General features: G+C 62.4%; 40 protein-coding genes, 1 other RNA gene and 1 pseudogene. 18 read left to right on the top strand and 24 right to left on the bottom strand.

Annotated features, from left to right (window positions below; all coding sequences use genetic code 11):
- Positions 1-292: 292 nt before the first annotated feature.
- From argA to DNK06_RS22335, 4 genes are all read right to left on the bottom strand, one after another.
- Entirely contained in the window at positions 293-1,591 is a 1,299-nt protein-coding gene (gene argA, locus DNK06_RS22350) for an amino-acid N-acetyltransferase (protein WP_131182196.1), read from the bottom strand.
- A 117-nt stretch (positions 1,592-1,708) separates the two neighbouring features.
- Positions 1,709-2,857, bottom strand: coding sequence for an acetylornithine deacetylase (gene argE, locus DNK06_RS22345; RefSeq protein ID WP_131182195.1), 1,149 nt, complete (start codon positions 2,855-2,857; stop codon positions 1,709-1,711).
- 121 nt (positions 2,858-2,978) lie between these two features.
- Complete coding sequence (locus DNK06_RS22340) at positions 2,979-4,244, bottom strand: inorganic phosphate transporter (protein ID WP_131182194.1); 1,266 nt, start codon at positions 4,242-4,244, stop codon at positions 2,979-2,981.
- Between the two features lie 37 nt (positions 4,245-4,281).
- Positions 4,282-4,962: a TIGR00153 family protein gene (locus tag DNK06_RS22335; protein ID WP_131182193.1), complete on the bottom strand. Its 681-nt coding sequence runs from the start codon at positions 4,960-4,962 to the stop codon at positions 4,282-4,284.
- Between the two features lie 299 nt (positions 4,963-5,261).
- Here DNK06_RS22335 and DNK06_RS22330 point away from each other — a divergent pair, with 299 nt between their 5' ends.
- The 6 genes and pseudogenes from DNK06_RS22330 (at position 5,262) to DNK06_RS22305 (ending at position 11,524) form a co-directional block, all read left to right on the top strand.
- Complete coding sequence (locus DNK06_RS22330; RefSeq protein ID WP_131182192.1) at positions 5,262-6,632, top strand: CYTH domain-containing protein; 1,371 nt, start codon at positions 5,262-5,264, stop codon at positions 6,630-6,632.
- A gap of 99 nt (positions 6,633-6,731) precedes the next feature.
- Positions 6,732-7,469: pseudogene (locus tag DNK06_RS22325) on the top strand (DUF502 domain-containing protein).
- Positions 7,470-7,850: 381 nt separating this feature from the next.
- The gene (tfpB, locus tag DNK06_RS22320) at positions 7,851-9,635 is read left to right on the top strand and encodes a type IV pilus assembly ATPase TfpB (RefSeq protein WP_131182191.1); all 1,785 of its coding nucleotides are present in this window, start codon (positions 7,851-7,853) and stop codon (positions 9,633-9,635) included.
- Positions 9,636-9,727: 92 nt separating this feature from the next.
- The gene (locus tag DNK06_RS22315; protein WP_131182190.1) at positions 9,728-10,651 is read left to right on the top strand and encodes an SPFH domain-containing protein; all 924 of its coding nucleotides are present in this window, start codon (positions 9,728-9,730) and stop codon (positions 10,649-10,651) included.
- 3 nt (positions 10,652-10,654) lie between these two features.
- Positions 10,655-11,107, top strand: coding sequence for an NfeD family protein (locus DNK06_RS22310; RefSeq protein WP_131182189.1), 453 nt, complete (start codon positions 10,655-10,657; stop codon positions 11,105-11,107).
- 114 nt (positions 11,108-11,221) lie between these two features.
- Positions 11,222-11,524, top strand: a complete 303-nt coding sequence (locus tag DNK06_RS22305) for a DUF2388 domain-containing protein (protein ID WP_131182188.1) — start codon at positions 11,222-11,224, stop codon at positions 11,522-11,524.
- 48 nt (positions 11,525-11,572) lie between these two features.
- Here the strand turns inward: DNK06_RS22305 and gcvH are convergent, their stop codons facing one another.
- From gcvH to DNK06_RS22245, 12 genes are all read right to left on the bottom strand, one after another.
- On the bottom strand, positions 11,573-11,956 hold the full coding sequence (gene gcvH, locus DNK06_RS22300) for a glycine cleavage system protein GcvH (RefSeq protein WP_131182187.1): 384 nt from the start codon (positions 11,954-11,956) through the stop codon (positions 11,573-11,575).
- A 113-nt stretch (positions 11,957-12,069) separates the two neighbouring features.
- Complete coding sequence (gene gcvT, locus DNK06_RS22295; RefSeq protein ID WP_131182186.1) at positions 12,070-13,164, bottom strand: glycine cleavage system aminomethyltransferase GcvT; 1,095 nt, start codon at positions 13,162-13,164, stop codon at positions 12,070-12,072.
- 209 nt (positions 13,165-13,373) lie between these two features.
- Entirely contained in the window at positions 13,374-14,987 is a 1,614-nt protein-coding gene (locus tag DNK06_RS22290; protein WP_131182185.1) for an ABC transporter permease, read from the bottom strand.
- A gap of 108 nt (positions 14,988-15,095) precedes the next feature.
- Positions 15,096-16,097: an extracellular solute-binding protein gene (locus tag DNK06_RS22285; RefSeq protein WP_131182184.1), complete on the bottom strand. Its 1,002-nt coding sequence runs from the start codon at positions 16,095-16,097 to the stop codon at positions 15,096-15,098.
- A 139-nt stretch (positions 16,098-16,236) separates the two neighbouring features.
- Complete coding sequence (locus tag DNK06_RS22280) at positions 16,237-18,672, bottom strand: TonB-dependent siderophore receptor (protein WP_131182183.1); 2,436 nt, start codon at positions 18,670-18,672, stop codon at positions 16,237-16,239.
- 116 nt (positions 18,673-18,788) lie between these two features.
- The gene (locus tag DNK06_RS22275; RefSeq protein ID WP_131182182.1) at positions 18,789-19,724 is read right to left on the bottom strand and encodes a FecR domain-containing protein; all 936 of its coding nucleotides are present in this window, start codon (positions 19,722-19,724) and stop codon (positions 18,789-18,791) included.
- Positions 19,725-19,727: 3 nt separating this feature from the next.
- Entirely contained in the window at positions 19,728-20,228 is a 501-nt protein-coding gene (locus DNK06_RS22270) for a sigma-70 family RNA polymerase sigma factor (RefSeq protein WP_131182181.1), read from the bottom strand.
- A 434-nt stretch (positions 20,229-20,662) separates the two neighbouring features.
- A complete protein-coding gene (locus DNK06_RS22265) occupies positions 20,663-21,880 on the bottom strand; it encodes a 2-octaprenyl-3-methyl-6-methoxy-1,4-benzoquinol hydroxylase (RefSeq protein WP_165493694.1) in 1,218 nt (405 codons plus the stop codon).
- A 13-nt stretch (positions 21,881-21,893) separates the two neighbouring features.
- Positions 21,894-22,376 carry a DUF4442 domain-containing protein gene (locus DNK06_RS22260; RefSeq protein ID WP_131182179.1) on the bottom strand — a complete coding sequence of 161 codons (483 nt, stop codon included), beginning with the start codon at positions 22,374-22,376 and terminating at the stop codon, positions 21,894-21,896.
- Positions 22,373-23,563, bottom strand: coding sequence for a 2-octaprenyl-6-methoxyphenyl hydroxylase (gene ubiH, locus DNK06_RS22255; protein WP_131182178.1), 1,191 nt, complete (start codon positions 23,561-23,563; stop codon positions 22,373-22,375). Before ubiH ends, DNK06_RS22260 begins: the two co-directional genes overlap by 4 nt.
- Before the next feature lie 4 nt (positions 23,564-23,567).
- Positions 23,568-24,902 carry a Xaa-Pro aminopeptidase gene (gene pepP, locus DNK06_RS22250; protein ID WP_131182177.1) on the bottom strand — a complete coding sequence of 445 codons (1,335 nt, stop codon included), beginning with the start codon at positions 24,900-24,902 and terminating at the stop codon, positions 23,568-23,570.
- Between the two features lie 39 nt (positions 24,903-24,941).
- Positions 24,942-25,496, bottom strand: a complete 555-nt coding sequence (locus DNK06_RS22245) for a YecA/YgfB family protein (RefSeq protein ID WP_131182176.1) — start codon at positions 25,494-25,496, stop codon at positions 24,942-24,944.
- A 145-nt stretch (positions 25,497-25,641) separates the two neighbouring features.
- Between DNK06_RS22245 and DNK06_RS22240 the strand changes: the two genes are divergently transcribed.
- The 4 genes from DNK06_RS22240 to DNK06_RS22225 all read left to right on the top strand — a co-directional run bounded on the left by DNK06_RS22240 (position 25,642) and on the right by DNK06_RS22225 (position 27,086).
- Positions 25,642-25,851 carry a TIGR02449 family protein gene (locus tag DNK06_RS22240; RefSeq protein ID WP_131182175.1) on the top strand — a complete coding sequence of 70 codons (210 nt, stop codon included), beginning with the start codon at positions 25,642-25,644 and terminating at the stop codon, positions 25,849-25,851.
- Positions 25,848-26,162: a cell division protein ZapA gene (locus tag DNK06_RS22235; RefSeq protein ID WP_131182174.1), complete on the top strand. Its 315-nt coding sequence runs from the start codon at positions 25,848-25,850 to the stop codon at positions 26,160-26,162. The genes DNK06_RS22240 and DNK06_RS22235 overlap by 4 nt, the downstream gene beginning before the upstream one ends.
- 33 nt (positions 26,163-26,195) lie before the next feature.
- Positions 26,196-26,374, top strand: a non-coding RNA gene (ssrS, locus tag DNK06_RS22230) — 6S RNA.
- A 115-nt stretch (positions 26,375-26,489) separates the two neighbouring features.
- Positions 26,490-27,086, top strand: coding sequence for a 5-formyltetrahydrofolate cyclo-ligase (locus tag DNK06_RS22225; protein ID WP_131182173.1), 597 nt, complete (start codon positions 26,490-26,492; stop codon positions 27,084-27,086).
- On the opposite strand, the gene DNK06_RS25165 is transcribed toward DNK06_RS22225, so the two are convergent.
- Positions 27,083-27,223 (bottom strand): hypothetical protein, encoded by a 141-nt coding sequence (locus tag DNK06_RS25165; RefSeq protein ID WP_165493695.1) that lies wholly within the window; start codon positions 27,221-27,223, stop codon positions 27,083-27,085. The genes DNK06_RS22225 and DNK06_RS25165 overlap by 4 nt on opposite strands.
- Before the next feature lie 123 nt (positions 27,224-27,346).
- On the opposite strand from DNK06_RS25165, the gene DNK06_RS22220 reads away from it, so the two are divergent.
- Positions 27,347-27,796 (top strand): EVE domain-containing protein, encoded by a 450-nt coding sequence (locus tag DNK06_RS22220; protein WP_131182172.1) that lies wholly within the window; start codon positions 27,347-27,349, stop codon positions 27,794-27,796.
- Here DNK06_RS22220 and DNK06_RS22215 read toward each other — a convergent pair whose 3' ends face one another.
- Entirely contained in the window at positions 27,797-28,210 is a 414-nt protein-coding gene (locus tag DNK06_RS22215) for a flagellar basal body-associated protein FliL (protein WP_131182171.1), read from the bottom strand.
- A 142-nt stretch (positions 28,211-28,352) separates the two neighbouring features.
- On the opposite strand from DNK06_RS22215, the gene DNK06_RS22210 reads away from it, so the two are divergent.
- On the top strand, positions 28,353-29,330 hold the full coding sequence (locus DNK06_RS22210) for an NADPH:quinone oxidoreductase family protein (protein ID WP_131182170.1): 978 nt from the start codon (positions 28,353-28,355) through the stop codon (positions 29,328-29,330).
- 82 nt (positions 29,331-29,412) lie between these two features.
- On the opposite strand, the gene DNK06_RS22205 is transcribed toward DNK06_RS22210, so the two are convergent.
- From DNK06_RS22205 to trxA, 4 genes are all read right to left on the bottom strand, one after another.
- The gene (locus DNK06_RS22205) at positions 29,413-30,378 is read right to left on the bottom strand and encodes a CDP-6-deoxy-delta-3,4-glucoseen reductase (protein ID WP_131182169.1); all 966 of its coding nucleotides are present in this window, start codon (positions 30,376-30,378) and stop codon (positions 29,413-29,415) included.
- Complete coding sequence (gene ubiD / locus DNK06_RS22200; protein ID WP_131182168.1) at positions 30,378-31,844, bottom strand: 4-hydroxy-3-polyprenylbenzoate decarboxylase; 1,467 nt, start codon at positions 31,842-31,844, stop codon at positions 30,378-30,380. Before ubiD ends, DNK06_RS22205 begins: the two co-directional genes overlap by 1 nt.
- A 109-nt stretch (positions 31,845-31,953) precedes the next feature.
- Complete coding sequence (gene rho / locus DNK06_RS22195; protein ID WP_131182167.1) at positions 31,954-33,213, bottom strand: transcription termination factor Rho; 1,260 nt, start codon at positions 33,211-33,213, stop codon at positions 31,954-31,956.
- A gap of 239 nt (positions 33,214-33,452) precedes the next feature.
- Positions 33,453-33,779: a thioredoxin TrxA gene (trxA, locus tag DNK06_RS22190; RefSeq protein WP_042552299.1), complete on the bottom strand. Its 327-nt coding sequence runs from the start codon at positions 33,777-33,779 to the stop codon at positions 33,453-33,455.
- A gap of 267 nt (positions 33,780-34,046) precedes the next feature.
- Here trxA and ppx point away from each other — a divergent pair, with 267 nt between their 5' ends.
- The gene (gene ppx, locus DNK06_RS22185; RefSeq protein ID WP_131182166.1) at positions 34,047-35,549 is read left to right on the top strand and encodes an exopolyphosphatase; all 1,503 of its coding nucleotides are present in this window, start codon (positions 34,047-34,049) and stop codon (positions 35,547-35,549) included.
- 34 nt (positions 35,550-35,583) lie between these two features.
- Here the strand turns inward: ppx and DNK06_RS22180 are convergent, their stop codons facing one another.
- On the bottom strand, positions 35,584-35,883 hold the full coding sequence (locus DNK06_RS22180) for a DUF2218 domain-containing protein (RefSeq protein ID WP_131182165.1): 300 nt from the start codon (positions 35,881-35,883) through the stop codon (positions 35,584-35,586).
- 95 nt (positions 35,884-35,978) lie between these two features.
- The gene (locus tag DNK06_RS22175) at positions 35,979-38,156 is read right to left on the bottom strand and encodes a TonB-dependent siderophore receptor (protein ID WP_278248844.1); all 2,178 of its coding nucleotides are present in this window, start codon (positions 38,154-38,156) and stop codon (positions 35,979-35,981) included.
- 404 nt (positions 38,157-38,560) lie between these two features.
- Here DNK06_RS22175 and DNK06_RS22170 point away from each other — a divergent pair, with 404 nt between their 5' ends.
- The 5 genes from DNK06_RS22170 to DNK06_RS22150 all read left to right on the top strand — a co-directional run bounded on the left by DNK06_RS22170 (position 38,561) and on the right by DNK06_RS22150 (position 46,575).
- On the top strand, positions 38,561-39,532 hold the full coding sequence (locus tag DNK06_RS22170; RefSeq protein WP_131182163.1) for a helix-turn-helix transcriptional regulator: 972 nt from the start codon (positions 38,561-38,563) through the stop codon (positions 39,530-39,532).
- Between the two features lie 171 nt (positions 39,533-39,703).
- Positions 39,704-41,446, top strand: a complete 1,743-nt coding sequence (locus DNK06_RS22165) for a potassium/proton antiporter (protein ID WP_131182162.1) — start codon at positions 39,704-39,706, stop codon at positions 41,444-41,446.
- A 68-nt stretch (positions 41,447-41,514) separates the two neighbouring features.
- Positions 41,515-44,847 (top strand): mechanosensitive channel MscK, encoded by a 3,333-nt coding sequence (mscK, locus tag DNK06_RS22160; protein WP_242674759.1) that lies wholly within the window; start codon positions 41,515-41,517, stop codon positions 44,845-44,847.
- Entirely contained in the window at positions 44,844-46,307 is a 1,464-nt protein-coding gene (gene selO / locus DNK06_RS22155; RefSeq protein ID WP_131182160.1) for a protein adenylyltransferase SelO, read from the top strand. Before mscK ends, selO begins: the two co-directional genes overlap by 4 nt.
- Before the next feature lie 22 nt (positions 46,308-46,329).
- Positions 46,330-46,575, top strand: coding sequence for a DUF6429 family protein (locus DNK06_RS22150; protein WP_131182159.1), 246 nt, complete (start codon positions 46,330-46,332; stop codon positions 46,573-46,575).
- The last annotated feature ends 175 nt before the right edge of the window (positions 46,576-46,750 follow it).

Genomic DNA, 46,750 nt, shown 5'->3' with positions numbered 1-46,750 from the left:
AAGTGCGCAAGAAGTTGCGCACTGCTGTGCAGATTCTTGCGCATAGGGCTTTATAGGCAGCAATACCGAAGTGTTCAGGGATATATCAACAGGGTTATCCACATGGGGGTGCGCAGTTCTTTGCGCAGTGGACTTCTGCGTAGCGAGGAGTTGTAAGGCGAAGGCGGATAATAAAAAAGCTGCTTGGCCAAGCTTATGCTGATGTGTGAACTCGACTTAAAGCAAAACGAGCTGCTCAGTGACAAAACACTGGAAAATCACACCCCAAGCAATTACTCGCCACCTCCACCTGTTAGAGCACTTTCTCGAATATCTTCGAATTACGCTGGAAGTTGTACAGCGATGCTCGCGCAGCAGGCATGCGTTCGACGCTGCTCGGCTCGAAACCGCGCTCGCGGAACCAGTGGGCCGTGCGAGTAGTGAGCACGAACAGGGTGTTGATGCCCAGTGCCTTGGCTCGTTCTTCGATGTGTTCGAGCAGTTCATCGCCGCGCCCGCCGTGACGGTACTCGGGGTTGACGGCCAGGCAGGCCAGCTCGCCACAGGTCGAATCGGGGATAGGGTAAAGCGCGGCGCAGGCGATGATCATGCCGTCGCGTTCGACGATGCTGAACTGGCCGATCTCGCGCTCCAGCACTTCCCGTGAACGGCGTACCAGAATGCCCTGTTCTTCCAGCGGGCTGATCAGCTCGATCAAGCCACCGACGTCGCCGATGTTGGCTTCGCGTAGCGATTCGAACTGTTCGGGGTCGACCAGGGTGCCGCCACCGTCGCGGGTGAACAGCTCGGTGAGCAGCGAGCCATCGCCCGTGTAGCTGACGATATGGCTGCGCTTGACTCCACTGCGGCAGGCCTGCGCCGCGGCGTCCAGCAGCTCGCCCTGATAATCGCTGCCCAGGCGCGAGACATGTGCCGGCACCTGCTGCGGGCGCAATTCGCGGATCAGCTTGCCGTCGTCATCGAGCAGACCCTGCTGGCTGCTGAACAGGATCAGCTTGTCGGCGGCCAGATCGATGGCTGCGCGCATGGCCACGTCTTCGCAGGCCAGGTTGAAGATCTCGCCGGTCGGCGAATAGCCCAGCGGCGACAACAGCACGATATTGCGCTCATCGAGCTGGCGATTGATGCCCTTGCGATCGATGCGCCGCACTTCGCCGGTGTGGTGGTAATCGACGCCATCCAGCACGCCGATCGGTCGTGCGGTGACGTAATTACCGCTGCTTACCCGCAGCCGCGAGCCCTGCATCGGCGAGGCGGCGATGTCCATGGACAGGCGTGCTTCGATGGCGATGCGCAACTGGCCGACCGCGTCGATCACACACTCCAGGGTCGGGCTGTCGGTGATACGCAGGTCACGATGGTAGTGCGGCGTCAGCCCACGGCCGAGCAGACGCGCCTCGATCTGCGGGCGCGAGCCATGTACCAGCACCAGACGCACGCCGAGGCTGTGCAACAGCACCAGGTCGTGAACGATATTGCCGAAATTGGGATGAGCGACCCCTTCGCCCGGCAGCATGACCACGAAGGTGCAGTCACGGTGAGCATTGATATAGGGCGAAGCGTGGCGAAGCCAGTTGACGTAGTCGTGCATGTGCAGCGGAACCCTGTGAAAACGAAGGAAGCATCAATGGGCGCGAAGCATCGGGCTTCGCAGACGGACTCGGTGCGTTATCGTCGTCGCAACGGCATCAGGGGGACGCTCCTCGTATCAGCCCGGGGTCAGGCAGTAATGCTGGATCAGCTGGCGCAGCAACTGCACTGTCGGTATCAGGCGGTCGGTGTCCAGGTATTCACCTGGCTGGTGCGCACAGTCGATATCGCCAGGGCCGAGCACCAGGGTCTCGCAACCAAGCTGCTGAAAATACGGTGCTTCGGTGCCAAAGGCTACCGCGGCTGCAGTATGCCCGGTCAGACGCTCGGCGAGACGCACGAGCTCCGCGTCGGCATTCTGCTCGTAGGGCGGCACGCTGGGGAACAAGGGCGCGAAGTCGATGCTCACCTGGTGCTGCTCGGCCAGGGGCTGCAGCTTCTGGCGAATCGCCGCACGCAACGCTTCCGGCTGCATGCCCGGCAGCGGGCGCAGATCGAACTCCAGGGAACACTGGCCACAAATGCGGTTGGGGTTGTCACCACCATGGATGCAGCCGAAATTGAGGGTCGGCTGCGGCACGCTGAATTGCGGATTGCGATATTCCTGCTGCCACTGTCGGCGCAGCTGCATCAGCTCGCCCATGACGTCGTGCATGGCATCCAGCGCACTGTGGCCCAGCGCCGGGTTGGAGGAATGACCGCTCTGCCCGAGGATGTCTATGCGCTCCATCATCACGCCTTTATGCAGACGGATCGGTTTGAGCCCGGTCGGCTCACCGATCACCGCAGCCCGCCCGAGTGGACGTCCAGCCTCGGCCAAGGCACGCGCACCGGACATCGAACTTTCTTCGTCGCAGGTGGCGAGAATGATCAGCGGCTGCTTGAACGGTTGATCCAGCAGGCCTTGCAGGGCCTCAATGATCAGCGCGAAAAAGCCCTTCATGTCGCACACGCCCAGGCCTATCCAGCGATCACCGGTATCGGTGAGCTTGAGCGGGTCGCTTTGCCACAAGGCTTCGTCGAAGGGAACGGTGTCGCTGTGCCCGGCCAGCACCAGGCCACCGGGGCCGCTGCCGTAGGTGGCGATCAGGTTGAACTTGCCTGGCTCGACCTGCTGCTTCTCGCAGGTGAAACCCAGGTCACTCAGCCAGCTGGCCAACAGGTCGATGACCTGCAGGTTGGATTGATCCAGAGCGGGCTGCGTGCAACTGACCGATGGCGCGGCAATCAGCGCCGCGAAGCGATCCTTGAGGGTGAGAAATGACATGGCGGATCTCTCGGGTCGGTCGCCTCATCATAAACCAAGAGCAGCTTCAAGCTTCAAGCTTCAAGCCAGAGCATGCAGCGCTTCGGCTCCTACTTGCAGCTTGAAGCTTGCCGCTTGCAGCTCAAAGAAAGATCAGCATGAAGATTTCCAGATAGATGATCGCCAGCGCCGCACCGATGGGCAGCGTCACCACCCAGGAGGTGAAGATGCGACCGACCACTGCCAGGTTGAGGGCACCGATGCCCCGGGCCATGCCGATACCCAGTACCGCACCGACCAGCGTATGGGTGGTGGAGATCGGCAGGCCGATACCCGATGCCGCGACCACGGTAGCGGCGGTGGCCAGCTCGGCGGCGAAGCCACGGCTAGGCGTCAGCTCGGTGATGCCCTTGCCGATGGTGGCGATCACCTTCCAGCCGTAGGTGGCCAGACCGATAACGATACCCACGGCGCCCATCAGCAGCACCCAGCCAGGTACCGAGGACTGGCCACCGATGGCCATGTCGCCACCAGCCTCGATCACGCCGACCACCGCAGCCAGCGGGCCGACCGCGTTGGATACGTCACTGGCACCGTGGGCAAAGGCCATGGAGCAGGCGGTGAAGATCATCAGCACGGCGAATACACGCTCGACACTGGCGAAGTGGAAGTCCTTGTCGGCCTCCGGGTCGAGCCTGATGCGCCGCAGCAGGAGCATGCCGAGACCGGCAACCAGAATGCCGACCCCCGCCGAGAGCAGAATGCCCTCGCCGGTGGTGAAGTTCAGACCAACATGCTTGAGGCCCTTGGTGAAGGTCATCAGCGCCAGCATGAAGCCGGTGAGGAACATGTACACCGGTACCCAGCGCTTGGCGTTGCGAAACGGATCGTCGGTGTCGATGATCAGCCACTGCACGCTCATGAACAGGCCGAAGGCGAGCAGACCGGAAATGAACGGGGTGACCACCCAGCTGGAAACGATCGGTACCAGGCCACCCCAGTTGACCGCGTCGACCGACACGCTGACCGACGCGAAACCGATGATGGCGCCGACGATCGAGTGGGTGGTCGATACCGGCCAGCCACGCAGCGAGGCGATCAGCAGCCAGGTACCCGCGGACAACAGCGACGCCATCATGCCCAACACGAACATGTCGGCGGGAATCACCGATGCATCGACGATGCCGTTCTTGATGGTTTCGGTAACCTGGCCACCGGCCAGGTAGGCACCGCAGAATTCGAAGACCATGGCGACGAGGATCGCCTGTTTGATGGTCAGTGCCTTGGCGCCTACCGAGGTGCCCATGGCATTGGACACATCATTTGCACCGACACCCCACGCCATGAACAAACCAAAGCAGCAGGCCATCACGAGGAGTACGAAACCGTAGTCCGCGACAAGAGTCATAAAGAATTACCTGTAAACCCAGAAAGGATGCTGGCGCTTAGCGCGCCAGCAGTTGTTCCAGCCGGTTACCGACGCGCTCGGCGCGATCAGCGATATCACCGACCCAGTCGATGATCCGATAGAGGAACATCACATCGACTGCGGGAAGATCCTTTTCCAGTTTGAACAAGGTGCGGCGCACCTCGATCTGCTGGCGATCGGTTTCGTGCTCGATTTCCTCGAGTTCCTCGACCATGCGCTCGACCAGGGTGGCCTCACGACCGGCGAAACCGGCCTCGAGCAGCGAATCCAGCTCCTTCATTGCCTTCAGCGCCTGGGCGCTGGCATCCACGCAACGACTCACATACGCCAGCATCAGCGGCTGCAGATCGACAGGAATGGTCATACTGCGCCCGAGCATCAGCCCGGCGATATCCTTGGCCCGGTTGGCCACTTTGTCCTGGGTGCTGAGCAACTCCAGCAAGTCGGAACGAGGTACCGGCAGGAACAGACTCTTGGGCAGGTGCATGCGCACACTTTTCTTGAGCTTGTCCGCATCACGCTCCAGACGCACCATTTCCTGTTGCACCTGTTCGACCCGCGCCCAGTCCTCTGCCATCACGGCTTCGAAGAAGGGCACCAGGTTGGCCGCACACTCATGGGCCTTGGCGATGTGCTGCTGCATCGGCCCGATGGGTGAGCGGCCGAACAGGCTGCTGATGAACGGATTGCTTGGCATAGGGGTAACCCCTGTCTGTCAAAGAGGCGGCAAGTATACGGATGACACCTCAGGCAAGCCAGAGCGCGTCATCGTTCGGTCACAATGTCGTATTTCGTCACTTATTTTCTGCGAACGCCGGGGAAATACGCGAGAAGCTATGGACATGCATAGAGTAACTGCCCCGCTGTCGACAGCCAGAAGTCATCGCCGACCTGCATCCGCGGCGCTTTTCCACTACCCTGTACGGCCTAACGTGCCGGGCAGTGTCCCGCACCGTGCAACCCCCGCCGCCGTCGCCGCTTCGCCGAGCCCTCGCAATGAATAAAGAAACCGAAATCAAACTGCGCGCCAGTCGCGAAACCCTGGCCGCACTGCAAACCCACCCACTGCTGAAGAAACGCAGCAAGACTGGCTGGGAGACAAGCGAGCTGTTCAACCAGTATTTCGATACCGAAGCGCGCGACCTCGCCGGTGCCAAGGTCGCCCTGCGCCTGCGCAAGGATGGCGAGCAGATCATCCAGACGCTCAAGAGCCGTGGCCAGAGTGTGGCCGGGTTGTCCGAACGTAACGAGTGGGACTGGCACCTGGCCAAGGCCAAGCTGGATCTATCGAAACTCGATGACAGCTGCTGGCCGGCCAGCCTGGCGGAACTGGACAAGAAGCAGCTGAAGCCGCTCTTCACCACCGACTTCGTTCGTCAGCGCGCCGAAATCGCCTGGGGCCGCGGCAAGGCCCGGGTGGTTATTGAGGCTGCGCTGGATCTGGGCAAGGTGATCGCCGGCAAGCAGCAGGAAGAAATCTGCGAGCTGGAACTGGAATTACGCCAGGGCGAACCTGAAGCGCTGCTGGAGCTGGCCGCCGAACTGGCTGCCGACCTGCCATTGATGCCCTGCGACATCAGCAAGGCCGAGCGTGGCTACCGCCTGTTCGACGAGGGCAGCTACAGCCTGCACCTGCCCACGCCGGAGCTGCAACCCGAGCAAAGCCTGGACGATGCCGTCGCCGCCATTGGCTGGTTCCTGCTCGGCAGCAGCCAGCGCCTGGCCGAGCAGTACCGCCACAACGGCCACTGGCGTCTGCTGGTCGACTGGCTGAACTGCCTGGTGGATCTGCGCGCCCTGCTCGCTAGCCTCGGTCAGGCCGCACCACGCGCCAGCAGCAGCGAACTGCGCAAAGTACTCGACGCCCTCCTGGAGGACTGGCGCCCACGGGTGCTCGCCGGCCAGCAGGACGACACCGCCCGCCAGGACGCCCCCGCGCAATTCGCTGCCGAACTGGCCCAGACCCGCTGGGGCCTGCTCTCGCTGAACGCTTCGCGCTGGTTGCTGGCCCGCAGTTGGACGGCATCGCGCAACAAGCGTGGTGATCGCCAGGGCGCCGCTGCCCTGCAAAGCTGGCTGCCCACCTTTATCGCGGAAGAAGGACGGGATCTGCAGCTCAAGCGCTACCAGCAGCAGCCTGAAGATCTCTCCGAGCAACTGCCACGCCTGGAACGCCTGCTGCTCTGGCTGCACCTGGCGCGCGATGTGCTCGAGGTTGCCGAGACCGACCGCCTGTTCGGCGAGCTGAACAAACTGGCCGAGCTGGCCAAGCGCCCGCTGGGCCCAGAAGAACTGGAGCCGCGCATGACCCAGGCGCAGATCATCATGAGCCTGAAGCCATGGAAGACTCTGCTGAAAAACGGCTGAGAACCTATCCACGATCTGCTGCGCGTTAAAAATAGGCTCTGATAAAATCCGGCAGGTAGCCCGCCTACCTGCCCCGCTCGAAGACAGGACGCCCCCTCGATGTTCAAACTCAGCCTGAAATCCGTCATCGCGACCTGGCTCACCGGTCTGCTGGCCTTGCTGCCACTGGCGTTGACCATGGTGGTGCTGGCCTGGATCGTCAGCCTGCTGAACAACCTGATCGGCCCTTCCACCGCCATCGGCCGGTTGTTCGCCACCCTCGGTACACCGTTCGCCAGCAACCCCTTCCTGGCCTACCTGCTCGGCAGCCTGGTACTGCTGATCAGTCTCTACCCGCTGGGCCTGGCGGTGAAGCTGGGCCTGCGCCGGCCACTCGGCTGGCTGATCGACGTGACCCTGCGTCGCACGCCACTGATCGGCAACTTCTACAACCTGGCCGACCGTTTCGTCGGGCTGCTGGACAAGAAGAACACCGACATAACCAGCATGCGACCCGTGTGGTGCTTCTTCGGTGGCGATGGTGTGGCCGTTCTGGCCTTGCAGCCCAGTTCGCAGCCGGTCGTGCTGGAAGGCCGCCCGCACTTCGCGATTCTCGTGCCTACCGCACCGATTCCCATCGGCGGCGGCTTGCTCTATGTCCCGGCTGAATAGGTGAAACCGGCCAATATGGGCGTGGACGCGCTGACCAGCATCTACGTTTCCATGGGGCTGACACCGCCGCCAGCACTGCCGGTGCAGAGCCTGGAAGACGACAGTGAAAAAGTTGACGATAAAGACGAGGCACCCAGACAGGAAGCGCTGGCGGTGACCACCGAACAGCAACCGCCGCGCGTATAGAGCCCGGCCAACTCGCAGCCGAGTTCAGGACGTAGGATGGGTGAAACCCATCGGCATCATTGATGGGTTGCCACCCATCCTACATGCTGTATTGGATGTGCCGGCCAAATGTCGGATTACGCTTCGCTAGGCTACGCGCCCCGATCCAGCCTACGGGATCCATGGCACGAATGTAGCCTGGATTAGCCGCAGGCGTAATCCGGGGCCGAAGGCCATGATCCATGGTTCAACGCGGGTCACCGACCGGCTACTTCCGCCTTCTACCGGTCGAATATGAAACGCCTGCAAGCGATCCTCGGCAGAACGTGAATAGGGCCTTAGCCAGCACTCGCACAATCAGGCATGCTGACTTTCACCGCCGTCGACTATCCAGGAGCCCGCATGTCCAGCCTCTCCCCCAACGTCCCTGATCGCCTGCTGGATCTCAACGATCTGCTGCGCGAACTGGTCGCCCAGGGTAGAACCGCCCAGGAAAGTGCCGAACAGTGCCTGGCGATCCGCCGCAGTGGCGGCAACAACGAGCTGCATCCGCTGGAGTTCCTCGCCGCACAACAGCTCGACGACCTGTCACGGCCGGGCAAGAAGCTCGATCTGGAAAGCCTGACCCAGTGGTTGGCGCAGCACGTGGGCCAACCCTACCTGCGCATCGACCCGCTGAAGATCGACGCAGCGGCCGTGACCCCGCTGATGTCCTACGCCTTCGCCCAGCGCCACAAGATTCTGGCCGTCGCGGTGAATGCCGACTCGGTGACCATCGCCAGCGCCCAGCCTTTTCTGCACAGTTGGGAAGCCAATCTCACCCACGTGCTGAAGCGCTCGATCAAGCGCGTGGTGGCCAACCCGGCGGACATCCAGCGCTTTACCGTGGAGTTCTATCGCCTGGCCCGCTCGGTCAGCGGCGCCACCAACACGGACGCCAAGATCAGCAATGTCGGCAACTTCGAACAGTTGCTCAACCTCGGCGCCCAGGATCAGGAGCCGGACGCCAACGACGCCCACGTGGTCAATATCGTCGACTGGCTATTCCAGTACGCCTTCCAGCAACGCGCCAGCGATATCCATATCGAGCCGCGCCGCGAACAGGGCAGCGTACGTTTTCGCATCGACGGCGTGCTGCACACCGTCTACCAGTTCCCCGCCCAGGTCACCATGGCCATCGTCAGCCGTCTGAAAACCCTGGGGCGGATGAACGTCGCCGAAAAGCGCAAACCCCAGGACGGTCGAGTGAAAACCAAGACGCCCGCCGGCAACGAGGTCGAGCTGCGCCTGTCGACCCTGCCGACCGCCTTCGGCGAGAAGATGGTGATGCGCATCTTCGACCCGGACGTGCTGCTGCGCGGCTTCGACCAGTTGGGGTTCAGCCCGGACGACCTCAAGCGCTGGGAGAGCATGACCAGCCAGCCCAACGGCATCATCCTGGTCACCGGCCCTACCGGTTCGGGCAAGACCACCACGCTGTACACCACGCTCAAGCAGCTGGCTACGGACGAGGTGAACGTCTGCACCATCGAAGACCCCATCGAAATGATCGAAGGCGCCTTCAACCAGATGCAGGTACAGCACAACATCGACCTGACTTTCGCCAGCGGCGTGCGTGCGCTGATGCGTCAGGATCCGGACATCATCATGGTCGGCGAGATCCGTGATCTGGAGACCGCCGAGATGGCCATCCAGGCGGCTCTGACCGGCCACCTGGTGCTGTCGACCCTGCACACCAACGACGCCCCCAGCGCCATCACCCGCCTGCTCGAACTGGGCGTGCCGCATTACCTGCTCAAGGCCACCCTGCTCGGCGTCATGGCCCAGCGCCTGGTACGTACGCTGTGTCCGCACTGCAAGGCACCTCTGGAGCTCGACGAGGCAGACTGGCAGGAACTGACCCGCCCCTGGAACGCACCGCTGCCAAGCGGCGCCCACCGTGCCGTGGGCTGCGTGGAATGCCGGGAAACCGGTTACCGCGGGCGCGCCGGGGTGTACGAGATCATGCTGCTGAACGACAGCCTCAAGCCGTTGATCAGCGCCGACACCGACCTCACCCCGCTGCGCCGCCAGGCCTTCAAGGACGGCATGCGCAGCCTGCGTCTGTCCGGCGCGCAGAAAATCGCTGCCGGACTGACTACCATTGAGGAAGTGCTGCGCGTCACTCCGCAGAGCGAACAGAAATAATACTCGCCACAACGTACACCTGCATCCAGGGCCAGCAGACACTGGCTTCTTCCGCTCACTGAGCGGTATCACCCAACAGGGATCTCGTTTTCATGGAAATCGGTAGCGCAGTCATCTTTCTCTTCGTCGGCCTGGCATTCGCCGTCGTATTCATGGGCTTCAAGGTGGTGCCGCAAGGTTCCCAGTGGACGGTGGAACGCTTCGGGCGCTACACCACCACGCTCAAACCCGGCTTGAACATCATCGTCCCGGTGATGGATCGCATCGGCCGCAAGCTCAATGTCATGGAGAGCGTGCTGGATATTCCGCCCCAGGAAGTCATCACCGCCGACAACGCCACGGTGCAGATCGACGCAGTGTGCTTCTTTCAGGTGATCAATTCCGCCCAGGCCGCCTACGAGGTGAACAACCTCGAACATGCCATTCGCAATCTGCTGCAGACCAACATCCGTACCGTGCTCGGCTCCATGGAACTGGACGCCATGCTCAGCCAGCGTGATGGCATCAACGAGAAGCTGCTGAAAACCGTCGACGAAGCCACCGCGCCCTGGGGTATCAAGATCACCCGGATCGAGATCAAGGACATCAGCCCGCCTGCCGACCTGATGGCGGCCATGTCCGGGCAGATGAAAGCCGAGCGTATCAAGCGTGCGCAAATTCTCGAGGCCGAAGGTCTGCGTGCCGCCGCCATTCTCACCGCGGAAGGCAAGAAGCAGGCGCAAATCCTCGAGGCCGAGGGCGAGCGGCAGGCGGCGTTTCTCGAGGCCGAAGCGCGCGAGCGTGCCGCCGCCGCGGAAGCCGAGGCGACCCGCGTGGTTTCGGTGGCCATCGCCGAAGGCAACGTGCAGGCGATCAACTACTTCGTCGCCCAAAAGTACATCGACGCCCTCGGCCGCCTGGCCAGCGCCGACAACAGCAAGGTGATCCTGATGCCACTGGAGGCCAGCCAGATGATCGGCGCGGTCGGTGGTATCGGCGAGATCGTCAAGGCCACTTTCACCGACAAGAAGGCCTGAGTCATGCTGGCTTATCTGCAGAACCTGACGTTCTGGGACTGGCTGGCACTCGGTACCGTGCTGCTGATTCTCGAGGTGTTCGGTGCCGGCGGTTACCTGCTGTGGATTGGCGTGGCCGCGGCCAGTGTCGGCGTATTGACCTACGTGATCCCCGATACGCCATGGGCGCTGCAATTCATCCTGTTTGGCAGCTTGTCTGTATTGACCGCGGTGTTCTGGTGGAAGCGCCAGCGCAGTGCCGGCCAGAACTCCGAGCAGCCGGGCCTGAACAGCCGCGGCCAGGAGCTGCTGGGACGGCAGTTCGTGCTGCACGAAGCCATCGCGGGTGGTCGTGGCAAGATCAAGGCCGGAGACTCACTGTGGCTGGTGGTTGGCCCGGATATGCCGGTCGGCACCCTGGTCGAGGTCGTTGGCCAGGACGGTGTCCTGCTGAAAGTACGCGCGGCAGCCACCTAAACTGACTCACTCGCGGCATCTGCGCTGCATGCAGGCCGCTATCCGAGAATACGTGGAACCAGTCACGTGGCGGCACACTCCTAAGCAGTAGGAAAATCAACAGGAGTTACTGCTATGCGCCGTTTAAGTTCCTTGCTGTTCGCTGGCCTGTTCCTGGCAGCATCCTCCCAGGCATTCTCCGCCAACCTGCGCGATATCCTGTCCTCGGGTGCGACCACTGCGTCGACCTACCTGACGTTCAAGGACAACAAGATGGTCATCCCCGCGCAGGATGATGCCAGCAGCTATATCGCCAGCAATGGCGAGATCCGTGGCCCGTATCTGGAAGCCGCATTGCAGAAGATCCGTGCGGATCATCCCGATCTGCAAGCCAGCGACCTGGAACTGGCGACTGCGATTCTCACTGCCCAGCAGTGATGAAGAAGCCGGCCCTCGGGCCGGCTTCTTCTATGCCGCGTCGACGGTTCAGCCGTCGATGCTCGCCTCGTAGCCGGCGCTGTCGAGCAGCTTCTCCAACTGGGCAGCGTCGCTAGGCTGCAACTTGAAAAACCAACTGCCGTACGGGTCGTTGTTGACGCTTTCAGGGCTGTCAGCGAGCGCTTCATTGATAGCGATCACTTCACCACCGACCGGTGCGTAGATGTCGGAAGCGGCTTTTACCGATTCCACAACACCCGCTTCCTGGCCAGCGTCCAGTACCTTGCCGACTTCCGGCAACTCGATGAACACCACATCGCCCAGTGCTTCCTGAGCATGATCGGAAATGCCCACGGTTACGCTGCCGTCGGCCTCCAGGCGCGCCCACTCGTGGCTGGTGGCGTAACGCAGATCGGCGGGGATAGAGCTCATGTTGTCGTTCCTCATCAGACAGGACGGCGACCGCGCCGTCAGGGAAATTTACCAGGTGCGCGCAGGTCGCATCCAGTCAATCGCATCTGGCCGACCGCATCTGGCCGACCGCATCAGATCAGCACTTTGCCATGGCGTACGAAACTCGGCTGCACGATACGAAGCGGGTACCACTTGCCGCGGATTTCCACTTCGGCTCGATCACCCGTCTTGGCCGGTACACGAGCCAGCGCGATCGACTTGCCCAGTGTGGGAGAGAAGCTGCCACTGGTGATCTCGCCCTCGCCCACACCATCGACCCGCACCACCTGATGAGCGCGCAGCACGCCGCGTTCCTCGAGTACCACGCCAACCAGACGCGAGTGCGAACCGTCGTCGTACTGGCGCTGCAGCGCTTCGCGACCGATAAAGGCGCGCTCGGCCGGCTCCCAGGCCACCGTCCAGGCCAGGTTGGAGGCCAGCGGGGAAACCTGCTCGCTCATGTCCTGGCCATAGAGATTCATGCCGGCTTCCAGACGCAGGGTGTCACGCGCGCCCAGGCCGATCGGTGAAATTCCGGCACCTACCAGGTCATTGAAAAAGGCCACCGCTTCACCAGCCGGCAACATGATTTCCAAACCGTCTTCACCGGTATAACCGGTACGAGCGATAAACCACTCGCCGTCAGGCAGCCCCTGGAAGGGCTTGAGTTCGTGGATCAGGCTGGCACGGGCCTGACTCACCAGTTCGGAGGTCTTGGCACGTGCCTTGGGGCCCTGGATGGCGAACATCGCCAGGTCGCTGCGCTCGCGCAGTTCCACACCGAACTCTGTGCTGTGCGCACGCATCCAGGCCAAGTCCTTGTCACGGGTGGCAGCGTTGACCACCAGCCGATAGGTCGGCGCACTGGATGCGTCGAGAAGGTAGACGATCAGATCGTCGATCACGCCGCCTTCCTCATTGAGCATGGCGCTGTACAGCGCCTTGCCCGGCACCTGCAGACGCGCCACATCGTTAGCGAGCAGATGCTGCAGGTAGCCCTGCGCTTCGCCACCCAGCACATCGATGACGGTCATGTGCGAGACATCGAAAACGCCGCAATCGCGACGCACCTGATGGTGCTCCTCGACTTGCGAGCCATAGTGCAGCGGCATGTCCCAGCCGCCGAAATCGACCATCTTCGCGCCGAGCGCGAGGTGTAGATCGTAAAGAGGTGTGCGCTGTCCCATGGGATCTCCTTCCGGGCGTTGCAAGGCTGTGGCGCGCACGGATAGGGCCATTCCAGATGACATGGAAGTGGCTGCATGGCGGGCCGCAGCGAATGGCGCGCATTGTAGCCGCATGGTCGGGGTCGGTCATCTTGGACATTGACAGGCCTTGTAACAAACCCGGCGGGATAGCCCACGGGACGGCCGGGCGCCTGCCTGGCGACCGTCTATCAGATTCGCTGAGCGGAGCGACGGATGAGAAAAATTACCGGCAACAGACCGACCAGTATCAGCGTCAGAGCCGGCAACGCGGCGCGCGCCCACTCGCCTTCGCTGGTCATCTCGAAAATGCGCACGGCCAGGGTGTCCCAGCCGAACGGCCGCATCAGCAATGTGGCGGGCATTTCCTTGAGCACATCGACGAACACCAGCAGCGCCGCGGACAGGACGCCAGGCATCAGCAGCGGCAGATAAACGCGCAGGAACAGCAGCACACCACCAATCCCCAGACTGCGCGAAGCCTGTGGCAGCGACGGGCGAATCCGCGCCAGGCTGTTTTCCAGCGGGCCATAGGCCACGGCAAGAAAGCGGATCAGGTAGGCCAGCAGCAACGCACCGAGGCTGCCGAGCAGCAGCGCCTTGCCGGAGCCGCCGAGCCATTTCGACAGTGGGATGACCACGCCATTATCCAGGGTGCTGAAGGCCAGCATGATCGCCACCGCCAGCATCGAGCCCGGCAAGGCGTAGCCGAGGTTGGCCAGGCCGACAGTGGCGCCCATCAACCGGGTCGGAGCCAGACGCCGGGCGAACGCCAGCAACAACGCCACAGCGACCGTGATCAGCGCCGCCATCGCGCCCAGGTACAGGGTGTGCAGAATCAACGCCAGGTAACGCTCATCCAGGTCAAAGCGCCCGCGCTGCCAGAACCACACCAGCAGTTGCAGCACCGGAATGACGAACGCACAGACGAATACCAGCAGGCACCAGCCGCTGGCCGCCAAGGCGCGCAATCCGGTGAGGCGATACAGCGCCCCGCTACGCGGTCGCTCGACGGAAGGCCGTACGGCCCCACGGGCGCGGCGCTCGCCATAGAGCACCAGCATCACTGCGAACAGCAGCAGGCAGGCCAGTTGCGCGGCGCTGGTCAGACTGTAGAAGCCGTACCAGGTCTTGTAGATGGCCGTGGTGAAGGTGTCGAAGTTGAATACCGACACGGCTCCGAAGTCGGCCAGGGTTTCCATTAGCGCCAGCGCCAGCCCCGCACCGATGGCGGGTCGCGCCATCGGCAGCGCGACACGCCAGAAGGCTTGCCAGGGCGTGTGCCCGAGCGTGCGAGCCGCTTCCATCAGCCCCTTGCCCTGGGCCAGAAAGGCGTTGCGCGCCAGCAGGTAGACGTAGGGGTAGAACACCAGCACCAGGACGATGATCACCCCAGCCGTTGAACGCACCCGCGGAAATCGCACAGCACTGCCAAACCACTCACGTAGCAGCGTCTGCACCGGGCCGGAGAAGTCCAGCAGGCCAACGAACACGAAGGCCAATACGTAGGCGGGAATGGCAAAGGGCAGCATCAGCGCCCAGTCCAGCCAGCGCCGGCCGGGAAATTCGCAGAGGCTGGTGAGCCAGGCCAGGCTCACCCCCAGCAAGGTCACCCCGACGCCCACGCCAAGCACCAACGTCAGGGTATTGCCGATCAACCGTGGCATCTGCGTCTGCCACAGATGCGACCAGATCTGCCGATCCACTTCGTGCCAGCTCGCCAACAGAACCAGCAATGGCATGAGCACCAACAGGGCCACGGCAAAGGCGATGGGATACCAGCGACGCTGGACTGAATGGGCCACGCAGACTCCTAGAAAGCGCAAAGCACGACGCCCCGGACAAGCCGGGGCGTCGGATTACAGGCACCTGGCGAGCGGATCAGCAGCTCGCTCAGACGCAGCGGTCAGCGATCAATTCCAGCCGGCGCGATCCATCAGGCGAATGGCTTCGGCCTGGCGCTTGCCCGCCACTTCCACGGCGATGCTGTCGGCCTTGAACTCACCCCAGGAAGCGACTTCCGCAGACGGTTTCACCGCCGGATTGGCCGGAAATTCCTTGTTGGCATCGGCGAAGATGTTCTGCGCCTCGGCACTGGTCATCCACTCGACCAGCTTCTGGGCGGCTTGCGGGTTCGGCGCGTTCTTGGTCAGGCCGATACCCGACAGGTTGACGTGCACACCGCGGTCTTCCTGGTTCGGCCAGAACAGCTTGGCCTTGAGATCCGGGTTCTGCTGGTGCAGGCGGCCGAAGTAGTAGGTATTGACCATGCCCACGTCACACTGGCCGGCGGCAACGGCATTGATCACCGAGTTGTCATCGGGGAATACGTCGGTGGCCAGGTTGTTGACCCAACCCTTGACGATCTCTTCGGCCTTGGCTTCGCCATGGGTCTCGATCAGGGTCGCGGTGAGCGACTGGTTGTAGACCTTCTTGCTGGTACGCAGGCACAGACGGCCTTCCCAGTTCTTGTCGGCCAACGCTTCGTAGGTGGTCAGTTCGCCTTCCTTGACCCGCTCCGGCGCGAACACGATGGTTCGCGCGCGCAGCGACAACCCCGTCCAGGCACCGCTGCTGGCGCGGTACTGAGCGGGAATGTTGTCTTCGACGATGCTGGATTTCAGCGGCTGCAGAATGCCCATCTGCTCTGCCTGCCAGAGGTTGCCCGCGTCCACGGTGAGCAGCAAGTCCGCCGGCGTGTTCTCGCCCTCGGCCTTGATGCGTTCCATCAGCGGCGCTTCCTTGTCGGTGATGAACTTGACCGCGACGCCGGTCTTGGCGGTGTAGGCATCGAACACCGGCTTGATCAGTTCATCGATCCGAGAGGAATACACCACGACTTCATCGGCCGCCTGAACGGCGCTGGAAAGAGCACTCAGAGTGAATACGGCAAGCAGCGCGCGACGTACCGACATGGCAAAGACCTTATGGAAGTTGAAGGAGAGAGGATGATAGTGAGTCTCATCTTCAAGGCCCATCGTAAGGTCATTGCCAGATATTACCGCTGCCGTTGAAGAGCATGCCACACGGGCCGCGTGGGCACTCGCCGCGACATCAGTAGTTGTATTGCAGGCTGGTCATGACATTGCGCGGCGCACCATACAAACCTGCCGCCGTGGTGGTGAGATACTCCTTGTCGAACAGGTTATTGAGGTTCACCGATGCCGAGAGCGCTGGCGTGAGCTGGTACTTCGCCATGAGGTTGACCAGGGCGTAGCTGCTCTGCGTGGTGGCATAACTGAGGTCGTACCCGGTCTCGCTCTGCCAGTTCAGACCGCCGCCGACGGTGAGCTTGTCCAGTGCGCCCGGTAGCCGATAGCTGGTGAACAGCTTGACGCTGTTGCGCGGGATCTCGGTGACGATACGTTTGTCGTCGGCGTTGAAGCTGACGCTATAGGAGTAGCCACCCGTCAGTTGCCAGCCTTCGCTGAGCTCACCATTGACCTCCAACTCCACACCTTCGCTGGTCGTGCCATTTTCCGCCTTGTAGGCCTGGAAGCCATTGGGCTGCAGCAGGCTGCCGTCGGCCACCGCGAGGTTATCCTGCTCGACGCGGAATACCGCCAGGCTGCCATTGAGCCGCCCCTCGTAGAAGCCGGCCTTCAGGCCAAGCTCATACCCGGTGCCTTCCTGAGGATCCAGCGGCGTGCCGCTGACGTCGCGAATATTCGCGTTCTGCGGATTGAAGATCTGCGTATAGCTGGCGTAGGCCGTCCAGGTGTCATTCAGGTCATAGACGAAGCCGGCATAGGGAATGACGATGCCGGTTTCGGTACGCTCCGCCTTGCTGCTGGCACCCCCGTACAGCCAGCTTTTGCTTTCGCGATTCCAGTCCACCACCCGCGCGCCGAGGATCAGGCTGGCCGCATCGGTCAGGTGCCAGCGGGACGTCAGGTAGGCGGCGTACTGGGTTTCGGTCAGGTCGCTCTCACCGATCTTGTCGAACACCGGTTTCGGCGCCTGACCGTTCCACCCGTAGATGCTGTCGATGCTGCCGGCATAACCGGAGCCCGGGCGCTGCCAGCCGCCGTAGTTGGCCGTTCCCCGCTCCTCGAGGCGCGACAGGGTCACCCCGCCGATAAGCTCGTGCTCGCGCCCCAGCAGTGGGAAGAAGCCGGTGAGGTAGGCGTCGACATTGTCCTGTTCAGGCGTTGCCTGCCAGCGGGTCGGCATGATGTAGGCACCTGCGCCGGTGGCTCGCTCGATCTCACCATCCATGTAGCTGACCACGGTGTCGTAGTCGTTGCGCGCATGGCTGTATTCCAGCTTGCCGCTCCAACCATTGGCGAATTGCTGCTCGATGGACGCGAACAGCGTGCTCTGCTGGCGATCGTAGTACGTCCAGTCAGGCGCGGTGTTGAACGAGCGCTTGATATCGGTTCTTCCGCCGTCGGTGGTGAACAGCGGAAAGCCGGTACGCATCGGTGCGTTGCTGTGGGTGGTCTGATGGCTGAAGCCCAGGGTCAGCAAGGTCGAGTCGCTCAAATCCAGCTCGGTGATGCCATAGACGGTGCTCAGTTCCTGGCTGAAGCGGTCGATCCAGGCGTGCTGATCCTTGTGATCGACGACGAAGCGCGCCCGCACGTTGCCACTCTCGGTCAGCGCACCGCCGACATCCACACCCAGACCATAACGATCCCAGCTACCGGCCTCTGCCGACAACTGAACCTGGGGTTCGATGCCGGGACGCTTGCGGATCAGGTTGATGGTCGCGGAAGGGTTGCCCAGGCCACTGACCAGCCCGGTGGCGCCACGCACCACCTCTACGCGGTCGTACATGGCGGTGTTCTGGGTGTAATTGTCCATGCTTGCCGACGTCGGCACCCCGTCGATCGCGAAGTTCCGGATGGGAAAACCACGCGACAGATAGGTAGTACTGTCTGCCCCCAGGCTTTCGCGGATCACGGTGATGCCCGTGGTGGCATCCAGGGCGTCGGTCAGGCTGTCGAGATTCTGTTCGTCCAGACGCTGACGGGTCAGCACCGTGACCGATTGTGGCGTCTCCTTGGGCGACAGATTCAGGCGTGTCGAGCTGCTGGACGACTCGGTGGTGTAGGAGCCCGTGCCCTCGGTGGTCGCCCCCGGCGCCTTGCCGGAAATGCTCAGTGCGGACAGTTGCAGTCCTTGGCTCTGGCTGGTCGGCACCAACACATAGCTGCCGTTACCCTGACGCTGGGCCTGCAAACCACTGCCCTGAAGCAGACGAGCCAGCCCATCGTCCACGCCGTAATCGCCCAGCAGGCCCGGCGAGTCGAGCCCCTCGGTCTGCATGGCAGCGAATGAAAGCGTCACCCCGGCTACCGTCGCGAACTGGCTCAGGGCGGTACCCAGCGAGCCGGGAGCGATGCGGTAGCTCTGTACGGCGGCCTCCTGCGCCAGAGCGTGGCCCGGTAAAGCGCAGAGCAACGGCAGCGAGGCACAGGTCAAACCGAACAGGGCCAGGTGAACGGCGCGGGCCATCGGCTTGGCCGGCGAGAGAAAGCGGGGCATGGTCATTTCCTTGTCATGAGCTGGGCAGATCCGCGGTATTGCAAACCGCTTCATGTGCTTGGCCGAATGAGAATGAAAATCGGCAACCCAAAATGACTATTTTTTTGCTGACTGGATCAGGCCGGCTCGATGCGCGCCCAATAGCGGCTCAGGTAACGCACCCGAATCGGCAGCGAAGCACCCAGGTTTTCCAGGATGATGTCGGTGTCGTCGATTCGAAAAGCACCAGACAAGCGCAGGCTCGCCACCGTATCGGCGCAGCCCAGATAGCCGGGACGGTAGCGCCCCAGCTCGGCGACGAAGGCATCCAGGCGCCAGTCGATCACTGTCAGCATGCCTTGCGCCCAGGCGCCCGCTCCCGGCAGTAGGGCGCTGGGCGTACCGACCGCTGCAGCCTCGACATCGACCTGTTGGTTGGCAGCGAGACGTATGGCCCGATTCGGTTGCCCCGCCGCACGCGCTTCGACAACGTCCTGCAGCACGGCGACATGGGTTCTGTCGCCATCGCAGCGCACACTGAAACAGGTACCCAACGCCCGCACACTGCCTTGCGCGGTATGCACGACGAAGGGCCGTCCCGCCGGATCGGCAGCGGTGCGGACGAGTATCTCGCCGCGATGCAGCTGCACTTGACGCAGACGGGCGTCGAAGCGGATATCCACCGCCGTCGCGGTATTCAGATCCAGCACGCTGCCATCGCTCAGGTGCAGGTTTCGACGCTCACCGGTGGCCGTGCGCTGATCGGCGAGCCAGGCCTGCGTCGGCGCCAGGTCGAGGGACGCCCAACCCGCCGCCCCGGAGGCGAGCAGCAAGCCCAACGTTTTGAGTACCACGCGCCGCCGCGCACGCACGCCATCCAGCGCGGGTAGCGCAACGTCCGCCGGCAAGCCGCCGAGCTGATGCTGCAGGCGCTCTACCCGTGCCCACGCCTGGCGATGCCCAGGGTGCTGCGCCAACCACTCACGGTGCGCCTGACGCTCGGCCTCGCTCGGCGGCGTGGCGTTGAGTTGCACGTACCAGGTAGCGGCGGCTTCCAGGGTCTGGCGATCCATCGCTCAGTCGTCCATCAGCAACAGACAGTGGGTCATGGCACGGATCATGTGTTTCTTCACCGTGGTCACCGACACGCCCAGGCGCTCGCCGGTAGCGACATAGCTGAGCCCTTCCAGTTGCACCGCCAGAAAAATGCGCCGCGTGCGCTCGCCAAGACCGTCGAGCATGGCGTCGACCGCCATCAGGGTTTCCAGGATCAGCAGGCGGGTTTCCGGCGAGATGTCCATCGGCTCGGGCCGTAACGCCAGCACATCGAGATAAGCCTGCTCGACGGCCTGGCGCCGGAACTTGTCGATCATCAGCGCACGGGCGATGGCGCTCAGGTAGGTACGTGGCTCGCGGATGGCCTGCACGTCCCGGGCGCTGAGCACGCGCAGGAAGGTATCCTGGGCCAGATCGGCGGCATCGCTGGCATTGCCCAGGCGTGCGCGCAGCCAGCCCTTGAGCCAGCCGTTGTGTTCGCTGTAGAGAAGATGCAACGCGGAATGATCCGGGCCGGACATGGCAGCACCAGGGCGAAAGATGATAATGCATCGCATTGTCTTGCAAGCCTTCCGCTGGATGCAAGCTGAGCATGGAGATTAACCCGTAGTAATAGACGGGGACGGCTCGAACAAAGGCAGCTCTGCGGCGGTGTAACCAATTCCGTGATCGAATTTTGCTGGTAAAGCGAGGGGGACGGCGGCGATGACGATTACAAGGCAGTAGCGGACGTTCGATGATCCGCGTCATAACGAAGGTTCAGGCCTTCGGCCCCGGATTACGCCTGCGGCTAATCCAGGCTACGTTCGTGCCATGGCCCCGTAGCGGACGTAGGGTGGATGACGCTCTTTTCATCCACCATCGCGATCGTAGAGCGGTGGACGGGTCGGGCCGCGTAGGTGAAGCGTCGTCCACAAATGGCCGCTACCGCTCTCCTTTCTCGCCGTTGCGCCACTCAGGCCCTGGCCAGATCCGGCAGATCGCCGCTCAGGCCCAATGCCTGGCGCACGAACAGCGCCTTGGCCTCATCCAGGCCATCGACCAGCCCCAGACCGGTATTACGCAGCCAGCGCAGCGCCAGGGCATCGCTCTGGAACAGGCGCTGGAAGCCTTCCATCGCCGCCATCATCGCCAGGTTGTGAGGCATGCGTCGGCGCTCGTAGCGGCTCAGCACGCGCTCGTCGGCAAGCCGCTCGCCACGCCCGGCGGCCTGCCCCAGTACTTCGGCCAGCACCGCGGCGTCGAGAAAGCCGAGATTGACGCCCTGCCCGGCCAGAGGGTGGATGGTATGGGCGGCATCCCCGATCAGCGCCAGCCCAGGCTCGACATAACGCTTGGCGTGGCGCTGCCGCAGCGGAATGCACAGGCGTCGATCCACCTGCAGCACCTGGCCCAGGCGATACTCGAAAGCCTGCCCCAGGGCTGTGGAAAACTCATCGTCGCCCAGCGCCATCAGATGGGCCGCCTGCTCCGGCGTGGTCGACCAGACGATCGAGCACCAATGCTCGCCGTCGCGCTCGCCCAGGGGTAGAAAAGCCAGCGGGCCTTGGTCGGTGAAACGCTGCCAGGCGGTAGCCTGATGGGCACCGGCACAACGCACGCTGGTGACGATGGCATGGTGCAGGTAATCCCATTCGCGGGTTTCGCAGCCCGCCAGGCGACGCACTGCCGAATTGGCACCGTCAGCCGCGATCAACAGCGGTGTACGCAATTCGCGGCCATCGGCCAGGGTCAGCAGCCAGTCATCCCCGGAGTGACGCAAGCGCTCCAGGCGCGCATTGGCGAGCAGACCGATATCGCTGTCATGCAGGCGCTCGAGCAGGGCGTCCTGCACCACGCGGTTCTCGACGATATGGCCGAGGGTATCGGCATGCACACTGGCAGCACTGAAATGGATGCTGCCGGTGCCGCTGCCATCCCATACGCGCATCTCGCTGTAGGGGCAACTGCGCCGCGCCAGCACGCCCGGCCAGGCGCCGAGGCGTTCGAGAATACGCTGGCTGGCCATCGACAACGCGCTGACCCTTGGCTCGTACGCCAGGCTGCCATCGAACGGCTCGACGCTCATCGGCCCGCCATCCAGCACCAGGCATTCCAGGCCCTGTTCGCGCAAGGCCAGGGCCAGGGCGCTGCCGACCATTCCGGCACCGACGATGATCAGATCTGCACGCATTTCGTCCATTTCCTCAGGCTGCCTGCCGCAGGCGCGGCTTGAGCCGCACGTAGAGAGTCTTGTGTACCCGCGCCACCAGAGTGCCGTCGCCATCACGCACTTCCACCTGCAACTCGGGCAGGTACTTTTCACCCGCTGCGGTGCGCTCACGCACTTCGTCGATGAAGGCCTGGTCGATGGCGAACGACGCGAATACCGGGCCTTTGCCAGGCGCGATGAAATCGATGCTGGCAGCCTTGTCCCAGACCACGTAATCGCGGCCCAGGTTCTCCATCAGCATCAACATGTAGAACGGATCGGTCATCGAATACAGGCTGCCGCCGAACTGGGTGCCCACGTAATTGCGGTTGTACCAGCCCAGACGCATCTTCACCTCGACCTGGCGAAAGTCGGGCGCGATGCGCCGAACCCATACGCCGGCGCCCAGATAGGGCGGGTAGAAATTCATGATCCAGCGCAGCAGGCGAGCCTTGCGCGCCAGCTGGCGGGCATTCATTGCGACGTACCGCGAGTACCCATGCCCATGGCCTGACGCGCGAACCAGCGTTTGGCCGGCGGCAGCAACTCCAGACCGAGCAGGCCCAGGTTGCGGCCCGCGGCGAGCAACGGCTGGTCGGTGCTGAACAGCCGGGTGACCTGATCCGAGAAACCCACGGTGAAGGCCTGATCGCCAGCCTGAGCACTGGCATAACGCTGCAGAGTGGCCAGATCGCCAAGCGGGGCGGAACTCGCCAGCACGGTATCGGCCAGGGCACGAACATCACGCAACGACAGGTTGAAGCCCTGCCCGGCAATCGGGTGCAGGCTATGGGCGGCGTTGCCCAGCACCACCAGATTGGCGCGCACCTGCTCGGCCGCTTCGACCAACACCAGTGGATACGGCACCCGCGCCCCGACCTGGCGCAGCGCACCGAGGCGGTAACCGAAGGCTTCCTGCAATTGCGCGAGGAACGCTCGTTCATCCAGCTTCAGCAGCCGCTCGGCATCGCGGCTCGGGTGCGTCCACACCAGCGCACAACGATTGTCGGACAGCGGCAGCAGCGCCAGCGGCCCGGATTCGGTAAAACGTTCGAACGCTTCGCCATCATGGGGGCGCGCAGGTGTGATATTGGCGATCAGCGCGGTCTGGTCGTAGGGTCGTTGCTGCACCGTGATGCCCAACTGCTCGCGCAGCGACGAGCGCCCGCCATCGGCGAGTACGGCCAGGGAGCAGTCGATCAGGGTTTCGTCATCGAGGGTCAGGCGATAGCCATCCGGCAGCGCTTCCATCCGCTCGACATGGGCCGGGCAACGCCACTGGATCACCTCGGTATCCAGCGCCTGCCACAGGCAGTGGCCGAGCCAGGCGTTTTCCACCACGTAGCCCAGGGCAGGAACGCCCTCTTCCTCGGCACTCAGTCGTGCGGCAGCGAAGCGCCCGCGATCCGATACATGTATCTGGCGAATGGCCGTAGCCTGCTCGGCGAGCGCCGGCCACAGGCCGAGGCCTGCGTAGATCAGCCGCGAGCCGTAGGAAAGCGCCGTGGAGCGGGCATCGTAGCTTGGCTGGTAGCCTTCGCCGGGAGCGAATGGCTCGATCAGGGCAATTCGCCAACCGCGTTTACGCGCCTCGCCCTGCAACGCCAGCGCCAGGCTGGCACCGACCAGTCCGCCGCCGATGATCGCCAGATCGACCCGCTGCATGGCCTCAGGCTACCTGCGCGCGGGCGGCGGCCATCAGTGCCTCGATCTCGTCGACGGCCTTGGGCACGTCGCCGGTGAGAATCTCGCAGCCCGTCTTGGTCACCACGACATCATCCTCGATGCGTACACCGATGCCGCGCCATTTCTTGGCGACGCTCTGGTTATCCACGGCGATGTAGATGCCCGGCTCGACGGTCATGGCCATGCCCACTTCGAGCACGCGCCATTCGCCGCCGACCTTGTATTCGCCAACATCGTGCACGTCCATACCCAGCCAGTGGCCGGCACGGTGCATGTAGAACGGTTTGTAGGCTTCCGCGGCGATCAGCTCATCGACATTACCCTTGAGCAGGCCCAGCTCGACCAGCCCGGCGGTAATCACCCGCACGGTGGCCTCATGGGCTTCGTTCCAGTGACGTCCGGGGGCGATGTGCTTGAAGGCTTCCATGTTGGCCGCCAACACGATCTCGTAGATGGCCTTCTGCTCGGGCGAGAACTTGCCGCTGACCGGGAAGGTACGGGTAATGTCGCTGGCGTAGCAGTCGATCTCGCAACCGGCGTCGATCAGTACCACGTCGCCGTCCTTGAGCAGGGCATCGTTCTCGCGGTAATGCAGGATGCAGGCATTCCTGCCCGCCGCGACGATGGAGCCGTAGGCCGGCATCTTCGCGCCACCTTTGCGGAACTCGTAATCCAGCTCGGCTTCCAGGTGATATTCGTACAATCCGGCGCGGCTGGCCTGCATGGCGCGCACGTGGGCACGGGCGGAAATCTGCGCCGCTTCGCGCATCACCTTCACTTCCCCGGCGGACTTGTACAGGCGCAGATCGTGCAACAGGTGATTGAGGGCGACGAATTCCTTCGGCGGCGTGGCGCCCTGGCGGGCCTTGGAGCGGATCACGTTGACCCACTCCATCAGGTGTCGGTCGAACTCCGGGTTGGTACCCACCGCGTAGTAGACACGCTCACGACCCTCGATCAGGCCCGGCAGAATGTCGTCGATATCACCGATGGGAAAGGCATCGTCCGCGCCAAAGCGACTGATGGCCCCTTCCTGGCCGGCACGCAGGCCATCCCACAGCTCACGCTCGGGATCACGCTCGCGGCAGAACAGCACATATTCGCCGTGCTCGCGGCCCGGGATCAGGGCGATAACCGCCTCGGGCTCGGGGAAACCGGAAAGGTACTGGAAGTCGCTGTCCTGGCGGTATACGTGCTCAACATCACGGTTACGGATGAACACCGGCGCCGCCGGCAGGATGGCGATGCTGTTGGGTTCCATCTGCGCCATCAGCGTCTTGCGTCGACGGGCGTATTCCGCTTTGGAGATGCTGGTCATGGGCAAGCTAGGTTCCGATCAGTCGAATGGAAGGCGGGATCAGTGCAGCGAGGGCTTTGGCGTTGGGGCAGCCGGCTTGGTGCACTCGGTGAACAGCAGCAAGGGCGCCACACGCAGGTACTCCGTGACCTCCATGTAATCGTTCTCACCGTCCTCGGATTCGTCCAGCGCATTCTGCACCTGGGCGATGGCGGACAAATCCTGCAGCACTTCCATGGCTTCAGCGCTCAGCGCGGCGTCACCGGCGGTCAGACCGAAGCCACCGAGAAAGCCCTGGCACCACTGGCCCAGAGCCGCCGCTCGCTCGGCCAGCGGGGCGTCGTCGGAGGGCAGCAGCAAGACCACGGTGACATCGTCACCGGTCAATTCGCCGCGTACCATCTCCTGCAGGCCAATCAGCGCCTGACGGACGTTGTCCGGGGGCTCGGCACCGAGCAGCTCGGTGGCATCGGCCAGCCAGGGGCCGGCCTCGAAGCCGGCACCAGCACAACTGCGGCCCAGCAGCAGGCCGTGCAGTTCGGCAGGAGAAACAGAAGAGCCACCACTGGCAAGCAAGGTGGCGAATGCAGCGTAGGGAGAACTGGAAGTCGGCATCGATCACTAGGCGCCAAGAGGCGCAATCACTAGAATGGAGGCCTTGTATCCTAGCACCGGCAGACGCGCCAAGACCATCAGCGGGTTTGCACCTATCTGCCGCCGAGCCTATATATCCTGGACAACCCTGCCAAAGCGAGAGCCAATGGAAGACGCCGATCTACACGCCCTAACGGCCAAGCTGGAGTTGCTGATCCAGCGCGTCGAGCGACTCAAGGCACACAACCGCCTCTTGTTGGAGAGCGAACAGGCTTGGCGTGAAGAACGCGCTCATCTGATCGAAAAGAACGAAATGGCCCGGCATAAGGTCGAATCGATGATTTCGCGCCTCAAAGCCCTGGAGCAGGACTCATGACCCAATCGAATACCGTTACCGTCCAGATTCTGGACAAAGAATATTGCATCGCCTGCCCTGCAGATGAGCGGAGCAACCTGCAGAATGCCGCCCGTTACCTGGACGGCAAGATGCGTGAGATCCGCAGCGGCGGCAAAGTGATCGGTGCCGACCGCGTTGCCGTGATGGCCGCGCTGAACATCACCCATGATTTGCTGCACAAACAGCAGCACCTGGATCAGCAGGCCACCACGACCCGTGATCATGTGCGTGATCTGCTTGGCCGTGTCGACAATGCCCTGGCTGATGATGCCGATGGCCGTGGCGTCTGACCAACGGTCGTCACTTTGCGTTATACTGGCCGCGGCTCCCTGGAGTGTGCGCCAGTTGGTGATGTCCCTGAGCCGATACGCACAACCCTGGGGGTTGTCAGTTGAGGCCGGTGTGCATGTCCGCTCGACGGAAAGCCTTAAGGTTTCCTGCAACCTCCACCTTGAACTTTCGGGTTCAAGGGCTAAACCGACAGCGGCATGCTGGGGAGTCACAATTCATAGCCCGTTGCTGGCTTACGCTGGCAGTGGGCTTTTTATTGCCTGCCATTGCCGCGGGGCGTCGCAGGCGATGTCGGAAGTCGCTGCCGACAACTTTTCTGCCTGCCCATGATCGACGCCAACGACCTAACACGCCCCCAGCTGCGCCGCAAACTGCGCCAGCAACGTCGGGCGCTGACGCCAGCGGCACAGCGAAATGCCGCCCAGGCGCTGTATCGCCAGTTGGCCCAGCATCCGCTGTTTCGCCGCGCCCGACATATTGCACTGTACCTGGCCAATGACGGGGAAATCGATCCGCACCTGCTGATCGCTGCTGCTCACGCCCGCGGCAAGCAGGTCTATCTGCCCGTACTGAAATCCTGGCCGCGCACCAGCATGGTGTTTCAGCGCATCGACGTGCACGAGGGGCTGGCAGGCAACCGCTTCGGTATCCCTGAACCTCGGCGCGACAACAAGCGCCAGCGCAAGGTCTGGGCACTGGATCTGATTCTCCTGCCACTGGTGGGTTTCGATCGCCACGGCGGCCGACTCGGGATGGGCGGCGGTTTCTACGACCGCAGCCTTGCCTATCGCGCAAGGCGCAATAATTGGCACAAACCGACACTGCTGGGGCTGGCTCACGGTTGTCAGCAAGTCGATCGACTGCCCATGGCAAGCTGGGACATACCGCTGGATGCCACGGTTACCGATAGAGGCTGGTACTAACGCCCGCTGATACCCGGCTGAACGCTGGTCGACAGCTGAGAGCCTTGCTGCCACTGGCTTTGTGTATACCCGGTGGTCACCATGCCCAGGGTGAACACCACCACCAGCACCCACAATAGATCCGGTTTTCGCCTCATGTAACAACTCCCCACGGAACAATCGTCCGGGACTGACAAGATATATTTCAGCGATTATCCCTTCGCATTCGAGCGCAGCCGACAGGCACACGCTCACCGCCCTGATCCGAGAGAGCAAAGTTCATGCCCTATTGGCTGATGAAATCCGAACCCGACGAACTTTCCATCCACGACCTGCAGCAGTTGGGCAAGACGCGCTGGGATGGTGTGCGCAACTACCAGGCACGCAACTTCATCCGCAGCATGCAGGACGGCGATCAGTTCCTTTTCTATCATTCGAGCTGCCCGCAGCCTGGGGTAGCCGGAATCGCCCGCATCGAAGGCAGCCCCTATCCAGACCCAGCCGCGCTGGATTCAAAGAGTCACTATTTCGATGCCAAGGCCAGCGCGGAAAAGAATCCCTGGACGGCCATCGACGTGGCATTCGTCGAGGCCTTCACGCGCGTCATCCCACTGGCCGAGTTGAAAGCTCAGGGTGCGTTACAGGAGTTGGCGTTGGTACAGAAGGGCAGCCGCTTATCGGTGATGCCCGTTACCGAAGCGCAGTGGACAGCGATCCTGCTGCTGCGCTGATCAGCCCTGCAGAATCAGGTTGTTGAACAGCAGATCCTCGACCAGCGGCCGGCCTTCTTCATCGCTGAGCACCTGCTGTACCTGCTTGAGGGCTTCCTGGCGCAGCGTTTCCTTGGCGTCGGGCGTAGCCAGGCTCTCTTCGGTCTGCTGGGAAAACAGCATCACCAACTGATTACGGATCAGCGGCTCATGGTGGGTGACCTTGGCCTCGGCCTCGGCGCCGGAGACCCGCAGGGCAACGTCAGCCTTATAGTATTTGAGCTTCGGGCCGGCGCCGAAGTTACCGACCAATGCTGGCGTCAGGCTGTGGTAGATCACCTGAGAGGCGGCGCCCTCACCTTCCTTCCTTTCCTCATTGGCGAAAGCCGGGATCGACAGCGCGCAGGCAAGCAAAAGCGTGATGAGGGTTTTCACAAGGCAATCTCCATTGGATTACCGACAAGCATAGCAACGCCTGCGACGGATCCCAATGCTTATGGAAGCCCATCAGGGCCAGCGATGCTCGTTGACCCTGGCGCCCCTCCTCCTAGACTGCGGGAAACAGGAGGTGATCACGATGAAAGCATTGCTGTGCAAGGCCTTCGGCCCCGACGGAACCCTGGTACTGGAAGACATCGATAGCCCGTACCCGAAGGGTAACGAAGTATTGATCGAGGTTCAGGCCGCTGGCGTGAATTTTCCCGACACCCTGATCATCGAAGGCAAATACCAGTTCAAGCCGCCTTTGCCCTTTGCGCCCGGTGGTGAAGTGGCCGGCGTGATCAGTGCGGTTGGCGACAAGGTTACCCATCTGCAGGCCGGCGATCGGGTCATGGCGCTGACCGGCTGGGGCGGCTTCGCCGAGCAGGTCGCGGTGCCCGCCTACAACGTACTGCCGATGCCCGACAGCATGGATTTCGTCAGCGCAGCAGCCTTCGGCATGACCTACGGCACCTCGATGCATGCACTCAAGCATCGCGCCGGGCTGCTAGCAGGCGAAACCCTGTTGGTACTCGGTGCATCCGGGGGTGTTGGCCTGGCTGCGATCGAGATCGGCAAGGCCATGGGCGCCCGGGTAATCGCCGCCGCAAGCAGCGCCGCCAAGCTGGAAATCGCCAAACAGGCTGGCGCCGATGAGCTGATCGACTACGGCACGCAGAACCTCAAGGAGGAAGTGAAGCGCCTGACCAATGGCCAGGGCGCCGATGTGATCGTTGACCCGGTCGGCGGCGACCTGTTCGACCAGGCAGCGCGCAGCATCGCCTGGAACGGCCGCCTGCTGGTCGTCGGTTTCGCCAGCGGGCGCATCCCGGAGCTGCCGGTGAACCTGATGCTGCTCAAGGGCGCCGCGGTGGTTGGCGTGTTCTGGGGCGCCTTCGCGCAACGCCAGCCAGCCGAAAACGCCGCCAATTTCGGCCAGTTGTTCGCCTGGCATGCCGAGGGCAAGGTCAAGCCGCTGGTGTCGCAGACCTACCCCCTGGAGCGGGCCGGTGAGGCGATCACCGCCCTGTCCGAACGCCGGGCAGTGGGCAAGCTAGTGATCCAGGTGCGCTAAAGCAGCTACAAGCTACAAGCTACAAGCTACAAGACAAAGCATAGGTGCTCTTACTTGCAGCTTGTAGCTTGTGGCTTGCCGCTTATCTAGGCGCATAGGCGAATACGTCGGCGCGCATCTGGTGGGCATCCATCCCGGCCTCGACCAGTGCGTCCAGCGTTGCATATACCATGTTCGGCGAACCGCTGGCATAGACGTGCAGCGCGCCAAGATCGTCGAAATCTTCGCGGATCGCTTCGTGCAGCAGACCACAGCGGCCCTTCCAGCCACACTGGTCGCTGACCACCTGGTGCAGGAACAGATTGGGCAGCGCCTGCCACTCCTGCCAATGCGGCAAACTGTAGAAATCCTCCGGACGACGAGCCCCCCAGTACAGGTGTACCGGGTGTTCGAAGCCTCGGGAACGGCATTCCTCGATCAGGCTGTGCATCTGCGCCATGCCGGTGCCTGCGGCGATCAGCACCAGCGGGCCGTCCGGCAACTCGGCCAGGTGGGCATCGCCGAACGGCAGTTGCACCCGCGCCACGCTCTCCTCGCGCAGTTGCTGCAGCAGGTTCAGGGCACTCGCTTCGCGGCCGAGGATATGCAGTTCGAGATCGCGACCTTCCTGGGGCGCAGACGCCATGGAAAACGCCGACTTCTCGCCATCCCGACGCTCGATCAGCAGATACTGACCGGCGTGGTAGCGCGGCGGCTTGCCGGCCGGTGCACGCAGGCGCACGCGCCAGACGTCGCCACCAGCATCGATGCACGCCAGCACCTGACAGCCCAGGCTGCGTACCGCGAGTTCACCAGGCGCCAGCACACCATCCCAGTGCAGCACGCAGTCTTCCAGCGGTTCGGCGATGCAGGTGTACAGCTCGCCATGATCGAGTTCGGCATCGCCTTGGCGCACGCGCCCTTCGACCAGCAATGCCGCACACACGTGGCAATTGCCATTGCGACAGCTTTGCGGGCAGGTGTAGCCGAGGCGTCGGGCGGCATCGAGGATGCGTTCGCCCGCTTCGACATCGAGAACCGCGCCGGACGGTTGCAGGGTGACCTTCATCAATCGATTCCCAACTGGCTCCAGATTTCATCGACACGACGCGTGACCGCATCGTCCTTGACGATCGCCCGCCCCCACTCGCGACTGGTCTCGCCCGGCCACTTGTGGGTGGCGTCGAGGCCCATCTTCGAGCCAAGACCGGAGATCGGCGAGGCGAAATCCAGATAGTCGATCGGCGTGTTCTCGATCATCACCGTGTCGCGCTTGGGATCCATGCGCGTGGTAATGGCCCAGATCACGTCGTTCCAGTCGCGGGCATCGATGTCGTCGTCGGTGACGATAACGAACTTGGTATACATGAACTGTCGCAGGAACGACCACACGCCGAGCATCACGCGCTTGGCATGGCCGGGGTACTGCTTCTTCATGGTCACCACCGCCATGCGGTAGGAGCAGCCTTCCGGCGGCAGGTAGAAGTCGGTGATCTCTGGGAACTGCTTCTGCAGGATCGGCACGAACACTTCGTTCAGCGCCACGCCGAGAATCGCCGGCTCGTCCGGCGGACGGCCGGTGTAGGTCGAGTGGTAGATCGGATCGCGACGGCGGGTGATGCGCTCGATGGTGAACACCGGGAAGGTGTCGACCTCGTTGTAGTAGCCGGTGTGATCGCCATAAGGCCCTTCCGGCGCAGTCTCGCCCGGATGGATAACGCCTTCGAGGACGATTTCGGCACTGGCCGGCACCTGCAGGTCATTGCCGATGGCCTTGACCAGTTCGGTACGATGACCGCGCAACAGGCCGGCGAAGGCGTATTCGGACAGGCTGTCGGGTACCGGCGTCACCGCGCCGAGAATAGTCGCCGGGTCAGCGCCCAGGGCCACGCAAACGGGATAGGGCTTACCCGGATGCTTCTCGCACCACTCGCGATAATCCAGCGCACCGCCACGATGGCTGAGCCAGCGCATGATCACCTTGTTGCGGCCAATGACCTGCTGGCGATAGATACCGAGGTTCTGGCGTTCCTTGTTCGGGCCCTTGGTAATCGTCAGGCCCCAGGTGATCAGCGGCGCCACATCACCCGGCCAGCAATGCTGGATCGGCAGCTTGCCGAGGTCGACGTCGTCGCCCTCCTCGATCACTTCGTGGCAGGGCGCATCCTTGAGTACCTTGGGCGCCATGCTGATGACCTTCTTGAAGATCGGCAGTTTGCTCCAGGCATCTTTCAGGCCCTTCGGCGGTTCGGGCTCCTTGAGGAACGCCAGCAGCTTGCCGATCTCACGCAGCTCCGACACCTCCTCCGCGCCCATGCCCAGCGCCACGCGCTTCGGCGTACCGAACAGGTTGCCGAGTACCGGCACGTCGTGGCCAGTGGGGTTCTCGAACAACAGAGCCGGGCCACCCTTGCGCAGGGTGCGGTCGCAGATCTCGGTCATTTCCAGGATCGGCGACACCGGCGCCTGAATGCGCTTGAGCTCGCCGCGCTCTTCCAGGCCGCGGATAAAGTCGCGCAGGTCGCGATACTGCATGCTGGAGCCTCTCGAATCGGGGCGCAAAGTTTAGCGCCGAAGTCGGTCTTGCAGATACTACAGACAGACAAAAGCCGGGTTTCCCCGGCTTTTGGACTGCTACCAGACCTTACTTGCGCTTCATGGACATGAAGAACTCGTCGTTGGTTTTAGTGGCCTTGAGCTTGTCGATCAGGAACTCGATGGCGGCGATCTCGTCCATCGGGTGCAGCAGCTTGCGCAGAATCCACATGCGCTGCAGCTCGTCTTCGGCGGTCAGCAACTCTTCGCGACGGGTACCGGCGCGGTTGATGTTGATGGCCGGGAACACGCGCTTCTCGGCGATACGACGATCCAGGGGCAGCTCCATGTTGCCGGTACCCTTGAATTCTTCGTAGATCACTTCGTCCATCTTCGAGCCGGTTTCGACCAGCGCGGTAGCGATGATGGTCAGCGAACCGCCTTCTTCGATGTTACGCGCGGCACCGAAGAAACGCTTCGGTTTCTCCAGGGCGTGGGCGTCGACACCACCGGTCAGTACCTTGCCGGAGCTCGGGATCACGGTGTTGTAGGCACGCGCCAGGCGGGTGATGGAGTCGAGCAGGATGACCACATCCTTCTTGTGCTCGACCAGACGCTTGGCCTTTTCGATCACCATCTCGGCGACCTGCACGTGACGGGTCGGCGGCTCGTCGAAGGTCGACGCAACCACTTCACCGCGCACGGTGCGCTGCATCTCGGTCACTTCTTCCGGGCGCTCGTCGATCAGCAGAACGATCAGATGGCAATCGGGGTTGTTACGCGTGATGTTCGAGGCGATGTTCTGCAGCATGATGGTCTTGCCCGCTTTCGGCGGAGCGACGATCAGGCCGCGCTGGCCCTTGCCAATAGGTGCGCAGAGGTCGATCACACGGCCGGTGATGTCCTCGGTGGAGCCATTACCGGCCTCCATGACCAGGCGCTCGTTGGGGAACAGCGGCGTCAGGTTCTCGAACAGTATCTTGTTCTTGGCGTTCTCCGGACGGTCGTAGTTGATCGTATCGACCTTGAGCAACGCGAAGTAACGCTCGCCTTCTTTCGGCGGGCGGATCTTGCCGACGATGGTGTCACCGGTACGCAGGTTGAAGCGGCGGATCTGGCTCGGCGAGACATAGATGTCATCCGGGCCGGCGAGATAGGAGGCGTCCGCGCTGCGCAAAAAGCCGAAGCCGTCCTGGAGGATCTCCAGTACGCCATCACCGGAAATTTCCTCACCGCCTTTGGAATGTTTTTTCAACAGCGAGAAGATCACGTCCTGCTTGCGCGAACGGGCCATGTTCTCGATGCCCATTTGTTCGGCCATTTCCAGCAGTTCGGTAATTGGCTTTTGCTTGAGTTCAGTCAGATTCATATAGGAATGACGTAATCATATAAGGAGGGAATGGTAAGCATTGAGCTTGAGAGGCCGCAGCGCAGATAGGCGACAGGCGCCCGCTTTATTGTCGAATGTTCGATTAGGATGCGTTGGCAGCGGCGTGCAGGGGGTTGCTTAGGGAAAGCAACGGGCCTGAATGTAACATCGGCTTTACGAATGCGTCTAGCCTTTAGACAGAAAAAAGCCCCGTTGTCTACGGGGCTTTTCAGACGACCTTACAGGTTGGCGTCGATGAAAGCGGCCAACTGCGACTTGGACAGGGCGCCGACCTTGGTGGCCTCGACACTGCCGTTCTTGAACAGCATCAGGGTCGGGATGCCACGTACGCCGTACTTCGGCGGGGTGTCCTGGTTTTCGTCGATGTTCAGTTTGCAGATCTTCAGCTTGCCCTGGTATTCCTTGGAAATTTCGTCCAGAACCGGTGCAATCATCTTGCACGGGCCGCACCACTCAGCCCAGTAGTCGACCAGTACCGGGCCTTCTGCCTGGATGACATCCTGGTCAAAGCTGGCATCGCTGACGTTGGTGATGAATTCACTCATGGGAAGTCTCCGTGTTCGCAGGCAATAACGATAAAAGTGGCGACCATCATAGCCCGGCTAGCCTGACACAGGAAGGCGCTCGCCATTGAGCGTAACTATATCGGCTATCGATGGCGACGATGGAAAATGCCGCCTGGCAGACGGCTTGCCAGGCTTTGTCAGCTCTGCCTGTCAGCCTGGATCGGCATGCCTGCGACGGCGGTATGCGTTGGCGTGCGCGCCCTATCGTGGCACGATGACGGGGTTCTGCCTCGAGATTGATTGATCATGCCGCACTCCCATGCCGAGTCCTTTCCCCTGGTCGCCGCCATCGACCTGGGCTCCAACAGCTTCCACATGGTGCTGGCCAAAGCCGATCATGGCGAAATCCGCATCCTCGAGCGACTTGGCGACAAGGTGCAGTTGGCAGCCGGTATCGACGAGCATCGCCAGCTCAGCGAAGAGGCCATGCAACGCGGCCTCGACTGCCTGAGCCGCTTCGCCCAGTTGACCAACAGCCTGCCCCAGGGCGCGGTGCGCATCGTCGGCACCAACGCGTTGCGCGAAGCCCGCAACCGGGCCGAGTTCATCCGTCGCGCCGAGGCATTGCTCGGTCATCAGGTAGAAGTCATTTCCGGTCGCGAGGAAGCACGCCTGATCTACCTGGGCGTGTCGCACAGCATTGCCGATACGTCCGGTAAACGCCTGGTCACCGATATCGGCGGTGGCAGTACCGAGTTCATCATCGGTCAGCGTTTCGAGCCGTTGCTGCGCGAAAGCCTGCAGATGGGCTGCGTGAGTTACACCCAGCGTTATTTCAAGGACGGCAAGATCACCCCCGCACGCTACGCCCAGGCCTATACCGCCGCGCGTCTGGAAATCATGGGCATCGAGCACGCTCTACGCCGCATCGGCTGGCAGGATGCGGTGGGCGCATCAGGCACCATCAAGGCCATCGGCCTGACCATCCAGTCCGCGGGCTTGAGCAATGGCGAGGTCAATAGCGAAGGCCTGGCCTGGCTCAAACGCAAGGTATTCAAATGCGGCGATATCGAAAAGCTCGATCTGGACGGCCTCAAACCTGATCGTCGACCGATCTTCCCGGCAGGCCTGGCGATTCTCGAAGCCATCTTCGACGCCTGTGAGCTGAACCGCATGAGCCATTCCGAAGGCGCCCTGCGCGAAGGCGTACTCTACGACCTGCTCGGCCGCCACCAGCATGAAGACGTGCGCGAACGCACCCTGTCAGCCTTTATGGAGCGCTATCACGTCGACCAGGAACAGGCTGCCCGCGTCGAAGCCAAAGCGCTGTCCGCACTGGATAGAGTGGCCAAGGATTGGGAGCTGACCGACGACTGGCACCGCGAACTGCTCAGCTGGGCTGCCAAGGTGCATGAGGTTGGCCTGGACATCGCCCACTATCAGTACCACAAGCATGGTGCCTACCTGATCGAGCACTCGGACTTGTCCGGCTTCTCGCGCCAGGATCAGCAGATGCTCGCGCTGCTGGTGCGCGGCCACCGCCGCAATATCCCCAAGGACAAGCTCGCCGAATTCGGCGAGGAAGGTATAAAGCTGGTTCGCCTGTGCGTGCTGCTGCGTTTCGCCATCCTGTTCCACCACATTCGCGGCAGCCAGAACATGCCCACCGTGCGCTTGAAAGCCGGCCCCACCAGCCTGGCGATCCAGTTTCCCGATGGCTGGCTGGCCGCCAACCCGCTGACCCAGGCAGATTTCGAGAGCGAAGCCGAATGGCTCAAGCGTATCGATATAGCGCTGACCGTTCGCTGATTCCGTAGACGGGCAGCGCATCCGCGGTGCCCGCTCAGGCGTTTTCCTGCGGCCCCGCCCGCCAGTCGATCTGCAATGCTTCCTTGCTCGCAAAGCGCACCAGGTGGTCATCCACCACCGCGCGCATCTTCGCGACAGCCTCATCGTCCTGAGCCTGGCACTCGAAGCTGAGCGCCTGTTCATCGGCATACATCAGGCACAAACCGTAGGGAAATTCTGCCCGTGCCTCCCGGGCATCGAACTCGACAGTGATCTTGTGGCGGAAATGCTTGCACAGCTTGGTCATGTACAGGGAGGCCGAGGTCGTAGCCACGGTGCCGTGTAATCGGGTCATGCAGAACTCTCACGCAATGGTGGTAGGCCGCTGGGCGGCGCTTATTGGGAATTGCGGACACGGCCCATGACCGTGCCCGCAAAGGCGAGTCGCCCTTAGAACGACGTACTTACACTGGTGTAAAACGTACGTCCTGGCTCGTTATAGGTATGGGCTCCAGCACCGTAGATGACGTTTGGCGAGTCGCCTGTGGATTGCGAATTGCCTTCGCGGTAGAGGCGCTTGTCGAACAGGTTGCTCACCCCGGCCGTAAGGCTGAGATGATCACTGAACGCATAGGTACCGCTGACGCCGGCAATCGCATAGGGAGAAATTTCACGGGTTTCCGACCCTGTGGCTGGCAGCCCCTGATAGGTCAGCTTCTTAGGCTGCTGCTTGCCGTAGTACACCGTGCTGGCCTGCAACGACAGCTTCTCGGTAGCCTGCCAGTCCAACGTGGAATTGATGGTATAGCGGGGAATGATCGACAGTCGGTCGCCAGTGTCCTTGTTCTGCGACTTGAGCATGTAGGTGAAGTTGTTGCTCCAGCTCAGGTCGCTCGACAAGGGTAACGTCAACGTGCCTTCAAGCCCTTCGACCACGGCACGGTCGACGTTGTGCCACTGAAAGATATCGGAGCCGGCGTAACTACCAGTACCACCACTGGCGGAGCCGATGGCGGTGGTACCCGCTTCGATCTTGTTGCGGTAGTCGTTACGGAACCAGGTAAGCCCGGCGATCAGACCGTCTTGCGAAAACTCCAGTCCCAGCTCTTTGTTCACGCTGGTTTCCGCCTTGAGATTTTCGTTGCCCATCAGGTAGCAGCTACCGCCCGCGCCCCAGCAGCCTTGCCCACGACTATAGAGCAGATAATCAGGGTTGCTCTGGTACAGGTTCGGCGCCTTGTAGGCTCGCGCGATACCTGCCTTGAAGGCCAGCGTATCTGTCAGCTTGTGCGACAGATTCAGCGCAGGGCTCCAGTTGCTGCCCGACTGACTGTGATGATCGAAGCGCAACCCCGGGGTCAACGTCGTTCCTGGGCGCACTTCGATGTTGTCCTCCCAGAACAGCGAGGCGATCCGCGCGGAAGAGTCGACACTGCGATCGGTTCCAGCTAGCCCTGGAACACTACCGCCTTCCGTGACCGTCTGAGTGTTGGAACTGGGGTCTTCCATGCGCTGCTCTGTCCATTCGGCGCCAAGCGTGAGCACATGCTCGAACATCCCCGAGAGTGGCAGATTCACTTCGCTGTGAGCCGTTAGGTTTTTCAGTTCGATGGTGTTACTGCCGACATTCGCAAAAATCCCTTCCGTCCCCCCAGCCAACCCTTCATTGAGGCGATCATTGCGAGTGTTCTCGTACTGCAGATAATTCAGCGTAGAGCCAAACGCCCAGTCACCTTCATGGGTAATGGAATAGCTCTGCCGATACAGCGTGTTGGTTTCGCGCCCCAACATGCTGCTCACCGTGCCGTTGGTATTGGTGTTCTGAGTGTCGCCGGTATAAATGTTGCCCTGGCGACTGAAGCCGGCTTCCAGCTTGACCGTCTGCTCGGGGGTCATGCGCCACTCGAGCAGGCCGTTGACATCCCGATTCCGGGTACCTTCGCGTCCGGCTGGCAGGCTGCCGACATGCACCCCGGTGCGTAGCGACTCATGGCCTTCATTGATGTCCTGGTCATCCGAATCGGTCTTGTTGACGTTGCCGTACAGGCGGTAGGAGAGATTTTCCGCCAGCGGGCCACTGAGCCCGAACGTCATGCGGCGTGTCGCGCCTTCCTCCGAATGTTGCGGCATGTTGGCGTAGATCGTCGCCGTACCGGAGTGTTTGTCGGTCGGCTGCTTGGTAATGATATTGACGACCCCACCCGCTGCACCACTGCCGTAGCGTGCCGCTGCCGGGCCACGCAAGACTTCTATGCGCTCGATCTGATCCGCAGGCACCCAATTGGTGTCACCGCGACTGTCACGCTCGCCGCGCCAACCCATACGCACGGAGTTGCGCGATGCAACGGGTTTGCCATCGATCAGGATCAGCGTGTTCTCCGGGCCCATGCCACGAATATCGATCTGTCGGTTATTGCCGCGCTGTCCACTGGTCGAGTTGCCGGTCAGATTGACGCCCGGCATGGTGCGGATGATCTCCGAAATATCATTGGTTGGCGGGCGCTTGCGGATGTCCTCGGCACTGATCACCGAGACGCCGGGCGCCTGCTTGAGCTCCTCCTGGGCGGTGGCGATGACCTTGGTTTCTTCCAGTTCCACGGCCTCATCGGCCTGCACGACGCCGGTCAACCCACTGGCCAGCAGCACCGCAGCGGCTAGCTGATTGCACGGCCAAGCTCCATAACGACGATTTCCCACGTATTTCTCCCCGAAACTGACGATGGCAGACAAAGACTATCGATTCTCATTTACAGAAGAGAATTTTTACATGTAGTTACAGGGAAAAGGTTTGCGCAAGCGAGAATGATGTTTGCGCAAACGCTGCTGCGACAAACGATCACTTAAGAATCATTTGCATTTAAGGGCTGTACAGCAGTAGGCTTGCCCGGCGTTTCCGGCATGGGCGCCCGTGAATCCATCCCGTGTTCGCCGGATTGCCCCAGAGCATCCGCCAGTGCCTGGCTCGCCAAAAGCGAGCTGCCGGATTCGCGCCATTCTTCTGATGCCGCAGACACGCTCGCGCAGGTATGCACATGACCAGCCCGGATACCGTCGTACATCCCCAGGAATTGATCCGCCAGGTCAGCCCTGATCTACGTCTGATCGAGAGCGAGCCCTGCAGGGGCGATCTGTTTCGCGGCAAGCTGCGCTGGCTACGCTTGCGCTCCGGGCTATCGCTGCACAGTTCCGACTGCCACGAGCTGCATAACTTCAGCACGCAGTTGCAGATCGAGCCGCGCCTGAATTTCGTCCTGTTTCTCGAAGGCCGCAGCGACGTACGTTACGGCGACCGCGACGTCAGCTTCGGCTCGGACAGATCGAGCGGCTGCGAGGGCGTCGCCGTTTCCCTGGCCGAGCCCGTGCTGTTTTCCCGCAAGGCGCGACGCGGCGCCCATATCCGCAAACTGGTGGTCAGCCTTTCGCCGGAATGGCTGGATAGCGGCGGGCTGGACGGCCAGCCCGAGCATGCCGCCATCACTCGTTTCAGTAACCAGCACATGGCCATGCGCCGCTGGCAACCGTCGGCGCGCCTGCAGACCCTGGCCGAGCAGATTCTCAACCCGCCCGGTTATGGCGCGCTGCTCGACAACCTCTATCTGGAAAGCCGCAGCCTGGAGATCGCCAGCGAAGCCCTGGCCATGCTCAGCCAGCATCCGGTGACGCTGGCATCGGGCCTGCGCCCCCTGGAACATCAGCGCATCCGCCGGGTGATCGAACTGCTCGACAGTGGCCAGGCCGATGACTGGACGCTGGAAGCCATCGCCCGGGATGTCGGCGTCAATATCAACACCCTGCAGCGCCAGTTCCAGACGAGCCAGGGCATGACGCTGTTCGAATACCAGCGCGTGCGCAAACTGACCCAGGCCCGTGAAGCGCTGGAGCGCGAAGGTATCAGCGTCGCCCAGGCGGCCTGGCTGGCGGGCTATGGCAGCGCAGCGAACTTCGCCACCGCCTTCAAGCGCCAGTTCGGCCTCACCCCAAAGCAGGTTCGCTCGCGGCTCTGATCGCGCCCCTTCGCAGGCGTTACGCCCTGAAATGGCTGCGATCACTGCGCACGAAGCACCCGTTTTGCGTAGACGATGTCGATGCACATTGGAGTTGTAACTATTTTTGACAGCGGCGCCAGCGTGCAGGCTAGAATCGGGTTCGCCTCATGACCCGGGAGTCATACCGCCTTGGATGCCAGTACGATCAACAGCCTGCTTCTGGTCGGCGCCCTGATGGTCGGCGCGAGCATCATGGTCAGCTCGCTGTCCTCGCGCCTCGGCATCCCGATCCTGGTCATCATTCTCGCCGTTGGCATGGTGGCGGGCGTCGATGGCGGCGGCATCATCTTCAACAACTATCCGACCGCCTACCTGGTAGGCAATCTGGCCCTGGCCATCATCCTGCTCGACGGCGGCGTACGCACCCGTGTCGGCAGCTTCCGGGTGGCCTTGTGGCCGGCGTTGTCGCTGGCCACGGTCGGCGTGCTGATCACCACCGGGCTGACCGGCATGGCCGCGGCCTGGCTGTTCGACCTGAACCTGATGCAGGGCCTGCTGATCGGTGCCATCGTTGGCTCCACCGACGCTGCGGCAGTGTTCTCGCTGCTTGGCGGCAAGGGCCTCAACGAGCGGGTCAGCGCGACCCTGGAAATCGAATCCGGCAGTAACGACCCGATGGCGGTGTTCCTCACCGTGACCCTGATCGACATGCTCGCCAAGGGTCAGGGCGAATTCCACCTGAGTTTCCTCGGCCACCTGCTGCAGGAGTTCGGCATCGGTTCAGTGCTCGGCCTGGGCGGCGGCTGGCTGCTGCTGAAAATCATCAATCGCCTGCATCTTGCCCATGGCCTTTATCCGCTGTTGGTGGTCAGTGGCGGCCTGCTGGTCTTCGCGCTGACCAACACCCTGCATGGCAGTGGCTTCCTGGCCGTGTACCTGTGCGGCCTGGTGCTCGGTAACCGACCGATTCGTTCACGCCACGGCATTCTGCACATGCTCGACGGCATGGCCTGGCTGGCGCAGATCGGCATGTTCCTGGTGCTTGGCCTGCTGGTCACGCCTCACGATCTGTTGCCCATCGCCCTCCCCGCTCTGGGCCTGGCGCTGTGGATGATTCTCTTCGCTCGCCCGCTGTCGGTGATGGTCGGTCTGATCCCGTTCCGCGCCTTCCACAGCCGCGAGAAGGTGTTCATCGCCTGGGTCGGCCTGCGCGGCGCGGTGCCGATCATCCTCGCCGTGTTCCCGATGATGGCTGGCCTGCCGAATGCCCAGCTGTACTTCAACCTGGCGTTCTTCATCGTGCTGGTGTCGCTGCTGCTGCAGGGCGCCAGCCTGCCGTGGGTGGCCAAGATTCTGAAAGTTACCGTGCCGCCGGATCCGGTGCCGATTTCCCGCGCTGGCCTGGAGGTACATCCGACCAGCCAGTGGGAGTTGTTCGTCTATCGCCTGGGCGCGGAGAAGTGGTGCATCGGCGCGCATCTGCGTGACTTGAAAATGCCCGAAGCCACTCGTGTCGCCGCCCTGTTCCGCAACCATCAATTGCTGCACCCGTCCGGCAGCACCGTGCTGGAAGCCGGCGACATGCTCTGTGTGATCGGCCATGAACATGACCTGCCAGTCCTCGGCAAATTGTTCAGCCAGGCGCCACAGCGCGGCATGGATCTGCGCTTCTTCGGCGATTTCGTGCTCGAAGGCGATGCGCAGCTGGAAGCGATTGCAGCGCTTTATGGTCTGTCCACAGAGGCGCTGGATCGCTCACTGCAGCTGGGCCGCTTTATCGCCCAGCAGATCGGCGGCGGGCCGGTGGTAGGCGACCAGGTCGAGTGGCAAGGGCTGACCTGGACAGTGGCCGAGATGGAGGGGAACAAGATCCGCAAGGTCGGCGTCAGATTCCCCGAAGGCGCCCGCCCGGGGCCAGGTCTATCGTTCTGACAGATCGCCGCGCGGGACTCTCTACCAGTCTGTAGACTCAGCAGGACTCCTCCCCCGCGATCATGACCATGCTCTCATTCCGTCGTTTTCTTGCCGTTTCCTTGCTGGGCCTCTGTCTGGCCCAGTCGCTCGTGTGGGCCGATGCCAACCCAACCAGCGCAGACATACAGCACAGCCTGGATACTCTCGCCGATCGCAAGCTGGTGGAACCGGAACAGTCGCTGGTGCGCCAGGCGCTGGAGAAAACCCTGGCATCACTCAACGCCGAAGCGGAAAGCCGGCAGAAACTGGTGGCCCTGGACAAGCAATTGGCCCAGGCGCCGCGCCAGACCCAGGACGCGCACCGCGAGCTGGACAAGCTCAAGGCCAGCGAAGTGGTACCTGTGGCCCAGCGCTACGCCAACAGCAGCGTTGCTCAGCTGGAGCAGATTCTCAGTGAACGCAGCGCGCAGTTGAGCGACTGGCAAAAGCAGATCAACGACGCCAACACCCTGATCATCACCGCCCAGACGCGCCCGGAACGGGCCCAGGCGGAGATCAGCAGCAACCAGACGCGCACCCAGCAGATCAACAACCTGCTCAAGAACGGCCGCGAGGATGGCAAGCCGCTGACCGCCGAGCGCAGCAACCAACTCAAGGCCGAGCTGGCCCAGCTCGGCGCCCAGACCCAGTTGCGTCGCCAGGAAATGGCCGGCAACAGCGTGCTGCAGGATCTGGGCACGGCACAACGCGACTTGCTCGACGAACAGATCAAGCGCCTGGACGTCGAGCTGCAGGATCTGCAGACGCTGATCAACGAGAAGCGCCGCGACCAGTCCGAGCGCACCGTTGCCGAGCAGTCCATCGAAGCCCAGAAGGTGGGTGGCTCGGACACCCTGCTGTCGCGGGAAAGTACGCTCAACGTCAAACTGTCCGACTACCTGCTGCGCGGCACCGACCGCCTCAACGAGCTGACCCAGCTCAACCTGCGCACCCAGCAGCAGCTCGACACCCTGAACCAGACGGATCAGGCCCTCGATGAGCAGATCAGCGTGCTGCAGGGCAGTTTGCTGCTGTCGAAAATTCTTTATAAACAGAAGCAGGCGCTACCCAAGCTCAAGCTCGATTCCGGGTTGGCCGATGAAATCGCCGATATCCGCCTCTATCAGTTCGAGCTCAACCAGCAACGCGAGCAGATCGCCAACCCCGGCGCCTATGTCGACAAGGTGTTGGCTACCCAACCGCCGGAAAGCGTGACACCGGAGCTGCGCAAATCCCTGCTGGATCTGATCGAGACGCGCCGCGCCCTGCACGACCGCCTCAACAATGAGCTCAACGCCCTACTCAACGAATCGATCACCCTGCAACTGAACCAGAAACAGCTGCAGGACACCGCCTCGGCACTGCGCGCGACCCTCGACGAGCAGATGTTCTGGATCCCCAGCAACAACCCGCTCAACCTCGACTGGTTCAAGAACGTACCCACCCAGTTGCAGCGGCAGATCGCCGACCTGCCCTGGCTCGACAACCTGAGCCAGCTCGGCGCCGGGCTGATCGAGCGGCCACTGCTGTTCCTGCCGCTGCTGCTGGTGATAGGCCTGCTGCTGTACAAGCGCCGTTACCTGAGCCAGAAGCTCACCGACCTGCACAAGGACATCGGCCACTTCAAGCGCGACAGCCAGTTGCACACACCGGTGGCGATCTTCCTCAACGTATTGCTGGCATTGCCCGGCGCGCTGTTTCTGGCGCTGTGCGGTTTCGCCCTGCAGATGGACGCCCGCGGGCTCAACGTCAACCTCGGTTCGGCGTTCCTCGGCATGGCCCAGGCGTGGCTGGTGTTCTACACCGTTTACCGCATCTTCACGCCTGGCGGCGTGGCCGAACTGCACTTCCACTGGGCACGCTCTCACGTCGCCTACCTGCACCGGCAAATCCGCTGGCTCGGCTTGGTGGTCATGGCACTGGTGGCGGTGGTCACCGTGGCCGAGCACCAGCCCTCGAGCCTGTCCGACGACGTCATCGGCATCGCCGTGGTACTGACCTGCTACGGCCTGATGATCTGGCTGCTGCAGAAACTGCTGCTACGCGGCCCGGCGCGGGAAAACGCCTCGACCTTCCGCATGTTCATCGGCGTGCTGTTCAGCATGCTGCCCCTGGCGCTGTTTCTCGCCGTGTGCTTCGGCTACTACTACACCGCACTGAAACTCAGCGACCGCCTGATCGACACGCTGTACCTGCTGCTCATCTGGCTGGTGGTGGAGGCGGTGTTCGTGCGCGGCCTGGCCGTCGCCGCGCGGCGCCTGGCCTACCAGCGCGCCACCGCCAAACGCGAGGCGCAGACCGCAGAAGACAGCGAAGGCACGGAGATTCAGCTCGAGGTGCCGACCCTGGATATCGAACAGGTCAACCAGCAGTCCCTGCGTCTGATCCGCCTGGCTCTGCTTGGCACCTTCATCGCCGTCATGTACTGGGTATGGGCCGACCTGATCTCGGTGTTCGCCTATCTCGACAACATCACCCTCTACGAATACAACGGCAGCACCATCGTCGGCAGCGCCGCCTCGCTGATCCCGATCAGCCTGCTCGACGCCCTGTATGCACTGATCATCGCGGCCATCACCATGGCGCTTGGGCGCAACCTGCCGGGCCTGCTGGAGGTGCTGGTACTGTCTCGCCTGCGCCTGGCCCAGGGCAGCGCCTACGCCACCACCACGCTGCTGTCCTACGTGATCTTCGGCACCGGCATCGTCGTCACCCTGTCGACCCTGGGAGTGAGCTGGAACAAGCTGCAGTGGCTGGTCGCGGCGTTGTCGGTGGGGATTGGTTTCGGCATGCAGGAAATCTTCGCCAACTTCATCTCCGGCCTGATCATCCTCTTCGAACGCCCGGTGCGCATCGGCGACCTGGTGACCATCGGCGGCGTCACCGGCACGGTGAAACGTATCCACATCCGCGCCACGCATATCATCGACAGCGATCGCAAGGAAGTGATCGTGCCGAACAAGACCTTCGTCACCAGCCAGTTGATCAACTGGACGCTGACCGATACGGTAACCCGCATCGTACTGACCTTCGTGGTCAACCGCGGTGCCGACCTGGAAAAGGTACGCACCCTGCTGCTGCAGGCCGCCCAGGAGAACTCTCGGGTCATGCGTGACCCGGCGCCTACCGCGCAACTGAGCCTGTACGCCCCCGGCGGCCTGACCCACGAGCTGAAGTTCTACGTCAAGGAACTCGGTGACCGCGGCGCCGCCACCGACGAACTCAACCGGCGCATCGACCAGCTGTTCGCCGATAACGAGATCAACCTGTCCAGCACGCCGAAGATGGACGTGGTTCTGAGCCGCGCCCAGGTACCTCATGACACCCTGAAGATCGAGGAGGCACAGCCGGTCGCAAAAGACAACGAGGCCAAACAGTGAAAACCCTCGACACCCTGACCTTCGACAACCGTTTCGCCGGGCTCGGCGACAGCTTTTCAACCCATGTGCTGCCCGAGCCCATCGCCGAGCCGCGCCTGGTAGTGGTCAGCCACGACGCCCTGGCGCTCCTCGACCTCGACCCGCAGGAAGCGCAGCGCGAGGTGTTCGCCGAGCTGTTCTCCGGCAACCAGCTGTGGAGCGATGCCGAGCCGCGGGCCATGGTCTATTCCGGCCACCAGTTCGGCGGCTACAGCCCGCGCCTCGGCGATGGCCGTGGCCTGCTGCTGGGTGAAGTGCTCAACCACGCGGGCGAGCACTGGGATCTGCACCTCAAGGGCGCCGGCATGACGCCGTACTCGCGCATGGGCGACGGCCGCGCCGTGCTGCGCAGCTCGATCCGCGAGTTCCTCGCCAGTGAAGCCCTGCATGCCCTCGGCGTTCCCAGCTCACGCGCTCTGTGCGTTACCGGCTCCAGCACGCCAGTCTGGCGCGAGAAGCAGGAAACCGCGGCCATGCTGGTACGCCTGGCGCAGAGCCATATTCGCTTCGGCCATTTCGAATATTTCTATTACACGCGCCAGCACGACCAGCTCAAACAGCTCGCCGACCACGTGCTCGCCTGTCATTACCCGCAATGCCTGGAACAGCCACAGCCCTACGAAGCCTTGTTCCGCGCCGTGCTGGAGCGCACCGCCGAGTTGATCGCCCGCTGGCAGGCCTACGGTTTCTGCCACGGGGTGATGAACACCGACAACATGTCGATCCTCGGCATCACCTTCGACTTCGGCCCCTACGCCTTCCTCGACGACTTCGATGCCAACCACATCTGCAATCACTCCGACGACACCGGCCGCTACAGCTTCAGCAACCAGGTACCCATCGCCCACTGGAACCTCTCGGCTCTGGCCCAGGCACTGACGCCGCTGGTCGAAGTCGACACCCTGCGCGAAAACCTCGACCTGTTCCTGCCCCTGTACCAGGCTCACTACAACGACCTGATGCGCAAGCGCCTGGGCTTCACTACGGCCGAGGACGGAGACGAAGAACTGCTCCAGCGCCTGCTGACATTGATGCAGGCAGGCAAATCCACGGACTACCACCTGTTCTTCCGCCACCTCGGCGAACAGGCACCAACCGATGCTCTCAACGTGGTACGTGATGACTTCGTCGACCTCAAGGGCTTCGATGCCTGGGGCGCCGACTACCTGGCCCGCTGCGCACGCGAAGACAACGATCAGACTGCTCGCCAGGCACGCATGCACGCCGTCAACCCGCTCTACGTGCTACGCAACTACCTCGCCCAGGAAGCCATCGCCGCCGCCGAACAGGGCGACTATGCGCCCGTGCGCGAACTGCACGAAGTGCTGAACCGACCGTTCGAACAGCAGGCCGGCAAGGAACGCTACGCCCAGCGCCCGCCGGACTGGGGCAAGCACCTGGAGATCAGTTGCTCATCGTGAAACCTGCAAAGGAGACAGAACCGTGGAATACGACCCAAAACGTATCGAAGAAACCGTACTGGCACTTCTTGCCACCTTCAGTTTCGACGGTGGACGATCTTGGAAAGGCTTCGATTTCGACGTGATGAACGCCCTGCACCAACAAGGTTTGATCGACGACCCACGAGGAAAAAACAAATCAGTATGGCTAACCGCAGAAGGCCTGGAAAAAGGCACCGCCATCGCTGACCGCTTGTTCGCAGCAGACGGCAAAGCAGATCGTCAATAGATGGCGGATCAACTCCGTAGGATGGATCGGGGCGCGTAGCCTAGGGTCTGTTGAGATACAGCTTTCCCTACCCCGCCTTCCTGTGGTGAAATTTTGGGTATGACTAGACTTGTACTCACCGACGCCCAATGGGCGAAGATGGAGCCACATTGCCTGGGCAAGCCAAGCGATCCAG

The sequence above is a fragment of the Phytopseudomonas daroniae genome, from assembly GCF_004327285.1.
In the GTDB taxonomy this organism is placed as follows: domain Bacteria; phylum Pseudomonadota; class Gammaproteobacteria; order Pseudomonadales; family Pseudomonadaceae; genus Aquipseudomonas; species Aquipseudomonas daroniae.
The sequence above is the reverse complement of the archived record's forward strand: the minus strand, read 5'-3'. Positions and strand labels throughout refer to the sequence as shown.

Coding starts and splice junctions, on each gene's coding strand:
- argA (WP_131182196.1), bottom strand. CDS start 1,591: ATGCACGACTACGTCAACTGGCTTCGCCACGCTTCGCCCTATATCAAT.
- argE (WP_131182195.1), bottom strand. CDS start 2,857: ATGTCATTTCTCACCCTCAAGGATCGCTTCGCGGCGCTGATTGCCGCG.
- DNK06_RS22335 (WP_131182193.1), bottom strand. CDS start 4,962: ATGCCAAGCAATCCGTTCATCAGCAGCCTGTTCGGCCGCTCACCCATC.
- tfpB (WP_131182191.1), top strand. CDS start 7,851: ATGTCCAGCCTCTCCCCCAACGTCCCTGATCGCCTGCTGGATCTCAAC.
- DNK06_RS22280 (WP_131182183.1), bottom strand. CDS start 18,672: ATGCCCCGCTTTCTCTCGCCGGCCAAGCCGATGGCCCGCGCCGTTCAC.
- DNK06_RS22210 (WP_131182170.1), top strand. CDS start 28,353: ATGAAAGCATTGCTGTGCAAGGCCTTCGGCCCCGACGGAACCCTGGTA.
- ubiH (WP_131182178.1), bottom strand. CDS start 23,563: ATGCAGCGGGTCGATCTGGCGATCATCGGCGGCGGACTGGTCGGTGCC.
- DNK06_RS22270 (WP_131182181.1), bottom strand. CDS start 20,228: ATGTCCGGCCCGGATCATTCCGCGTTGCATCTTCTCTACAGCGAACAC.
- DNK06_RS22180 (WP_131182165.1), bottom strand. CDS start 35,883: ATGACCCGATTACACGGCACCGTGGCTACGACCTCGGCCTCCCTGTAC.
- DNK06_RS22260 (WP_131182179.1), bottom strand. CDS start 22,376: ATGAATGCCCGCCAGCTGGCGCGCAAGGCTCGCCTGCTGCGCTGGATC.
- DNK06_RS22330 (WP_131182192.1), top strand. CDS start 5,262: ATGAATAAAGAAACCGAAATCAAACTGCGCGCCAGTCGCGAAACCCTG.
- ubiD (WP_131182168.1), bottom strand. CDS start 31,844: ATGCAGTATCGCGACCTGCGCGACTTTATCCGCGGCCTGGAAGAGCGC.
- DNK06_RS22305 (WP_131182188.1), top strand. CDS start 11,222: ATGCGCCGTTTAAGTTCCTTGCTGTTCGCTGGCCTGTTCCTGGCAGCA.
- ppx (WP_131182166.1), top strand. CDS start 34,047: ATGCCGCACTCCCATGCCGAGTCCTTTCCCCTGGTCGCCGCCATCGAC.
- DNK06_RS25165 (WP_165493695.1), bottom strand. CDS start 27,223: ATGAGGCGAAAACCGGATCTATTGTGGGTGCTGGTGGTGGTGTTCACC.
- DNK06_RS22240 (WP_131182175.1), top strand. CDS start 25,642: ATGGAAGACGCCGATCTACACGCCCTAACGGCCAAGCTGGAGTTGCTG.
- gcvH (WP_131182187.1), bottom strand. CDS start 11,956: ATGAGCTCTATCCCCGCCGATCTGCGTTACGCCACCAGCCACGAGTGG.
- DNK06_RS22275 (WP_131182182.1), bottom strand. CDS start 19,724: ATGGATCGCCAGACCCTGGAAGCCGCCGCTACCTGGTACGTGCAACTC.
- DNK06_RS22235 (WP_131182174.1), top strand. CDS start 25,848: ATGACCCAATCGAATACCGTTACCGTCCAGATTCTGGACAAAGAATAT.
- DNK06_RS22285 (WP_131182184.1), bottom strand. CDS start 16,097: ATGTCGGTACGTCGCGCGCTGCTTGCCGTATTCACTCTGAGTGCTCTT.
- mscK (WP_242674759.1), top strand. CDS start 41,515: ATGCTCTCATTCCGTCGTTTTCTTGCCGTTTCCTTGCTGGGCCTCTGT.
- DNK06_RS22225 (WP_131182173.1), top strand. CDS start 26,490: ATGATCGACGCCAACGACCTAACACGCCCCCAGCTGCGCCGCAAACTG.
- DNK06_RS22315 (WP_131182190.1), top strand. CDS start 9,728: ATGGAAATCGGTAGCGCAGTCATCTTTCTCTTCGTCGGCCTGGCATTC.
- DNK06_RS22220 (WP_131182172.1), top strand. CDS start 27,347: ATGCCCTATTGGCTGATGAAATCCGAACCCGACGAACTTTCCATCCAC.
- DNK06_RS22310 (WP_131182189.1), top strand. CDS start 10,655: ATGCTGGCTTATCTGCAGAACCTGACGTTCTGGGACTGGCTGGCACTC.
- DNK06_RS22170 (WP_131182163.1), top strand. CDS start 38,561: ATGACCAGCCCGGATACCGTCGTACATCCCCAGGAATTGATCCGCCAG.
- trxA (WP_042552299.1), bottom strand. CDS start 33,779: ATGAGTGAATTCATCACCAACGTCAGCGATGCCAGCTTTGACCAGGAT.
- DNK06_RS22265 (WP_165493694.1), bottom strand. CDS start 21,880: ATGCGTGCAGATCTGATCATCGTCGGTGCCGGAATGGTCGGCAGCGCC.
- DNK06_RS22340 (WP_131182194.1), bottom strand. CDS start 4,244: ATGACTCTTGTCGCGGACTACGGTTTCGTACTCCTCGTGATGGCCTGC.
- rho (WP_131182167.1), bottom strand. CDS start 33,213: ATGAATCTGACTGAACTCAAGCAAAAGCCAATTACCGAACTGCTGGAA.
- pepP (WP_131182177.1), bottom strand. CDS start 24,902: ATGACCAGCATCTCCAAAGCGGAATACGCCCGTCGACGCAAGACGCTG.
- DNK06_RS22205 (WP_131182169.1), bottom strand. CDS start 30,378: ATGAAGGTCACCCTGCAACCGTCCGGCGCGGTTCTCGATGTCGAAGCG.
- DNK06_RS22245 (WP_131182176.1), bottom strand. CDS start 25,496: ATGCCGACTTCCAGTTCTCCCTACGCTGCATTCGCCACCTTGCTTGCC.
- gcvT (WP_131182186.1), bottom strand. CDS start 13,164: ATGGGACAGCGCACACCTCTTTACGATCTACACCTCGCGCTCGGCGCG.